The following is a 56,578-nucleotide window of genomic DNA, read 5'->3' as shown; positions in this document are numbered from 1 at the left end:
CGCCTTCGTACTGGTTCACGTACTGCAGTACACCACCGGTCCAAGCGGGGAAGCCGATGCCGTAGATCGAGCCGATGTTGGCGTCGGCGACCGAGGTGAGCACGTTGTTGTCAAGGCAGTCGATGGTGTCAAGAGCTTCGGCGAACAGCATCCGCTCCTGCAGATCCACAAGCGGCAGCACCGTGCGTCCCGAGTCGTACTTTTCGCGCAGACCGGGCCAGATGCCGCCCCGCTTGCCCTCGGAGGAGTAGTCGTAGAATCCGCCTCCGGCCCTGCGGCCCGGGCGCTTCTGTTCGTCGACAATCCAGTCCATGATCGCCTCGGAGGGATGCTCGACCCATACACCGCCTTCGGCCTCGACGGCCGCGCGGGTCTCCTGCCGGATCTTCTGCGACAGCGAGATCGTCAGCTCGTCCAACAGCTGCAGGGCGCCCGCCGGGTATCCGGCCTGGAGAGCCGCCTGCTCGACGGAAGCCGGCTCCACGCCCTCGCCGACCGCGGCGACCGCTTCGGCGATGAACTTGCCGATGACCCGCGAGGTGAAGAATCCGCGGGAGTCGTTGACGACGATCGGCGTCTTGCGGATCTGCTGCACGTAGTCGAACGTCTTCGCGAGCACCTCGTCGCCGGTGTTCTCGCCGCGCACGATCTCCACGAGCGGCATCTTGTCGACGGGGGAGAAGAAGTGGATGCCGATGAAGTCTTCGCGCCGCTTCACACCCTCGCTGAGCTCGGTGATCGGCAGCGTCGACGTGTTGGATCCGAGCACAGCATCCGGCTTCACCACATCCTCGATCTCCTGGAAGACGCCCTGCTTCACCGGCACCGACTCGAACACCGCCTCGATGACGAAGTCGACGCCGTCGAAGTCGGCGGCATCGTCGGTCGGGTGGATCCGCGCCAGCAGTGCCTCGGACTTCTCCGGCGTGGTCTTGCCACGCGCGAGCGCCTTCTCCTCGAGCTGGCGCGAGTAGTCCTTGCCCGTCTCAGCGGCCTCGGTGGAAACATCCTTGAGTACGACCTCGATCCCGGCCTTCGCCGAGACGTAGGCGATGCCGGCGCCCATCATGCCCGCGCCGACGACGCCCACCTTCGTGGCGGTGAACTTCGGGAACGGCTCGCCGTTCGCCTCTCCGTTCCCTGAGCCTGTCGAAGGGCGGCTGCCGCCGGAGTTGATCTCCTGCAGGTCGAAGAAGAACGCCTTGATCATGTTCTTCGCGACCTGACCGTGGGTGAGGCTCACCAGGTACCGCGTCTCGACGCGGGATGCCGTGTCGAAGTCGACGTAGGCGCCCTCGACGGCCGCAGCCATCGCCGCGCGAGGTGCGGGCATCGGAGCGCCCTTGAGCTGCTTGCGCAGCAGGGCCGGCATCCCCGGGAGGAGCGCGGCGACGCCTGGGGAGGTCGGGGCGCCGCCCGGGAGGCGGAAGCCCTTCTCGTCCCAGGGCTTGACCGGTGCGGGGTTCGCGGCGATCCAGGCGCGGGCGCGGGTGTCCAGCTCCGCGAGCGGAGCGACCTCGTCGATGATCCCCACGGCGAGAGCGTCATCGGCGCGGAAGCGGGTTGCGGGGAGGATGACCTCCTGCAGGGCCTTCTGAAGTCCCAGCATCCGCACGGTGCGGGTCACACCGCCGCCGCCGGGAAGCAGGCCCAGCGAGACCTCGGGGAGGCCGAACTGGGCGCCGCGGGCGTCGGAAGCCGCGATGCGGTGGTGCGCGGCGAGGGCGACCTCGAGGCCGCCGCCGAGCGCGGTCCCGTTGAGGGCGGCGACGACCGGCTTGCCCAGTTGCTCGATCCGGCGCAGCAGCGCCTTCACGTGATCGATGTGCGCGGTCTCCTCCGTTGCCTTCGCGGGATCCGCCGCGCGCAGCAGGTTCAGGTCTCCGCCGGCGAACCAACTCTTCTTAGCCGAGGCGAGGATGACGCCGGCGATGTTCTCGCGTTCGGCCTCCAGTCGGCCAACGGTCGCCTCGAGGGATGCGACGAAATGCGGGTTCATGGTGTTGACCGCGGCGTTCGGGTCATCCATCGTGACGGTGACGATGCCGTCGGTATCCAGATCCCAGGCGTAGCCGGTGTACACGTCAGTGGTTGCTGCGACGTTCTCTGCAATGCTCATGATTCTTCTCAGACCTTTCGTCTCAGACCCGCTCGATGATGGTGGCGATTCCCATGCCGGCGCCGACGCAGAGCGTGGCGAGGCCGCGCTTGAGGTCCCGTCGCTCGAGCTCGTCGAGCAGGGTGCCAAGGATCATCGCGCCGGTCGCGCCCAGCGGGTGGCCGAGCGCGATGGCGCCGCCGTTGACGTTGACCTTGTCGTCCGGGATGCCGAGATCCTTCTGCCATTTCATGACGACGGCCGCGAATGCCTCGTTCAGCTCGAACAGGTCGATGTCGTCCACCGTCATTCCGGCGCGGTCCAGGGCCTTCTGTGTCGCCGGAGTGGGGCCGGTGAGCATGATGGTCGGCTCGGAGCCGATGACGGCCGTGGCGACGATGCGGGCGCGGGGCTTCAGCCCTGCGGCTTTTCCGGCCTCACCCGATCCGATGAGCATGAGAGCCGCGCCATCCACGATCCCCGACGAGTTGCCGGGGCCGTGCACGTGCTCGATGCGCTCGACGGCGTGGTACTTCTGCAGGGCCACGGCGTCGAAGCCGGCCTGTGCGCCGGCAGTGGCGAAGCTCGCGGGCAGCTTTCCGAGCGATTCGACGGTCGACTCCGGACGGCGGTGCTCGTCGGTGTCGAGCAGCACGACGCCGTTGAAGTCTTTCACCGGCACGATCGACTTGTCGAAGCGCCCCTCCTGCCACGCGGTCTCGGCGCGCTGCTGCGAGCGGGCGGCGAAGGCATCGACGTCCTCGCGGCTGAAGCCCTCGATCGTGGCGATGAGGTCGGCGCCGATGCCCTGCGGCACGAAGTAGTTGTCGTAGGCGGTGGTCGGATCCTGCGCGTAGGCGCCGCCGTCCGATCCGATCGGCACCCGCGACATCGACTCGACGCCGCCGGCGAGCACGAGGTCCTCGTATCCTGAGGCGACCTTCTGGGCTGCAAGGTTCACGGCCTCCAGGCCTGAGGCGCAGAACCGGTTGATCTGCACGCCGGCGACGGTCTCGGGCAGCTCCGCCACAAGTGCGGCGGTGCGGGCGATGTCGCCGCCCTGCTCGCCGACCGGAGAGACGACGCCGAGCACGATGTCGTCGACCCTGCTCGTGTCGAACTCCGGGTTGCGGTCGCGGATCGCGTCGATCAGCGTGACGACGAGGTCGACAGGCTTGGTGCCGTGCAGGGCGCCACCGCGGTTCTTGCCACGGGGCGTGCGCACGGCGTCGTAGATGTACGCGTCTGTCATGTTCCTTCTCCTGCTCCTATGCGGGGATGACTAAAGGCCGAGGTCCCGACCGACGATCTCCTTCATGATCTCTGTCGTTCCTCCGTAGATGGTGGTGATTCGCGCATCGAGGTAGTCCTGGGCGATGCGGTACTCCTGCATGTAGCCGTATCCGCCGTGCAGCTGCAGGCAGCGGTTCACGATGTCGACGTACTGCTCGGTGGTCCAGAACTTCGCCGCCGAGGCATCCGCCGCCGACAGTGCACCCTCATTGTGCTGCTTGATCGCCTGGTCGACGTACGAGCGGCTGGCCTGCGTCGCGGTGACCATCTCGGCCAGTTCGAATCGGGTGTTCTGGAACGAGCCGATCGGCTTTCCGAAGGCGGTGCGGTCGCGCACGTAGTCGAGGGTGCGGGCGAGCACGCCCTCGCTGGATGCCACAGCTCCCGCAGCGATCGAAAGACGCTCCTGAGGCAGGTTCTTCATGAGGCCGAGAAAGCCCGCGCCCTCTTCGCCGAGCAGATTGGATGCCGGTACCCGTACGTCCTCGAAGATGAGCTCGCTGGTGTCCTGTGCGTGCAGGCCGACCTTGTCGAGGTTCTTGCCGCGTGAGAACCCGGCCATGCCGCGCTCGATGACGATCAGGCTGAGGCCCTTGTGCGGGTCGGGCGAGGTGCGCACGGCCGTGGCGATCAGATCGGCGTTCTGGCCGTTGGAGATGAAGATCTTCGAGCCATTGACGATGTAGTCGTCGCCATCGCGCACGGCGGTGGTGCGGATGCCGGCGAGGTCGCTGCCGGTGCCGGGTTCAGTCATCGCGATCGCGGTGATGAGCTCGCCCGCGGCGATGCCGGGCAGCCAGCGCTGCTTCTGCTCGTCATTCGTGAGGTCGGTGAAGTAGGGGATGGTGATGTCGTTCGACAGGGCGATGCCGGCCATGCCGCTTGAGACCGGGTTGCTCGCCAGCTCCTCGGCCATGATCGCGTTGAATCGGAAGTCGTCGGTGCCGCCGCCGCCGTACACCTCATCGATCGAGAACCCGAGAATGCCGGCTTCGGCTGCCGCGGTGAACAGTTCGCGGTCGACGACGCCCTCGGCATCCCAGCGCTCGGCATTGGGCTTGGCGTTGCGCTCGACGAACTCGCGCACGATGTTGCGGAACTCTTCGTGGTCGTCGTCGTATAGGTCTCGTGTCAGCGCCATCGCCGTCTCTCCTTCTCCGCGTCGTCGCGGTCACAGTTTTTATTATGCATTCAAAATTTTAGGAGTCAAGCCCGAGTAATCCAATCAGGAACAGCTTGCGCAAGGAGAGAAGTTTAATGAAGATTAGAGAAATCGAGTTGATCAAGGGAGATCTTCATGACGCACGTCGATGGACCGCTGACCGGGCGCACGGCGCTGGTCACCGGCGCCAGTAGGGGGATCGGGCTGGCTATTGCGCAGCGCCTGATCGCGGACGGCGCCTCGGTGTGCCTGACTGCCCGCCGCGAGGAGCAGTTGGCCGAAGCCGTCGACGGTCTCGGAGACCGCGCGATCGGCGTCGCCGGGGCTGCCGACGATCCGGTGCACCGCGCCGAGGTGTTCGAACGGATCGCGACTGAGTTCGGCCGCCTCGACATCCTCATCAACAACGCCGGTATCAATCCGGTCTACGGCACGCTCGCCGGCCTCGACCTCGATGCGGCGCGCAAGGTGCTCGAGGTCAACGTCATCGGCACTCTCGCCTGGACGCAGGAGGCGGTGGGTGCCGGCCTCGGCGCGCAGCCGAACGCCGGCGTTGTCGTCAACGTCTCCTCCGTCACCGGTGAGGTGCCCTCTCCCGGCATCGGCTGGTACGGCGTGACCAAGGCGGCCGTCAGTCACCTCACCCGCACGCTGTCGGTCGAGCTCGCACCGCGCATCCGGGTGAACGCGGTGGCACCTGCGGTCGTGAAGACGCGGTTCGCCCGCGCGCTGTACGAGGGACGCGAGGGCGAGATCGCCGCCGACTATCCGATGGGCAGACTCGGCACGCCGGAAGACGTGGCGGATGCCGTCGCCTATCTCTGCGTCGACGGCTCGGGGTGGGTCACCGGGCAGGTTCTCAACCTCGACGGCGGACTGCTGAACGCCGGAGGGACGGCATGAAGGACCTGGTTGCGCGCACGCGCGCCTTCGTCCGGGGCGTCGTCATCCCCGCCGAACCCGGCTGGGGCGAGACGCTGTCGGGTGCCGCGCTGCAGGGCCTGCGCGCCCAGGCGCAGGCCGCTGGGGTGTACGCGCCGCACGCGCCGCGCGAGTATGGCGGTCTCGGGTTGTCGCTGCCCGAATGGTCGCCGGTGTTCCAGGAGGCTGGATACTCGCTGATCGGACCAGCTGTTCTCAACTGCATGGCGCCCGATGAGGGCAACATGCGACTGCTCGAAGTCGTCGCCACCGACGACCAGAAAGAGCGGTACCTGCGCCCGCTGGTGGACGGCAGTGTCCGTTCGTCGTTCGCGATGACGGAGCCGCACCCCGGCGCCGGGTCCGACCCGGATGCCCTGGCCACCGTCGCCGAGCGCGTCGACGGCGGCTGGAGGATCAGCGGTGAGAAACGGTTCATCTCCGGGGCCGAGGGCGCGAGCTTCGCGATCGTGATGGCGCGCACGGCCGCGGACGGCGAGCATCCGGCCGGGGCGACGATGCTGCTGACGCCGCTCTCGGCTGACGGCGTGCGCATCGGTCCCGGCATCCGCACGATCGAGGCGGCGATCGCCGGCGGGCATCCGCATGTCGTCTTCCGTGATGTGTTCGTGCCCGACGCCGACGTGCTCGGCACACCCGGCGCGGGCTTCCGCTACGCGCAGGTGCGGCTCGGGCCCGCACGTCTCACGCACTGCATGCGCTGGCTGGGGCTGGCGCGGCGGGCGTTCGACATCAGCCTCGACCGTGCCAACGGTCGCTCACTCTTCGGAGCGCAGCTCGCTGACCTCGGCGTTGCGCAGGCGATGATCGCGGACAGCACGATTGACATCGAGACGTCCGCCGCGATCATCGACCGTGCCGCGCGGGTGCTCGACGACGATCCGCGTGCCGGTGCCGCGCTGTCATCGATCGCGAAGGTGCACTGCTCGGAGGCGGTGTTCCGGGTGATCGATCGTGCAGTCCAGCTGTGCGGCGGCGACGGAGTGAGCTCCGGCCTGCCGCTGATCCAGTACCTCAACGAGGTGCGGCCGTTCCGGATCTACGACGGGTCGAGCGAGACGCATCGCTGGGCGATTGCACGACGGGCCGCGAAGGCTCGGCAGCGGGCTGTGGATGCCGGGGAACCCCGCCGTGACATCGTCGGAGGTGCACCATGAACGCCACCGACCTCGAGGTGGTACGCACGTGGGATGAAGCGGCCCTGCTGGATCGGCCCCCGCTGCTCGTGCTCGAACCGCTCGGCGAGCGTCTCGCCTCGGTCGGGCTGGGGCTGGCCGGAATCGGTGGGGGCGAGATCCGCTGGGCCCGGATCGGCGAGGGGCACTCGAACGTGACCTTCTTGCTCGAGCTTGCCGGCCGCAGGCTCGTGCTGCGCCGGGGTCCGCGGCCCCCGCTCCCGCCGTCAACGCACGACATGCTGCGCGAGGCGCGGGTCCAGAGGTTACTCGCCGCAGACGGGGTGCCCGTGCCGACGATCGTCGACGTGTGCGATGACGAGAGCGTGCTGGGTGTGCCGTTCTACGTCATGGAGCATCTCGACGGAGAGGTCGTCACCGATCTGATGCCGACGCACCTCGACACTGATGAGGGTCGTACGGCGCTTCCCTTCGCGGCCGTCGACGCGCTCGCCGGGCTCCACGCGCTCGATGTCAGCGCGGGCGATCTGGCCGGGCTTGGCCGCCCGGACGGGTATCTTGGCCGGCAGGTGGAGCGCTTCGCATCTCTGTGGCCGAAGGCGTCGCGGCGGACACTTCCCGAGGTGGACCGCATCGCCGAGTGGCTGCGGGACAACCTGCCGGTCTCGGCGCGGGCATCCGTCGTGCATGGCGACTACCGCATCGGGAACCTGATGTTCCGGGGGTCGGGGCCGGCGGAGGTGCAGGCGATCCTGGACTGGGAGATGGCGACGCTCGGTGACCCGCTCGCCGACCTCGGCTATCTCGTTGCGACGTATGCCAGCCCGGATGCCGCGCCCACACCGCTCGAGCTGACGACCGTGACCCGCGGGGAGGGGTATCCGCGACGAGCGGAGCTGGTCGGGCGGTACGTCGCCCGCACCGGCGCGGACGTCTCGGCGCTGTCTTGGTACGAGGTGCTCGCGCTGTGGAAGGCCGCCGTGTTCTGCGAGGCCATCTACACGCGCTGGCTGGACGGCGAGCGTCCCGGTGACACCTTCGGACCGACGCTGGAGGTCGGGGTGCCGACGCTGTTGGCTGCTGCTGCGGCAGCGGCGGCAGCAGCCCGGTAGCCGGGGCTGAACCCGCCGTTCGAATCGCTCAAAGTGCTCCATTCGGCGTCGAACGGAGCACTTTGAGCGATTCGAAAGGGAAGACCCCCGCCGACCCGATTCGGCGGGGGTCCTTTCGCGGTCTGATGACCGCGGCGGGAGCTGTGCTCACCGTTGTGCGGGACGTTTATGACTACCCGATCCGGTCTGAACCTTCCGCACATCTGCAGTTGTAATCGGCGCACATGTCCGGATGGTGAACAGCACTCAACGAAAGGGCGGCGACTTGTTATGCACAGTCGTCGGATCGTGGCCATCTGTGCACAGGCCGCGGAATTCCGGGCTCGTCCTCCGCGCAGAACAGTCATCATCGGGGGCATGACAAATACAACCCCGCACCTCAAAGATCGAGTCCTCGACAGTGATGATGACCTGCGCGATGTTCTGGAGCTCCTGCTGCAGCGCGCGAATCAACGGCAGATGTGGTTGATGTTCATGGATGATCGCGGATGCCTCGGAGATCCGTTCATGCCGATGAGCGACTACCCCGTAGACCCGAACGCCGTCGTCGAACTCGACGACCTCGGCGCTGTCACCAACGCCTATCTGCTCATGAATCGGGCAGGGCTCATGCTGGAGGCGACCGGAAACACCAGCGTGATCCTCGCCTGGGAGCGTCGCGGTCCCAGCGCGGTGGTCGACGTCGATCGCTCCTGGGCGCGAGCGATGGCAGAAGCAGCGGCCGAGATGGAGATTCCCCTGCGCACCCAGTTCGTCGTGCACTCGCGTGGTGTGCGCCAGTTGCACCCCGATGACTACCTGTGACCCCGCATCGCAGATGCAAGGGCTCCCTAGTAAATCTCAGGAGATCCGCGTAATATGAACATCGTGCCAATGAAGGCACGAAGGGACATCACACAATGATTCGTACCATTCCACATTTTGTTGGCGGATCGCTCCTCACCCCGGATGCTGGCCGCTTCAACGACGTCTACGACCCAAGCTCGGGCGAGGTGCAGGCACAGGTGCCGCTGGCCTCGGCCGACGAGGTGCGCGAGGTGATCGCGAACGCCGAAGCTGCGCAGCCGGCGTGGGCAGCGACCAATCCGCAGAAGCGCGCTCGGGTGCTGTTGCGCTTCCTCGAACTTGTCCACCGCGATATGGATGAGCTGGCGCGGCTGTTGTCCAGCGAACACGGCAAAACCTTTGACGATGCGAAGGGAGACATCCAGCGCGGCCTTGAAGTGATCGAGTTCTCCGCCGGCGCGCCGCATCTGCTCAAGGGGGAGTACTCCACGGCCGCCGGTACCGGGATCGACGTATATTCCATGCGTCAGCCACTCGGAGTGGTCGCCGGCATCACACCGTTCAACTTCCCGGCAATGATCCCGCTGTGGAAGGCAGGGCCCGCGCTCGCGGCGGGGAACGCCTTCATCCTCAAACCCAGTGAGCGTGATCCCTCGGTTCCGGTGCGTCTTGCCGCGTTGTTCGTCGAGGCTGGTCTTCCCGCTGGCATCTTCAACGTCGTGCACGGTGATAAAGAGGCCGTTGACACCCTGTTGACGGATCCGCGCGTGCAGGCCATCGGCTTCGTCGGCTCGACCCCGATCGCCGAGCACATCTACACGACGGCAACGGCGCACGGCAAGCGCGCGCAGTGCTTCGGTGGTGCCAAGAACCACATGATCGTCATGCCGGATGCTGACCTCGACCAGGTCGCGGATGCCCTGATCGGAGCCGGCTACGGCTCGGCAGGGGAGCGCTGCATGGCGATCTCGGTCGCTGTGCCGGTCGGCGAGGAGACCGCGGATGCACTGGCCGCGAAGCTCGCTGAACGGGTACGTGAACTGCGCGTAGGCCCGTCGCTTGCGGAAGATGTTGACTACGGGCCCCTGATCGCGCGTTCTGCGGTGGAGCGTATCGAGGGGTACATCCAGCAGGGAGTCGATGAGGGCGCAACGCTGCTCGCAGACGGACGCGGCCTCACCGTACCCGGGCATGAACAAGGTTTCTACCTCGGTCCGACCCTGTTCGACCACGTCACAACCGACATGGCGATCTACCGTGAAGAGGTTTTCGGACCGGTTCTCGTGATCGCGCGCGCTACGGACTACGAAGAGGCGCTGGCGATGGCATCCGATCACGAATTCGGAAACGGCGTGGCGATCTTCACCCGCGACGGCGACGCCGCCCGCGACTTCACCGCACGCGTGAACGTCGGGATGGTCGGAGTCAACGTGCCGATTCCGGTGCCGATCGCCTACTTCACCTTCGGCGGATGGAAGAGGTCCGGTTTCGGTGACCTGAATCAGCACGGCACCGATGCGTTCCGCTTTTACACGAAGACCAAGACGGTGACGAGCCGCTGGCCCTCCGCGGGGATCCGCGAGGGCGCCAGCTTCGTCATCCCGACCATGCACTGACCCAGGATGCCGACATGACGACAACCACATCACCCACCACAGTCGAAGAGCGCGAAGCGATCCTGAGCGCCGTCCGTGAGTACGCCGATACCGAACTCGCGCCGTTTGCGACCGAACGCGACGAGAAGCACATCTTCCCGCGCGAGGCGCTGCACCGCGGCGGAGAGCTCGGGCTCGGCGGCATCTATGTGCGCGAGGAATCTGGCGGCACCGGCCTCGGGCGGGTCGATACCGTGGCGATCTTCGAAGAACTCGCCCAGGGTGACCCGACGCTCGCGGCATACATTTCGATCCACAACATGGTCGCCTGGATCATCGACACCTATGGCGATGACGCTCAGCGCGCGCGATGGCTTCCGAACTTGGTTGAGATGGCCGAATTCGGCAGCTACTGCCTCACGGAGCCGGGCGCGGGATCCGACGCCGCCGCGATCACCACGAGCGCTCGGCGCGACGGCGATGAGTACGAAATCACCGGGGTGAAGCAGTTCATCTCCGGCGCCGGTGAAGCCGGTGTGTACGTGGTCATGGCGCGCACCGGGGAAGCATCCTCAGGCGCCCGCGGCATCAGCGCTTTTCTCGTCCCCGCCGATTCCCCGGGGCTGAGTTTCGGCGCACTCGAGAAAAAGATGGGGTGGCACGCGCAGCCCACCAGGCAGGTCATCCTCGATGGTGTGCGGGTGCCGGCATCCGCGATGCTCGGCGACGAGGGCCAGGGGTTCGCCATCGCGATGTCAGCGCTCAACGGCGGCCGACTGAACATCGCAGCCTGTTCGCTGGGCGGGGCGCAGTGGGCGCTCGATCGCGCGGTGCAGTACGCGCAGGAGCGTGTCGCCTTCGGTGATCCGTTGGCCGAGAAACAGTCGATCCTCTTCACGGTCGCCGACATGCGCACAGAGCTGCAAGCAGCGCGGCTGATGGTTCGTGACGGCGCTCAGGCGGTCGACGACCACGCGCCGGATGCCACGATGCGCTGTGCGATGGCGAAGCGATTCGCAACCGATGCCGCATTCGACATCGCAAACCGTGCCCTTCAGCTGCACGGCGGCTATGGGTACCTCCAGGACTACGGAATCGAGAAGGTTGTGCGCGACCTGCGAGTGCACCAGATCCTCGAGGGAACCAACGAAATCATGCGGCTCATTGTCGGGCGCGAGATGCTCCGACCGGCAGGATCCGCGTCGATGAGGAGCGGATCATGAGTCGCATCGCGTTCTTGGGCCTCGGGCACATGGGGCTGCCGATGGCCGTCAATCTGGTGAGGGCTGGCCACGACGTGCACGGCTTCGACCTCGTTCCTGCGGCAATCGAGGCAGCGCAGGCGGCGGGAATCCCAATCGCGCCCAGTGTGGTGGATGCCGTGGCCGACGTTGATGTCGTGATCACGATGTTCCCGGCAGGCAAGCACGTGATCGACGCGTATCTGGGCGGGCTGCTGGCTGCAGCAAAGCCGGGCACGCTGTTCATCGAATCGTCGACGATCGCCGTGGACGAAGCGCAGACCGCTCACGCGTTGGCGGTGGATGCCGGGCATCGCAGCGTGGATGCCCCGGTATCCGGCGGCGTCGTCGGAGCGGAGAACGGCACCCTCGCGTTCATGGTCGGAGGCTCGTCAGAGGACTTCGATGCGGCTCTGCCGCTGCTCGAGGCGATGGGCAAGCGCATTGTGCACTGTGGTGGGCCAGGGCTCGGGCAGGCGGCGAAGGTGTGCAACAACATGATCCTCGCGGTGTCGCAGATCGCGGTGGCTGAGGCATTCGTGCTCGGCGAGCGGCTCGGCCTCGAGCCCCAGGCGCTGTTCGATGTGGCAGCCAACGCCTCAGGGCAGTGCTGGGCGCTGACGACGAACTGTCCGGTGCCGGGGCCGGTGCCGACGAGCCCCGCGAACCGCGACTACCAGCCCGGATTCGCTGGTGCGCTGATGGCGAAGGACCTCGGATTGGCGTTGCAGGCGATCGAGGGAACGGGAACGGATGCCCGGATGGGCATGCTCGCCCAACAGATCTACGCGGCGTTCGCTGCCGGCGATGGCGCGGGGCGTGACTTCTCCGGCATCATCACCGACATCCGCGACGGGAACGTGTGACTTCGCTGCGCCCGGCTACGCATGTCAGCCGAAAGGCACACCTGTCAGTCGATTCCGCCGATTCTGGCTGGCATCCGTGGAAACCACTGACAGGTGTCGCCGACGGATGCACGGACTGCTGAGGAGACATACTGAAGTGACCCCGATGGAGAGGACACTATGACCGAGTACGAGACGATCCTGGTCACCCAGCGCGGCCGTGTTGGATGGATCACCCTGAACCGTCCGCAGGCGCTGAACGCCCTGAACTCTCAGGTGGCGAAGGAGATGACCGCGGCCGCCCAGGCCTTCGATGCGGATGACGGCGTGGGCGCTATCGTCGTGACCGGTTCGGAGAAGGCATTCGCCGCGGGTGCCGACATCAAAGAGATGCAGGCGATGTCGGGTGCCGAGATGCGCGAGACGGACCACTTCGGAAGCTGGAACGACTTCGCCGCAGTCCGCACGCCGGTGATCGCCGCCGTGAGTGGCTTCGCGCTGGGCGGCGGGTGCGAACTGGCCATGACGTGCGACATCATCCTCGCCGCCGATACCGCGAAGTTCGGCCAGCCGGAGATCAATCTCGGCGTGATCCCCGGGATGGGCGGGACGCAGCGTCTCATCCGGGCGATCGGCTATTACAAGGCAGCCGAGCTGATCCTCTCCGGACGGATGATGGGAGCTGAGGAAGCGGAGCGTGCGGGTCTCGTGTCGCGGGTGGTTGTGGCATCCGATCTGCTCGACGAAGCAGAGAAGCTGTCCACGACGATCGCGTCGAAGGGACTGCCGTCGCTTTATGCGGCGAAGGCGACGCTGGATGCCGCTATGGAGACCACTCTCGCTGACGGTCTCGCCGTCGAGAAGCAGGCGTTCGCCGAACTCTTCGACACGGCAGATCAAAAAGAGGGCATGGCGGCGTTCCTGGAGAAGAGGACCCCACAGTTCCGAAACCGTTAGATTTCCCGCCGCGCAGGTGTAGCGGGCGTCAGCCTTCCAAAGCCGCGGCCAGCGCATCATTGCGCTCGTCGATCAAACGGCGCATGTACTCACGCAAGAACAGGCGGTCGACAAGCGCGCCGATTGGGCCGAACGGTGAGCGGAACGCGACAGTGTCCCGCATCAGCGTGCCGTCCGGATGCTCCTGAAAAACATGCTCGTGCTGAAAGTCTCCGAACGGCCCCTTCGTCTGCCGATCGCAGAAGCGGTGTGGCTCATCGATATCGAACACAACAGTGCTGAGGTGAAACGGCACTCCGAAATGGCGTGCGCGCCAGGTCACCGTCGAGCCCTCAGTGAAAACGCCGACCGCAGGACCCGCGACCATCGTCTCGCCGTACTGTGCCATCGATTCGACATGCAGGGCCGGGTCGAGGGAGGCCGCGAACACATTGGCGGGCGCCGTGCGGATGACGCGCTCGAGCACGAACTGCGCCATCAGAGCGGATCAGGCTGCGGACGCGGGTCGGTGAAGTCGCCCGCATCGCGGCGCAGCCGAGCGACGATGGCGACGAGGTCGGCGGCATCTGCAGGGGTCATCCCGGGAGCCGCGAAGACCTCTTCATTCAGGGCAGCCGTTGCTCGTTCGGCCAGATCCCGGCCGGCTGCGGTGAGAGAGAGCATCGCCGCTCGCCCGTCATGCGGATGGGGTTCACGCGTGATCAAGCCGTCGCGCACGAGCCGTTCCGCCGTGCTGGTGACGCTGGTCGCGTGCACCTGCAGCCGGGCGACGACGCTCGAGAGCGGAAGGATGCCGGAACGGCTGAAAGCCAGCAGTCGCAGTACCTCGTATCGCGCGAACGAGAGTCCGAACGGCCTCAGAGATGTATCCACTCGCGCCAGCAGCAGCTGCTGCGCTCGCATAACAGAGATGACGGCAGTCATGCCGTCTGCGGCATCCGTCCACCCGTGCTCCAGCCACTGGCGCTTCGCCTCAGCGAGCGGGTCGATCGGGAGCGGACGGGATCGGGACACAGCTCTACGCTACTGGTTGCCGCGCGGGCATCCGGAATCGTGCAGTGTGTATACATTCAGCGCGCTCAGGCGGGATCATTATGGAGAGAACAGCTCAGTTTGGCTACATTGACCCGGATGCCGTTAGACTCGGCCGTGTCGTGAGGAGCATTCGATGAAGATCTTCGTCCTGGTCAAAGAGGTGCCGGACACCTATGGCGATCGCAAGCTGAATCTGGAGACAGGCCTGGCCGATCGTGCGGCAGGTGACGTGGTCCTGGATGAGATCACCGAGCGTGCGCTTGAGGTTGCCCTCTCCTACGCAGGGAAGGCGGACGGCACTGAAGTGGTCGCTCTCGCCATGGCTCCGGAGTCGTCCACAGCATCCATCCGTCGCGCGCTCGCGATCGGCGCAGCATCCGCTGTGCACATCGTCGACGAGCAGCTCGCCGGCGCCGACCTGGGGCTGACAGCTGAAGTGCTGGCCGCGGCTATCCGCCGTGCAGAGCCCGACCTGGTCATCACCGGAAACCTGTCCACGGACGGTTCCGGCGGGATGATCCCGGCGATGCTCGCCGAGCACCTCGGCTACGCACAGGCGACCGCGCTAAGTGCGGTGGAGATCACCGCCGATGGCGTGAACGGCTCCCGTGCCGCCGACGATGGGACGCAGCCGGTGTCGGTGTCATTCCCGGCCGTGATCTCGATCACCGAGGCTTTGCCGGATGCGCGGTTCCCGAACTTCAAGGGCATCATGGCGGCGAAGAAGAAGCCGCTCGAGACGCTGTCGCTCGATGATCTCGGCGTCTCTGCGGACCCGGCCGCGGCGCCCCGCACGATCATGACGACTGTGTCCGAGAAGCCCCCGCGTGCGGCGGGCGTGAAGATCACCGATGAGGGCGACGCCGGCGCGAAGCTGGTCGAGTACCTCGTGCAGAACAGGCTGGTGTGACGATGAGCTACCCCGACAACTCGATCCTCGTACTGGTGGATGTGACTCCCGCCGGAGACGCTGCGACCTCAACTGCTGCGCTGATCGGCGCCGCATCCCTGATCGGCTCGCCGGTCGCTGTGGTTGCCGGAGGCTCGCAGGCTGCGGTGGATGCCGCGGCCGCTGCTGGTGCATCCATCGTGTTGACCGCCGACGCTGACGCCGGATCGCTCACCGTGCCGGTGGTTGATGCGCTGCAGGCGGCATTCCAGCGTGTGCAGCCCGATGCCGTGCTGGTGTCGAACTCGATCGCCGGTCGTGACGTCGCGGGTCGTTTCGCGGTGCGCGAGAAGCTCGCCCTGTCGATCGATGCGATCGGCGTGACCCGCGATGACGAGGGCATTGTCGCCAACCATTCGGTTTATGGCGGTGCCTATCTGGTTGATTCGGCGCCGACGTATGGTGCGCCGGTCATCACCGTCCGTCAGGGCGCGGTGGATGCTCGCGCCGAGGCTGTCGCTTCGCCGACGGTTGAGGCTCTCGAGGTCACGGCGTCCGGTGCTGCTGCGGCAACTGCCGGTGCGGTCGAGGTCGTCGAGGTGGCGTCGTCTCGCCCGGATCTGCGGGGTGCGGCGAAGGTTGTCTCTGGCGGCCGCGGGCTCGGCTCGAAGGAGAAGTTCGTGCTCGTCGAACAGCTGGCCGACGCGCTCGGCGCTGCGGTGGGCGCTTCGCGCGCGGCGGTCGATGCCGGGTACATCCCGTACGCGCATCAGGTCGGTCAGACCGGTGTTTCGGTGGCGCCGCAGCTGTATATCGCACTCGGAATTTCTGGTGCGATCCAGCACCGTGCCGGTATGCAGACCGCGAAGAACATCGTCGCGATCAACAAGGACGGCGAGGCGCCGATCTTCGACGTCGCCGACTTCGGCATCGTCGGTGACGTGTTCACCATCGTGCCGCAGGTGATCGAGGCGCTCGAAGCGCGGAAGAAGTAGTCATGGCGACGCGGATGCTGCGGCGCGGGCTGCCGCGTGTAATTGGTGGCGAGCCCTGGCCTCCGGCCAGCGACGTCGAGGTTGCGGATGCTGTGGCTGAGGCCGTCGCGCCCGCCAGTGTGCAGGAAGTATCGGCCGCTGAGTCGCAGGTCTCGGTCGCTGAGCCTGTCGAAGTGTCCGATACTTCTGGGCCGAACCCTTCGACGGGTTCAGGGAACAGCTCGAGCGGCTCAGCCGTCGTGCGGAATCTTCGTCGCGGACTGCCGCGCACGCCCGGTGGCGAGCCGTGGCCTCGCGCAGATGCTGCTCCGGCGGCAAGTCCTGCTTCGGATGTCGCTGCTCCTGTAGTTGCCGCCGCCCCGGTCGCAGCCGCTGCTGCTCCCACCGCTACCGACGCCCCCGTGGCTGCCGCAGCTCCTGCCGCTGCCACGTCTGCCGCCGGCGGAACCGCGCTGCGCCGCGGGCTTCCTCGCACGCCGGGCGGCGAGTCGTGGCCACCCGCTGGTACGAGTGTGGCTGCGCGGGTATCGGACCCTTCGACAGGCTCAGGGTCCGAAGCAGGCCCAGGGACCGAAGCAGGCTCAGCGGTCGAGGCTACCGAATCAACTGTGGCCGCAGCATCCGGCGAACCGGCTGCCGCAGGCGCGCTGGTATCGCTCGATGTGAGCGATCCGCTGCCGTTCCCGCAGACGGTCTTCCCCGGCAAGTATGCATTCACGCATCTGGCGCCGGAACCGGAGCCTGAGCGCATCGGCCCGTTCACGAAGGCACAGTGGGCCGGCACCGTAATCATCGGTGGCCTCGGCCTGCTCGGAGCCGCGGCAATGGCCGTGGTGTTCGTCCGCTGGTTCCTCACCCTGACGTTCATGCAGGACTTCCTCACGACCTACCCCGGCGAATACCACCTGCCCGAGGGGGCGCCGGTGGGCTTCCCCGGGTGGCTCGGGTGGCAGCACTTCTTCAACGTGTTCCTGATGGTGCTGATCATCCGCTCGGGTCTCAGCGTGCGTCACGACAAGCGCCCGACCGCGTTCTGGACCGCGCGCGGAAACGCGAAGACCAAGATCAGTCTGACGCTCTGGTTCCACCAGGCGCTCGACATCCTGTGGCTCGTGAATGGCATTGTCTTCGTGATCCTGCTGTTCGTGACCGGACAGTGGATGCGCGTGATCCCCACCAGCTGGGAAGTCTTCCCGAACGCCCTGTCGGCTGCGCTGCAGTACGTGTCGTTGGACTGGCCGACCGAGAACGGTTGGGTGAACTACAACTCGCTGCAGCAGCTCGCCTACGGCACGACGATCTTCATCGCCGCTCCTCTCGCCGCCATCACCGGTGTGCGGATGAGTGGACTGTGGCCGAAGAACGCCACGAAGCTGAACAAGGCCTACCCGGTTGAGTGGGCGCGTGCGCTGCACTTCCCGGTGATGCTCTACTTCGTCGTGTTCATCTTCATCCACGTCGCCCTCGTGCTCACCACCGGTGCGCTGCGCAACCTGAACCATATGTATGCCGCGCAGGGCTCCGTCGATGGCGCCGCCTACGCAGATAACTGGACCGGGTTCTGGATGCTGGTGGCATCGCTCGTCGTGATCGCCGCAGCCTGGGTCGCCGCGCGTCCGATGGTGTTGGCGCCCATTGCGAAGCTGTTCGGTAACGTCAGCGCCCGCTGATGTCTGCACCTGACGCTCGGCCGCAACCGGTGCGGGTACACAGTCACGGCATCACCTTGGCCGGCGACTACTGGCCCGCGGCGACCGACATGCAGGGCAGTGTGCTGTTACTGCACGGTGGAGGACAACGCCGACACTCGTGGCGCCGCACGGGGGAGTGGCTCGCGGAGGAGGGCTGGTCCTCGTACGCGTTCGATGCACGCGGGCACGGTGACAGCGACCGTTCACCGACAGGGGACTACTCCGCCTCGGCGCTGGTCGACGACGTTCTCGAGATCATTGAGCAGATCGGCGAGGCGCCGATCCTCGTCGGCGCCTCAATGGGCGGGATGACCTCTCTCATCGCTGAGGGTGAGCGCGGTCCGATCAGTCGCGCGCTCGTTCTGGTCGACATCGTGGCGAAGGTTGAAGCGGCGGGCGCGAGTCGTATCCAAGCGTTCATGTCGAGTGCTCCGAACGGATTCGGCTCACTCCAAGAGGCATCCGATGCCATCGCCGCATACAACCCGCACCGGCCGCGTCCGAAGTCGCTCGATGGACTGCGTAAGAACCTGGTTCTGCGCGCAGACGGGCGCTGGCATTGGCATTGGGACCCGAAGGTGATGTCCCGTGGCACTGAACCGGAGCGGGAGATCCGCTACGAGCGTGCGACTGCGGCGGCCCGGAATATCACGGTTCCCACGCTGCTTGTGCGTGGTGCGCAGTCCGACATCGTCAGCGATGAGGGCCTGCTCCACATGCAGGAACTCATCCCGCACGCCCGGGCTGTCGAGGTGCAGGCCGCGGGTCACATGATTGCGGGCGACGACAACGACGTGTTCACAACGGAGCTGCTGCGCTTCATCCAATCAACGCGCTGACACGCCTCAGGACCGCACGAACCGCACTTCGGTCAGCGTCTCGCCGAGGAAGGGCTCGGTGTGAGTTGCGCCATCGAGCGCGAAACCGTTGCGGGTGTAGAAGCGGTGCGCGCGAGGGTTGTCCTCGGCGACCCAGAGGTACAGCGGCTCGTCCTTCTCGACGGCCGCGTCGAACAGCTTCTGGCCGAGGCCGGTGCCATGGAATGCGGAGATCAGGTAGATGAAGTACAGCTCGCGGAACGCGGGGGCATCCCGATCGCGGGAGGGGCCGGAACCGACGAAACCGACGATCTCGCCATCGACGAGGGCGGCGCTCATGTGGAAGTCGTCGCCCTGGGCAGCCCAGTGCGTCCACAGGTCGGCCAGCCGTCGGGGGGAAACCTTCTCGAGGGCGGCAGTGCTGATCAGGTGGTCATAGGTCTCGTGCCAGCACTTGGCGTGCACGCGTCCCAGTGCTTCCGCATCCACATCACGGACCGGACGGACAATGATTTCAGGCTGGGCTTCGGCGCTCATGCCGCGACTCTACGCGCGACCTGCGCGAACGGGAAATCGAGCAGCCCCACTGTGGAAATACCACAATCGAATTCCCAGAACATAGGTCAGTGGCTACGATCTACCCTCGTGAACGTGATCTGGCGAACCCTGCTTGTGATGTGGCGAGCGCGCCGTCGCCTCGGCCGTGAGGGACGGCTCCCGCCCACCGCTGTGGCGCGGGTGCGCGTGACAACGCTGCCCACCGACCTCGACCTGCTCCGGCACATGAACAACGGCCGTTATCTGTCGCTGTTCGACCTCGGCCGGTGGGATCTGCTCGTGCGCACGGGCATGAGCGACGCGATGAGGAAGCATGGTTGGTATGCGGTCGTCTCATCGGAGACGGTGACTTTCCGCAAGTCCCTCCGGCTCTGGCAGCGCTTCGACGTCGAATCGCGCCTGATCGGTCACGATGACAAGGCGATCTACCTCGAGCACCGCGCGGTCGTTGACGGCGAGATCTATGCGCGCGCCATCGTGCGGGCACGGATGCTGAAACGCTCCGGCGGTACCCTCTCGCACCAGGAACTGTTCGACGCCATCGGACGCCCCGAAGGGATGCCGGAAGTCGCGGACTGGATGCACGAGTGGGCCGACGCTTCGGCACTGCCGTCGACGCGCATCGCTGCCCCCAGTATCTGGTCGTGACGTCCGGCAGTAGCCGTCTGCGCGCTCTCGGCGCTAGCGTTATCTCGTGATCCCGCTCCTTGCCACGACCGGCCGCGTGCTTCTTGCCCGCTGGCCGGCGCTTCTCGCGTGGTACCTCGGCGGTACCCTGGTGCATTATTTCGGCATCATCGGCGCAGCCTACGCGGGAGCGACGAACGCCGCGATCGGCTTCCTGCTGCTTCCTCTCGCGATCCTCGCCAAGCTCATCGCGTTCGTTGCAATGTTCCTCGTCGTGCGCGATGCGCTGCGTGAACTGCAGGCGATCGCACCTCTCCCGGAGAGTGGCGTCGAACGGCGCCGCACGTTCAGCCTCACCCTGCTCGCCAGCATCCTGCCGTTCTTCGCGATCTATACGGCGTGGGGTTTCCTGCAGGACGACGTCAACTCGTATGCGCAGCGTGCGCTGGCGATCAGGTCGGGGATCGCATGGCAGGCCGTCGTCGAGGGGACTGGCGATCTCGAGCCAGGAGCCGTCCTCCAGCTCAACGTCACGGTGCTGTCATTGTTCACGATCGTCTCCGCGTTCTCTGCGCGTTGGGCGTTCAAGCGGTTCGGCGCGAAGCTGCCGAAGTGGACCACGCTGCTCGCGGTCTACTTCGAAGCCGTCTGGGTGTTCTTCTCGCTGTTCCTCATCAGCGACGGTTTCGCGGCGCTCGGGGCCTGGGTCGATTCGCGGATCGCGATGGTGTGGCTCGGGGACATCCATGAATGGCTCGGCGCCTGGCTGGTCCCGGTCGCCTGGCTGTGGGATGCCATCGGAGTGATCGTCGGCAACGTCGCGGGCCTGCTCGTACAGCCGCTGGCCTGGCTGACGATTGCCGGGGTCATCTACGGACAGGCGATCGAGGCTGAACAGCCCGGCTTTCAGAAGAGGTTCAGCGAAGGCACAAAGAAGCGCCTCGAGAAGGTGCCGAACACGATCGTGCGCTGGCTGGGTGAGATCGCCGGTGAGTTCACATCCCGCTTCCGTCCCGTCGTCAACGCGCTCGTTCTCATGTGGCGGGCGGGCCCGGTGCTCATCGCCTCATACGTGCTGCTGTACACGATCGTGCTGGCACTGGACCCCTCGCTGCAGTGGCTGCTCAGCCGCATCATCGGGCCGCAGGATCTGAGCGACTTCTGGCGGGTGTACGGCCCCGCGCTGTTCCTGCTCGTTCCGCTCCTGCTCGAGCCTTTGCGCATAGCCGTCGTCAGCGGCGCCTACGACAGCACACTCGGACAGTTGCGCAAGAAGCCTGATCAGGGATCGATTGAGAAGCGGATCACCGAGGGGACGGCATCCACCGATGCGATCTCCACCCAGAACGGGCCTTCGGTGTCGGATGGGACGACGAACGGCACGATCATCTCGTAGGGCAGAACCCGATTCTCGCCGTCCGTGACGCAGGTGGTCGGCTCCTCGGCGGAATAGCCCAGGCCGATCTCATCACGAGACTCGGGGAACCGGATGCCGGTGCTCTGCTGCACGAGCGTCGGCGCGGTGCACGACGGCCCAGCGCCGTGCGGGTCGACGGGGATCAGCGCGGCGATGATCCTCGCATCTGCTGGCATGTCGAAACCGGAGGTGTCGGCGATCTCGGATGCCCGGATCGGGCCCCAGCTCGTGTCGAGGAGCTCTACGGTGTCGCCGTCTTCGACATCGATCGGAATCGTGTTCTTGAACAGGTTCTGGTTCTGCCAGCCATCCCAGGTGAGAGCGCCGAAGGTGACGGGAGTGAGTAGGGCGAGCGCCCCGAGCGCCACGGCATTGCGCCGCCACCAGCCGGTCATCGGATCCACTCCGGCTGGATGACCTGCACCTCGGAGACCGGGCTGATCTCGTCGAGATCGATCGGGATCTCGAGCACAGAGTCTGCCCTGGTGTCGCTGCTGAGCGACAGCTTCAGCATCCCGGCGCCGGTGAGCTCCGGCAGCTCGAAGGCGAGCGAGCCATGTCGGGGGACACCCGGGTTCAGTCGCACATTGAGCATCGACGGCGTGCGCTCGGTGGCGCGATACTCTCGCCCGTCGAACTCGAACACGGCGTTTCCCAGGTTCACGGCGCCGGTGATGTATACGATCCGTAGGCCGGTCACGCTCGCGGCATCCAGATCGACAACGAGCCAGTTCCCGTCGGCGGCCCAGGTGGTTTCGCCAGAGGAATTCTCATCGCCGGTGACAGTGGTTGCCGTGCGGGCATCGGTCACCGTGGCGGCGAGATCACGTCCGGCGACCTGCTCGCCGATCTCGCCGCTGACGACGAATGGTGCAACCTCGGCGTCCTCGGCAGGGGCGATTGCGGACACGACTGCGGCCGCAACGAGCAGCACGATGGTCGCCAGCCAGATCTTCAGCTGGTTCATTCAGCTTCTCCCTTCCCGAGGTCTTCGATCGCGAGGTCGACATAGGCGCCGGTGTGCTGGTCAGACCAGTAGACGCCGTAGAGCACGGATTGACCCATGCGGCGGGTCGACGTCGGCAGTGCGAGGCGCATCGAGTCGCCGTCGCTGAATGCATCGACGGGCACCGCCCAGCTGAGCACGACGCGCACCGGAATCTCCGGTTGCAGCCATGGGTTGAGGGTGCCGTCGTCCAGGCGTGCGAGCGACGGGGGGAGCCCGCTCATCACTTGCAGCTCGGTCATCCCGGTTGGTTCGAGGACATCCTGCAGCCCTTCGACTCGGGTCAGCCCGAACACGCTGTCCGTGCTGGACGCCCGTGCGAACTCGCTCAGATTGCGGACATCCATGACGAGGCTGAGGATGCGCTGCTCGCCGGGTGTGGGGATGATGCCCGTGCTGTTCAGCTTGTCGATGACCGTCAGGCGCACCGGCGTCATTTCCAGCTCGCCGCCGATGAAGGTGTCGCCGGCTGCGATCACCGGCGTCTGCGGCATCGGTGCCGATTCGAGCCCTCCGAACAGGGCCGTCACACCGAGGAACACCACGAGCGCCGCGGTGCTGAGCCACTTCACCGGCACCCGGTCGATGGCGCGCTGGGCGAGGGTGCGCTTGCCTCCCGATGCCGCGGGCGCAACCCCGGGCATCGTGGGTGCAGCGGCAACGGTCGCCGCCGCGCGGGCGCTGGGGCTGGCTCCGGCTGGCCCGCCGGGGGTGATCGGGGTGCCCGGCTTGGACGCAGAAGAGCTGCCGCCGAGAGCCGCGGCGAGACTCTGGTCTCCCGCGGCCGGTTTGTCCCCCTCAGCCGGTGTCACGGATCCAGCATAGAACCCCGGAAAACCAGGAGCGGAGAAAAGCGGGGAAGAAGCATCCTTGCCGCTGTGTGTCACCCTCCGCCGAGGGCTCGGCGCTCTTAGGCTGAAGATATGTCAGAGTCGTCAGCGCCAGGCGCCGTCTCGCTCGCCGATCAATCGGTCGAACTCGCACGCCGATGGGCCACCGAAGCCGCCGAGGCCGAGGTCGACCCGGCCGCGGCGCGTCTGGCGGACCTGCTGCAGGACAAGAACGGCCTGCCGTTCACGCTCGGGTTCGTCGACGGTGTCATGCGACCGGAGAGCCTGAGCGCCGCCGCTTCGCAATTGCAGCGCATCGCTCCTATCGTCCCCGACTTCCTGCCCTGGTATCTGCGCAGCGCCGTACGCATCGGCGGCGGTATCGCCCCCGTGCTCCCCACGCCCACCGTGCCGATCGCGCGCCGGGTGCTGCGCGAGATGGTCGGGCATCTGGTCGTCGACGCGCGGCCGGCCAAACTCACCGCGGCCATCGAGAAGCTGCGCTCCGATGGTGCGCGACTGAACCTCAATCTGCTGGGCGAGGCCGTGCTCGGTGAAGCCGAAGCGCAGCGGCGGCTCGACGGCATCCATGATCTGATCCGGCGCGAGGATGTCGATTACGTCTCGGTGAAGGTGTCATCCGTCATCAGCCACATCTCGTTGTGGGCGTTCGATGAAATCGTCGATACGGTGTCCGAGCGGCTGCTGCCGCTGTACGTCACGGCGGCGAAGACCGGAACCTTCATCAACCTCGACATGGAGGAATACCGCGACCTCGACCTGACGATCGCCGTGTTCACGCGCATCCTCGAGGACCCCCGGTTGGTGCTGCTGGACGCCGGAATCGTGTTGCAGGCGTATCTGCCCGACGCGATGTCGGCGCTTCGCGAGCTGACCGCGTGGGCGAAGATCCGTGTCGAGCATGGTGGAGCGCCAATCAAGATCCGTCTGGTCAAGGGCGCGAACCTCGCGATGGAACGCGTGGATGCTGTGATGCACGGGTGGCCGCAGGCCACCTACGAGACCAAGCTCGACACGGATGCGAACTATCTGCGGATGCTGGATGAGGCGCTGCGCCCGGAGCACACCGAGGCGGTGCGCATCGGAGTGGCCGGCCACAACCTCTTCACCATCGCTTACGCCTGGGCGCTGGCCGGGGAACGGGGCGTCCAAAGCGACGTCGAGTTCGAGATGCTGCTGGGGATGACACAGGGGCAGATGCAGGCGGTGTCGCGTGACGTCGGACCGGTACTGCTGTACGTTCCCGTCGTCAAACCTGACGAGTTCGATGTCGCGATCAGCTATCTCGTGCGGCGGCTCGAGGAGAACGCGGCGTCGGAGAACTTCCTTTCCGCGGCATTCCACCTGCACAGCGATGCGAGTCTGTTCGATCGCGAGTGGGACCGGTTCCTGCAGGGGCTGAAGCGCAAAGCCGATCGAACACTCCGAAACGTCAGCCGGCGCACACAGAATCGCACGGCTCCCGTGCACGAGTCGCTGCGCCCCGGCGCCCCCGCTCAGGCGCACGACGAAGATCTCACGCAGGCGGTGCTCAGTATCGGACGCGGCTCGTCCGGCGACGCTTTTGTGGAGACGGCGGTGTACTCCCGGCGCGAGGTGGATGCCGCATCCGCCGGGGCGCCCGGCTTCGTGAACACCACCGACAGTGATCCTGCTCTGCTCGCGAATCGAGAGTGGGCACACAGCATCCGATCGCGCATCGAATCGTCGACGGCGGGCGATGCCACCCTGCGTGCCGCGCGGATCGACGATTCCGCGCTGCTGGAGCAGACCATCACCCGCACGCGATCGGCTGCACAGGCGTGGGGGGCACGACCGGCTGCCGAGCGCGCGGAAACCCTGATCCGTGCCGCCGCCGCACTCGAATCCCGTCGTGCGGAGCTGATCGAGGTCGCCGCATCCGAAACCGGAAAGGTGCTCTCCGAAGCCGACACCGAGGTCAGCGAGGCGGTCGATTTTGCCCGGTACTACGCGGCGAAGGCGCGCGAGCTCGACAGTGTTGCCGGTGCGGGATTCGTGCCGTCGCGGGTCACAGTTGTCACACCCCCGTGGAACTTCCCGCTCGCCATCCCCGCCGGCGGAGTTCTCGCCGCGCTCGCCGCGGGGTCGGGTGTCATCTTCAAACCGGCGCCCGAGGCCCGCCGGTGCGCGGCTGTGGTCGCCGAAGCTCTGTGGGAGGCCGGGGTCCCGCGGGATGTGCTCTCCCTCGTCGATATCGAAGAGGGAGATCTCGGCCGCGAACTCATCGCGCACGAGGCGGTGGACCGCGTCATCCTCACCGGCTCGTGGGAAACGGCAGCGCTGTTCCGATCCTGGCGCCCGGATCTGCCGCTGCTGGCTGAGACCAGTGGCAAGAACGCGATCGTGATCACGCCGTCGGCAGATCTGGATCTCGCGGTCGCCGACCTCGTGAAGAGCGCATTCGGACACGCCGGGCAGAAATGCTCGGCCGCGTCGCTGGCGATCCTGGTCGGCCCGGTCGGGCGATCCCAGCGCTTCGCACGTCAGCTGAAGGATGCCGTGCGCTCACTGCATGTGGGCTGGCCGACGGATCCGCTCACCGAGGTAGGCCCGGTCATCGAGAAGCCGCAGGGCAAGCTCGCCTGGGCGCTGAACGAGCTCGAAGGCGAGGAGCAATGGCTGATCAAGCCGGAGCCGATCGCCGGAGACGAGAGTGGGCGACTGTGGCGCCCGGGCGTGCGCGTGGGCGTGCAGCCGGGCTCGCGGTTTCATCTGGAGGAGTTCTTCGGCCCGGTGCTCGGCATCATGCACGCACCGACGCTGGGCCAGGCGATCGAGATTCAGAACGCGGTGGCCTACGGACTGACAGCGGGCCTGCACACCCAGAACCCGCGGGATCTGGAGGAGTGGCTCGGCGGCGTTCAAGCCGGAAACCTCTACGTCAATCGCGGGATCACCGGAGCGATCGTGCAGCGGCAGCCGTTCGGCGGTTGGAAGCGATCCTCGGTCGGACCCGGCGCCAAGGCCGGCGGCCCGAACTACCTGATCGGGCTCGGTTCCTGGCGATCGCTCGGCGGGGGCGCCGTATCCAGCACGCTGCACCTGCGCGGCCTCGATACCCGGATCACCGACCTCATCGAGGCGGCGCAGCCGTCGTTGGATTATGAGAGCTTCGAATGGTTGCGCCGGGCGGCGCTCTCGGATGCTGTCGCCTGGGACCGCGAGTTCGGTCAGGTCCGCGACGTCTCGCAGTTGGGCGTAGAGCGCAATCTGTTCCGGTATCGGCCGGTGCCGGTGATGATTCGGGCCACGGGGGATGCCGGATGGCACGAGCTGCTGCGCGTCGTCGTCGCCGGCATCCGCACCGGTTCGAACTTCTTCCTGTCCACACCCGTCGGGCTTCCCGCGGAGGTGCGCCGTTCGCTGTCTGAGGTAGACGTGCCGGTCGCGGTGGAGAGCGATGCGGAATGGATCGAGCGGATGGCGCGCACCGGGGAGCCCGACGCGCTCGCAGCCGTTTCTACGGATGCCCCACCGCGTGCATCGCGCGTGCGCCTGGTCGGACCGACAGAGTCTGTCGATCGGGTGCATCGTGCGCTCGCTGAGGCCGTCGGCGGCGATCCGGACCTCGCGGTCTACGACGGCGAGGTGACATCAGCCGGGCGCATCGAGCTGCTGTCGTTCGTGCACGAGCAATCGATCAGCATCACCGCGCACCGCTTCGGCAATCCGGATGACTGGAGCGCCGGGGTTATCTGAGCGGTGCTCATCTCGATCGTCGACGTGGCTGGAAACCGCGCGTGCCGCTGGCGAACGCCCAGGACCGGATGTCACAATAAGACATGGCGTGCCAGCGTCGCATCTTCCCCGCCCCCTCTGAAATGAGCGGCGGGTCGAACTTCCGCCTGGCCCATGGACAGCGTCCGCCGCATCCCTCTCGAGGAGAATGATGTCGACGCCAGAGACGATCACCGCACCCGCCACCCCACGCACCGCGCAGCACCGCCGGTATCTGATGTGCCGGCCGGAGCATTTCACGGTCAGCTACACGATCAACCCGTGGATGCAGCCCGCCCTGCCCACCGACACCGAGAAGGCCGTCGCGCAGTGGCAGCAGCTGTACGACCTCTACCTTGAACTCGGCCACGAGGTCGAGCTGATCGAGCCGCTCGCGGGCTACCCCGATATGGTCTACACGGCCAACGGCGGTTTCGTCATTGACGGTCGTGCCTACGTTCCGAAGTTCCGCTTCACCGAGCGAGCGGGTGAAGCCCCGGCATTTGCCGACTGGTTCCGCGCCAATGGCTACGAAACCGTCGAGCCGGAAGAGGTCAACGAGGGCGAGGGCGACTTCCTGCTCGTCGGCGACACGATCCTCGCCGGCACCGGATTCCGCTCCACCGATGACAGCCACCGCGAGGTCGGTGCGGTCTTCGGCCGCGAGGTCATCTCGCTGAACCTGACCGATCCGCGCTTCTATCACCTCGACACCGCTCTCACCGTGCTCGACCCTGTCGAGGGCGTGCACAATGGCGGGCCGGAGCGAGCGAACATCGCGTACCTGCCCGGTGCATTCGACGACGCCAGCAGGGCGATCCTGGAGGATCGGTTCCCGGACGCGATCCTGGTTTCGGATGAGGATGGATCGGTGTTCGGGCTGAACTCGGCCAGCGACGGCCGCAACGTCATCATCTCCCCGCGTGCGACGGGGTTCGAGCAGCAGTTGCGTGATCGTGGTTACAACCCGATCATGGTCGACCTGTCCGAGCTGCTGCTCGGCGGCGGCGGAATCAAGTGCTGCACGCTGGAGCTTCGCGCGAAGTGACCCGGCGCTCCGGCGCGGAGCCGGAGGCTAATCTCTCGGGATCGTGCGGATGGGTGCTGTGGAAGCGGCGACCTCGTCGCTGAACTGCACAGGATCCATCCGCACCACGGAGACCGGCATGGTCTCGTCGAGCGTCAGCCGGAACCGCGAGTTCTCCTGGCGGCGGAGGCGACCGGATGCCAGAATCCACGCGAATCCGATCGCCATGGCCAGCAGCGCGGCGATGCCGCCGACGAGGATGGCAGTGCGGGGGCCGGCGACATCGGTGATCCATCCGGCGATCGGCGCCCCGATCGGAGTGGATCCCATCACGACAGCCATGTACAGGGCGAGCACTCGACCGCGAAGCGCCGGATCGGTGGTGGTCTGCACGTAGCCGTTCGCCGTGGTCAGCATCGACACGGTGGAGAAGCCGACGAAGATCAGCACAGCGGCGTAGGACCAGTACGTGGGCATCCAGGTCGAGACGATGGATGCGACACCGAACCCGCCGGCGGCGACGATCAGCACCCGCACGCGTGCACGGTCGCGGCGGGCCGCGAGTAGGGCCCCGGCGAGCGAGCCGATGGCCAGCACCGAGCTGAGTATGCCGTAGCCGTCGGCATCGCGGCCGAACTCCAGTGCCATCGTCGAGGCGAAGATCGGAAAGTTCATCCCGAAGGCGCCGATGAGGAACACCATCACGAAGGTGACCTTGAGGTCGCTGCGCCCCCACACGTAGCGGAAGCCCTCCGCCAGCCCGTTTCGGCCCTTGCTCTTGATCCGGGGGAGCAGTTCGCCGGCGCGGATCAGCACGAGGGCGATCAGCATGGCGAGGAAGGTAGCCGCGTTCAGGACGAACACCCAGCCGGTGCCAACTGCGACGATCAGGAGTCCGCCGACGGCTGGGCCGATGAGGCGCGCCATGTTGAAGGACGCTGAGTTGAGCGCGACGGCGTTCGACGCGTCCTCCAGCGCCACCATGTCGGACACGAAGGCCTGTCGCGCTGGTGCGTCGAAGGCGTTCGTGATGCCGAAAGTCAGGGCGAAGCCGAACATGATCGGCAGGGTCATCACGCCGGTCAGCAGCAGGGCGGCCACGCCGAGGGCGAGCAGCAGTAGAACTGACTGGGTGATCAGCAGGATCTTGCGGCGATCAAAGCGGTCCGCGACCCAGCCCGTAACGCTCACCAGGGCCAACGGCGGGCCGAACTGCAGCGCCATCGTGATGCCCATCGCGGTGGCGTCATTGTCGGTGAGCTCGGTCAGCACCACCCAGTCCTGTGCGGTCGCCTGCATCCAACCACCGATGTTCGACACGAGCGCGCCGAGAAACCAGATTCGATAGTTGAAGGTCGAGAAGGACCGGAACATGGCGCTCATCGTTCGGCCACCTTCCGGATCAGCTCGGCGGCTTCTCGGAGCGTGCGCAGTTCTTCATCGGTGAAGTCGAACTCGGCGAGGGCGTCGGCGAGGGCGGCGTCGCGCTTCTGCACGGTCGCCGTCACGATCTCGATTCCGGCATCCGTGATCTCGATGTTGACCCGGCGGCGATCCTGCTCGTCCGGCACGCGGACGACGAGTCCGGCTTCTGCCAGGGCATCCACCGCATTCGACATCGTCGGGGCGCTCACTCGTTCGTGCTGGGCGAGGGCGCCCACGGGGCTGCGTCCGTGCTTGTTGAGGCTGGCGAGCACGGCGAACTGGGCGTCACTCAGCGTGTCAACGGCGCGCTCGCGGCGCAGGCGGCGGGCGAGGCGGAACGTCGCGAATCGGAGATCAGTGGCGGTGGCGTGCAGAAGGTCAGGATCAGTCATTGCTTAGGTAGTCTAACTAAGTTTTCTGGGAAGGGCTCGGGATCGGGGCAGAATGGATGCTGTGAACATCGCGCTCGAGATCGCCGTCCAAGACCCGGCAGGGGTGCGCATCGCGCACGAGGTCGGGGCCGCACGGGTCGAACTGACCCAGGCGCTCGCGCTGGGCGGGCTGACCCCGTCGTCGGCGACCCTCGAACTCGCGCTGACTGCGGCAGGGGACAGCGGGCCCGAGGTTCATGTCCTCATTCGTCCGCGGCCCGGTGACTTTCACTACGACCAGGACGAGATCGCCGTCGCGGTGCGCGACGTGGAACTCGCCGTCCATGCCGGGGCCGCCGGGGTCGTCATCGGAGCAGTGGATGCTGCCGGCGCGCTCGATCTGGATGCCATGGCCCGGCTGCGAGATGCCGCGGGAGATGCGACAGTGACGCTGCACCGGGCAATCGATGTCACCGCCGATCCCGTGGCGGCACTGGAGAGCGCGATCTCTCTGGGGTTGACGCGCGTGCTCACCTCGGGTGGGGCATCCACCGCCATTGAGGGCGTCGCGATGCTGCGCGCACTGGTTGCCGCAGCGGACTCGAGAATCGAGATCATGGCCGGCAGCGGCGTGAACGCGGACAGCGCCGCAGAGCTCGCGAACACCGGCGTAGACGCCCTGCACTTCTCGGCCAAGCGCACGGTGTTGGCGGAGAGTGGCGTGCGGATGGGGTCGGCTTCCGAGGGCGTCGGCGGCTACGAGGTCACTGACCGTGAGGCGGCCTTCGCCGTCCGAGCAGCACTGGGACTCTGACGCGGAGGGTGCTCCGCTGACACGGGGCCGCGGCATCCGTAGACTCAACCCATGCCCGTAACCTGCGAGTTCATCGACGCGCACGGCGTCACGATCGTCTATGACGTCCACGCGGCGGAGGGTGCACCGCGCGCGGTCGTGCAACTGCTGCACGGAGTGGGCGAGCATGCTGGCCGCTACGGGGCTCTGATCGATGCGCTCACCGCCGCCGGGTACATCGTTTACGCCGATGATCACCGCGGGCATGGGCGCACCGGCATCCGCCAGCACGAGGATCCGGCCAAGCTCGGCCGACTCGGCAAAGGCGGGCTGAACGCCGCGCGGGATGCCATCTGGCAACTGACCGAGATCATTCGGTCGGATCATTCTGATCTTCCGCTCGTTCTCTTCGGGCATTCGTGGGGGTCGTTCCTCGCGCAGAAACTGCTCAACGGGCATCCGGAGGCGTGGGATGCTGTCGTCCTGTCCGGATCGGCGCTGCTCACCCCACGCGATCTCAATGCCGCTCCGCTGAACGCCCGGTGGGAGGGCAACGATGCCACCGGTTACGAGTGGCTCAGTCGGGACCAGGCCGTCTGGAAGTCGTTCGACGAGGACCCGCTGACAACCAACGTGCCGTTGCTGAAGCTGTTCGGACCGTTCGAGGCGCTCAAGCTCTACGGGCGTCCGAAGAAGGATCTCGGGCGCGACATCCCGGTGCTGCTGATGGTCGGCCGGGACGATCCCGTCGGCGGGCCGCACAGCGTACACAAGCTCGCCGACGCCTACCGCAGCAGGTCGGGCCTCACCGACGTCACCACTCTCGTGTACCCGGATGCCCGCCACGAGATTTTCAACGAACTGCAACAGGGTGAGGTGCGCGCAGACCTGCTGGCCTGGCTGAACAAGCGGATGCCCCGACGCTGAACCCAGCTCCGTTCGGCACCCGGCGTTAAGCTGGAGTCGTGCATGGTGAATACAAAGTCCCCGGTGGGAAGCTCGTCGTCGTCGATGTCGAGGTGCGAGACGGCAAGCTTGCCGACTTCCGCCTGGCAGGCGACTTCTTCCTCGAGCCGGACACGGCGCTGGAAGCCATCAACGCGGCGGTCAACGATCTGCCCGCCGAATCGGATGCCACCACGATCGCCGCAGCCGTCAGGCAGGCGCTGCCGGACGGCGCGCAGCTGCTCGGCTTCAACCCCGAGTCAGTCGGCACTGCTGTGCGCCGCGCACTGGTCACCGCACCCGGTTGGCGTGATTTCGACTGGGAGATCGTGCACGAGAAGGCTGTTTCGCCGCGGCTAAACCTCGCCCTGGATGAGGTGCTCACCGCCCGCGTCGGCCAGGGGCGACGGCGCCCGACCCTGCGCATCTGGGAGTGGGACGCGTCCGCCGTTGTGATCGGCTCCTTCCAGTCGTACCGCAATGAGATCGATCCGGACGGTGCTGCGCGCCACGGCTTCGACGTCGTGCGGCGCATCTCCGGTGGCGGAGCGATGCTGATGGCTGCCGGGCAGATCATCACCTACTCGCTGTATGTGCCGGCATCGCTGGTGCAGGGAATGACGTTCGCCGACTCATACGCCTTCCTCGATGACTGGGTGCTGCAGGCGCTGCGCGCGGTCGGCGTCGAGGCCACCTATCAGCCGCTCAACGACATCGCGAGCCCCACCGGGAAGATCGGCGGTGCTGCACAGAAACGCCTCGCCAACGGTGGCGTGCTGCATCACGCGACGATCTCCTATGACATCGATGGCCAGGTCATGACCGAGGTGCTGCGCATCGGCAAGGAGAAGCTCAGCGATAAGGGCACGACCTCCGCCGCGAAGCGGGTGGACCCGCTGCGCACCCAGACCGGACTCAGCCGTGCCGAGATCATCGACAGCTTCAAGACGACGTTCCGTTCGCTCACCGGTGCAGAAGACGGTTCGATCGCGGCTGACGAGTACGCCGATGCCGAGGCGCTCGTCGAGTCGAAGTTCTCGACCGACGCGTGGCTGCACCGCGTTCCGTGACCTTCGTGCCGGCCGCTGACGCGTCGATCCCTGAGCCCTCGCCGATCCCCTCTTCGGCTCCCTCTCCGATCCCTGAGCCGGTAGAAGGGGCGGTCACCATTGTCGAGGGCGACAACCTGGCTGTAGCGCGGACGCTGCCGTCGGGATCCTTCACGCTCGTGTATCTCGACCCGCCGTTCAACACCGGCCGGGCGCAGGAGCGGCAGGTGGTCACCGCGAAGCGGTTCACAACTCCTGAAGAACCGCCGGAAACGGGGGCCAGCGGCACCGAATCCGCTGATTCGCGCGAAGTTCTCAGGAGTTCTGCAACGGATGCACCGGCGGAAGTGGCGGCGGAAGCGCCGGCCAAAGAGATCCGACACGGGTTCCACGGGCACCAGTACGAGCGGGTTCGCGGCATGCTGCGCACCTACGACGACCGTTTTGATGACTACGGCGACTTCCTCATGCCGCGGCTGGAGGAAGCGTGGCGGCTACTCGCCGACGACGGCACCCTGTATCTGCACCTCGATTACCGGGAGGCGCACTACGCGAAGGTGATGCTCGACGCGGTGTTCGGCCGGGACTCCTTCCTCAATGAGCTGATCTGGTCGTACGACTACGGCGCCAAGTCCCGGAGGCGCTGGCCGACCAAGCACGACACGATCCTGGTGTACGTGAAGACGCCGGGACGGCATGTGTTCAATGCCGACGACATCGACCGCGAGCCCTATATGGCTCCGGGGCTCGTCACGGCGGAGAAGGCGGCCCGGGGCAAACTTCCCACCGACGTCTGGTGGCACACGATCGTGCCGACCACGGGGCGCGAAAAGACCGGATATCCGACGCAGAAGCCCGAGGGGATCCTGCGGCGGATCGTGCAGGCATCGAGTCGCCCCGGCGACCGCGTGCTGGACCTCTTCGCCGGCAGCGGCACCACGGGGGCGGTGGCATCGGCCCTCGGACGCAACGCTGTTCTCGTGGATGACAACCCCGAGGCGGTGCGCGTGATGCACAAGCGGATGCCGCACGCCGAGGTCACGACGATCTGACGACCCGGCCGTCGGGCACGGTCTGTGAGGCGGTGGCGGTCGCCCGGCTAGACGATCGCGAGCACGCTGTCGTAGGCGTCCTCCGCCACGTCCGCGCCCGTTCCTCCGAATACCCGTGCGATGCCTGGGGCGGTGTGCCAGGTGGGCCAGCCGGGGTCGCCGCCTGAGATGAACGCGACGGCTGAGCGGTGCATCTCATCGGCCAATGCCTGCGGCGGCTCGTCCCCGGCGAGGTGCTCGACGCGCTCGCGGTCGAGTCCGTCGAACCAGAACGGCACGTCAAGGCAGTGGCATGCCCAGCCCATCGTCGGTGACACCCAAGAGAATCGGTAGACCCAGGTTTCGGCATCCGCTCCGCTACGCGCCTCGGCGACCCGAGGAACCAGTGAGCGGAAGATGTCGTCGCTGATGAATCGACCGATCACGGCTGCGCTGCCCTTCGCGCGCTGGGCGGTGTTGGCCTGCAGATACGCGCGGCGGGTTTCGCGACGTCGGAGGAATGGACGCAGCAGCAGAGCCGGCGGAATCCACCGCACCTTGGTGCCTTCGCGCTCGGCGACCATGGTGAACTCGTCGTCGGCGGCGCCGAGCAGCAACGGCTTATCGGCACCGATCCCGAGGCGCAGGGACTCGGCGGTGGGGCGGGCAATCAGTTCACCGTCGACCATCGGCCCCCAGGGGAGTCCGTCGTTCAGCAGATCGATGAGCATACCGATGCCCTTGCGCGGGGTAGCGGCTTTCGGCTGCAGCTGCCGGACGCGGCGTTCGCTGAGGCTGCGAAGTCCGTCGACGTCTGCGGTCACCGCGCCGAACCGGGCCAGATGTTCGCCCCGTCGCTGGGCAGTGTCCAGCGGCACATCGGCTACCGCGCCCGAGAACGACATCGCCGCGTGGAACAGGTGCTGCGCCGACGGCATCCCGAGCAGTGTCAGCACAGCGCCACCACCCGCTGACTGTCCACCGATCGTGACGCGGCCGGGGTCGCCGCCGAAGCCCGCGATGTTCTGCTGCACCCACTCGAGGGCTGCGACCCAATCGCGCACCCCGCGGTTGTGTGGGGCATCCGCGATGAATCCGAAACCGTCGAATCCGAGCCGGTACGAGATCGAAACGGTCACCACGCCGTCGCGGTTGAAGCGCGCGCCGTCGTACCACGGGCTGGCCGGAGAGCCCTCGGTGTAGCCGCCGCCGTGAATCCACACGAGCACCGGAAGCGCGTCACCCGGTGCCGCAGCCGGGCGAAGGGAAGGCGTGAAAACGTTGACGTTGAGCGTGCTCGCACCGGGGACGGCAGGTTCAGGGATGAGGTTGTCGGCGCCGGTTACGCGCAGGGGCGTTGCGCCGTAGCTCGTGGCATCCAGTGGTTCGGTCCACGGTTCGGGTGGCACGGGGGCGGCGAAGCGCAGATCGCCGACGGGCGGGGCAGCGAAGGGGATGCCGAGAAAAGCCGCGGATGCTGAGGCGGTGCCGTGGTCGCGCCAGAAACCGCGCACCGGTCCGGAAGCAGTGTCGACAATGGGGGTCTCGGTCACGCGGTGTCTCCTTCGATCGCGAGCGCCAGCTTCGCAGAAGTGCGCGTTCTTCGCACGAATCTACTGAATTCCTGCGAAGGAAATGCACATCTGCGAACGAAATGCGTGACGTAGCCAGCGACGCCGCGGGCATCTGCGAGCACGGTAGGCCGGACGAGCATCGCTCAGCCGGCGTTGCGGCGCGCTTCCCAGCCGGTCTGCACCATCTGATCGACCGTGTACCGCATCTGCCAGTCCAGATCGCGGGCAGCAAGCTCACCGGTGGCGACGATGCGGTCGGGGTCTCCCGGGCGGCGCGGACCGATCTCCGGCGTGAAGTCGATCCCGGTCACGCGGGCGACGGCATCCATAATCTGCTTGACGGACAGTCCATCGCCGGAGCCGAGGTTGTACGCGGCTTCGATCGGCTCGCCGGCGGACATGCGCTTGGCAGCGGCGACGTGCGCTGCGGCGATATCGCCCACGTGCACGTAGTCGCGGACATTGGTGCCGTCGGGGGTGTCGTAATCGTCGCCGAAGATCTTCGGGGTCTTGTCGGCCAGCAGTGCCTCGAACACGATCGGGAAGAGGTTGTGCGGGCTGACGTCGTAGACGGTGGGGTCTGCGGAGCCGACCACGTTGAAGTAGCGCAGCGAGGTGTGCCGCAGCGGGTTCTCGCTGTCAGCGGTCGCGATGGCTAGGTCTCGCAGCATCCACTCGCCGATGAGTTTGGATTCGCCGTAGGGGCTCGCCGGCTTCTTGGCGGTTTCTTCGACGACCAGGGGTACATCGGGGGTGCCGAAGACCGCGGCGGAGGAGGAGAACACGATATTGCTGACGCCTGCGGCCGCCATCGCCTCAAGGATGACGCGCGTCCCCTCGACGTTCTGGGCGTAGGTGTGCAGCGGGCGCTGCACCGAGACCCCGGCGTACTTGAAACCGGCGACGTGGATGACGCCTTCCGCGTTGTGCTCGCGCAGCGTCTTCTCGACGAGTTGGCGATCGAGGATGCTGCCCTGAACGAACGCGACGCCCTCCGGGACGAACGACGTCAGCCCGCTGGAGAGGTCATCCAGCACGACCGGGGTGAGTCCGGCATCCGCAAGTGCGCGCACGACGTGCGCTCCGATGTAGCCGGCGCCGCCGGTGACGATCCAGGACATGACTTCCTCTCTCGGCCGCTTGCGCGACGCATTCCTCTATTCTGCCGTGCCCGCTGGGGTGCGTCAGACGTCGCGGCGGGCGCCGGCGGCGGGAGTCACCGTGAAGATGTTCGGTGCCATGAACCCGGATGCTGCGAAGGCTGCGGTCACGGCATCCGACACTGTCTCGACGGCCGACTGCTCCACCAGCGCGATGGCCGCACCGCCGAATCCGCCACCGGTCATCCGCGCGCCGAGCGCGCCCGCGGCAAGGGCCGTATCGACGGCGACGTCCAATTCGGGAGACGAGATCTCGAAGTCGTCACGCATGGATACGTGCGAGGCGACCAACAGGTCTCCCACAGCGCGCGGTCCCTTCTCGCGGAAGGTGCGCACCGTGTCGAGCACGCGCTGGTTCTCGGTGACGATGTGGCGCACGCGGCGGAAGGTGACCTCGTCGAGCAGTTCGGCTGCCCGGTCAAGGTCGGCGATGCTGACGTCACGCAGTGCCGGGACGCCGAAGGCTGCAGCCCCGCGCTCGCAGGCGGCGCGACGCTCGCCGTATCCGCCGGTGGAGTGGGCGTGGGAGACGCGGGTGTCCATGACGAGGATTGCCAGTCCGGCCTCGGTCATGCTGAGGGGGACGAGGTTGGCATCGAGCGTGCGGCAGTCTAGGAAGAGTGCGGCATCGGGCTCGCCGAGCATCGATGCCATCTGGTCCATGATTCCGGTGGGTGCTCCGACGGCTTCGTTCTCGGAGCGGCGACCGATCTGCGCGAGCGCGGTGCGGTCGAGTCCGGCGTTCCACAGGTCGTTGAGAGCGGATGCCGTGGCACTCTCGATCGCGGCTGAGGAGGACAGGCCTGCTCCGACCGGGACGTCTGAGGCGATGGCGATGTCCACGCCGGTCCCGGTGGCTCCGGCCAGTTGCAGTGCCCAGGCGACGCCGAGCGGGTACGCGGCCCATTCGGCAACGGCGGGTTCGGCGCCGGTCGCAGTGGGGAACAGCGTCGTCAGTTCGTCGAGGGAGACCTCAACCGGCTCAGACGCGAACGTGGATGCGACGCGAATGTGACCGTCCTCCCGCATGCCGACTGCGGCATATGTGCGGTGCGGGATCGCGAACGGCAGCACGAAGCCGTCGTTGTAGTCGGTGTGCTCGCCGATGAGGTTGACGCGGCCCGGAGCCGACCAGACGCCGGCGGGTGCGTGGCCGGTGAGCTGTTCGAAGAGGGCGACGGCCTGGGTGGCGGGTGCCTGTGTGGTGGTGGTCATGCGGTGAGCTCCTCTGCGCTGTCGTTCTTTGCGCTGTGGTTCTCTGCGCGTTCGATTGCCTCGCGGATGCGTGCGGCGCCCTGCTCGGGCGTGACCTCGGCGGCCCAGGCCCACATCGCGGCTTCGGAACCGGCAAGGAACTTCAGCTTGTCGGCTGCACGACGCGGGCTCGTGAGCTGTAGGTGCAGACGCACAGTTTCGCGGCCGACGTTCACCGGGGCCTGATGCCAGGCAGCGATGTACGGGGTGGGGGTCTCATAGAGGGCGTCGACGCCCTTCAGGAGTTTCAGATAGAGCGGGGCGAGCTCATCGCGTTCAGCGACCGTCGTTGCGGCGAAGTCCGGCACGTGACGGTGCGGCATGAGGTGCACCTCCAGTGGCCAGCGAGCGGCGAACGGCACGAAGGCGGTCCAGTGCTCACCGCGGAAGACGACGCGCTCGGAGGCCTGTTCGGACTCGAGGATGCGCTGGTACAGATCGGGTGCCGTGCGCTCGATGCTCTCCAGTGCGCGGGCGGTGCGCGGCGTGACATACGGGTAGGCGTAGATCTGGCCGTGCGGGTGGGGGAGGGTGACGCCGATCGCTTCGCCGCGGTTCTCGAACGGGAAGACCTGCTCGATGCCGGGGATCTGCGACAGCGCCGCGGTGCGATCGGCCCAGGCCTCGATGACGGTGCGGGCGCGCGTGACCGACTGGGTGCCGAAGGAACCGGAGTGGTCAGGGCTGAAGCATACGACCTCGCAACGGCCGACCGAGGTGCGGCTGCGCTCCAGGCCGAGGGCGGCAAGGTCATCGAGTCCGCGCGGCGGGTTCGCGGCGACCGGAACGCCGCCGAAGCCCTCGGGAAGTGCGGGGCCGAAGGCCGGAGAACGGTTCTCGAAGACGGCGACGTCGTAGAGCGACGGGACCTCGGAGGGGTTCGTCGGAGTCTGCGGTGCGAGTGGGTCGGCGTCGGCGCTGGGCATCATGACGCGGTTCTGCCGGTTCGCGGCGACGGTGATCCAGTCGCCGGTGAGCACGTCCAGACGCATGTGCGCTGTGTCCGGACGCGGGTCGAGGGTGCGCGCATCAACCGCGCGTTCGGCGCCAAGGGTCGTGCCGGGGTCGTCGTAGTAGAAAAGCTCTCGGCCGTCGGCGAGCGTAGTGGCTCGTTTGATGACGCCGGCGCTCAGCTCGCTCGTGCACAACTCCTGAGGTTCTTGCATGTTCACGTAAACACGGTACCTTCTCGGCGGTGGTAACGTCAACATTCAGGAGTTGTGAGCGGGAGAGGGGGCGCATGGTGGGGCGAACGGCATCCGGACGGGTATCGATGGCGCAGGTCGCCAGCCGCGCCGGCGTCTCCGGTCAGACCGTGTCGCGGGTCGTGAACGACAGTCCGCGCGTCGACCCGGTCACCCGCACCCGCGTCGAGAAGGTGATGGCAGAACTCGGCTACCGACCCCATCGGGCCGCACGTGCGCTGCGCACCGGGCGCACCCAAACGATCGGTCTCGTCGTGACGACGCTCGCCACGGTCGGCAACTCGCGGATGCTGCAGGCCACCGCGGAAGCTGCCGAACAGCGGGGCTACGCGCTGCTGGTCGTCACCGCCGGCGACTCCGTGGCGACGGCTTTCGACCGGCTTCACGATCAGGGTGTCGATGGTGCGATCGTCCTGAACGAGGCCTCGGCGATGATGCGGGCCGCCGATCCGCCTGAGGGGCTGAGGCTGGTCGTGGTCGACGCGCCCGCGGCTTCGGATCTTCATATCGTGCACAGTGATCACGCCGGCGGCGCAGCCGCGGCGACCAGGAGCCTGCTCGAGCTCGGACACACCGCGGTCTGGCACCTCGCCGGTCCCGAAGACTCTTTCGCGGCGGCCGAGCGTGAGCGCGGGTGGCGCGAGACGATGGAAGCCATCGGTGGCGGGAAAGGCGAGGTAGTACGAGGTGACTGGTCAGCCGATTCCGGGTTCGCTGCCGCCGCTCGCATGACCGAAGCCACTGCCGTCTTCAGCGCGAACGACCAGATGGCGCTCGGCCTCATCCGCGCGCTCGCTGAACAGGGACGGCAGGTTCCGGAGGACGTCAGTGTGATCGGCTTCGACGACGTCCCGGATGCCGCGAACTACCGACCGCCGCTCACCACGATCCGGCAGGACTTCGCGGCGCTCGCGACTGAAGCGGTGGCACGGCTTGTCGCCGAGATCGAGGGAAAAGGGGCGGGTTCTCCGGCATCCAAGCCCGCCACGCTCGTTCCCGCCATGCTCATCGACCGGGCCAGTACTCGGGCGGTGTAGGCGGCGTCAGCTGACGATCGGCGAGCCTTTCGCGGGCTGGTCGCCGTCGCGGCGCTCAATCGCACGCAGAGAACGAGCGACGAACGCTGCGATGCGGTCGGCTCCTTCCGCGCGGAAGTGGGTATCGTCGGCCAGCCCATCCGGCCAGGCGGCCGCCTCGCCCGGAGCAAAATGCGACAGCAGCGTCGTCGACTCGGCGGCACCGAGGTCCTCGTACAGCCAGGCAGTGAAAGCCGCGAGGTCGATGAGCGGGGCGTGAAGCTCCTGAGCGAGATCGCGCACAGCGTTCGGATAGTCGCCGTGCGTCGGAATCAGTCCGCCGGAGTCGTCGAACCACCGACGTTCGCACGATGTACACAGCACGGCGAGACCCGCGCGCTCGCGGACGTCGGCGACCATGCGGCGCAGCCGATCGGTGTAGCCGCCACGCGCGTCGAGCTCCGGCAGCTTCTGGTCGTTGTGGCCGAACTGGATCACGACAGTGTCGCCGGCGCCGACCTCGTCGAGCAGTCCCGCCCATGTGCCCGAAGCCAGAAACGACTCGGTCGTCGCACCGCCGAAGGCCAGATTCCGGACGGGGGCGTCGATGCGTTTCTCCAGAAATTGCCCCCACCCTGACATTGGAGATTCCTGGGGCTTCATCGGGGCGACGGTGGAGTCGCCGGCCAGGTGATAGGTCATCGAAGGGCCTCGCGGTTGGGGTCAGAAATGGATGGAGGTGACAGCAGTGTGACACGGACAGCGTTTTCCCGCACCTGTTGACTCGTTTCAAACGGTGGGCTAGCATCGTCCTCGGAAAGCGCATTCCCGTCCCGAGATTCACGGCGACGACGCGCGTGAAATGCCGATCGATGGAGATCCGATGAACAGCAGAGCCGCATCCAGCGGGTGGGCGTCCCGCGCCCATGCCGCCTGTGACTGGCTGTTCTGGGTGATGACGGTGAACCTGCTCTGGTATGTGTTCACGCTCGCCGGCGGAATCCTCCTGGGGGCGGCCCCTGCCACGGTGGCGGCTGCTGAACTCACGCGACGCCGGCTGCGGGGAGAGGGTTTCCCGGCTATCCGCACTTTCGCGCAGGCGTGGTCGCGTGAGTTTTGGCGCGCGAACGCGGTGCTTGCGCCGGTTCTCATCGTCGGCATGATCCTCGCCGTGAATGCGACCGGCTTCGCCGGTGCCGGAACGCTTGCCGAAGCATCCGGAATCCTTACGCTGGTGGCGCTGACACTCGCGTTCGCGCTGCTGGCCGTGCTCGTGCCGCTCTACGTCCACTACGATTTGCCGCTGCGGGCGTATGTGCTGACGGCATCCCGCTGGATGCTGCGCAATCTCGCACATGTGCTCCTGCTGGTGCTCGCCGCTGTCGTCGTCGTTACCGCGAGTCTGATTCTTCCCGGCATCATCCCCTTCCTCTCGCTCGGCGCGTGGCTCACCATCGACACCGCCCTGTGCCTGGCCTTCTTCGCCGCGAACGACCGGCAGCTCGCTGAAACCGAAACGGAAACCGACGCTGACGCCGTTCCCGTCGCAGCCGGCTGACCCATTCTGATCCGACCAATCCCACCCTGCACCCTTGCAGCAGCACGAACGAAGGAGTTCACATGAAGCACATCAAAAAATTCAGCGGTCTGGCCCTCATCACCGCCGGCGCGGTCGTTCTGGCCGGTTGCTCGGCCGGGGGAGCGGCCGAAGGAAACGGTGAAGCCGCCGAGCTGGAGAGCTTGTCGATCATGGCCCCGTATCTCGTCACGAATGCGCCGGCCGACGGCAACGAGGTCCTCGCGGCCCTCGAGGGCATCGCCGGCGTGGAGCTCGACATCACCTGGGTGCCCAACTCGTCGTACCTGGACAAGACCAACATCACGCTCGCCGGGGATGACATCCCACAGGTCATGATCATCCAGGGCAAGGACCCGGGCTTCGTCCGCAATGCCGAGGCCGGCGCCTTCTGGGATCTCACGGATTACTTGGACGACTACCCCAACCTGAAGACGACCTTCCCGGAGGTGCAGCACGCCGCGAGCGTGAACGGCAAGGTGTACGGCATCTTCCGGGCCCGTGACGTCATGCGCGCGGCCGTCATCATCCGCAAGGACTGGCTGGCCAACGTCGGACTCGAGACGCCGGAGACCACTGAAGACCTCTACGAGGTCGCCAAGGCGTTCACCGAGCAGGACCCGGATGGCAACGGCGCCGATGACACCTACGGCCTGATCATTCCCAAGTGGCCGGGTGCGATCGGCAGCAACAGCCCCTACGACGTCATCGAGACGTGGTTCGGCGCGGGCAACCGGTGGACCGAGCGCGATGGCGAGCTGGTGCCGAGCTTCACCACCGACGAGTGGCTCGACGCCGTGGAGTATGAGAAGGAACTTGTCGACGGGGGATACGTCAACCCGGACTACACGACGTTCGACTCGGCGACCTGGAATGAGCCCTTCCTGAATGGCAAGGGCGGCATCATCATCGACGTGCACTCGCGTGCCGGTCAGCTGATGAACCTGCTCAAGGAATCCGACCCTGACGGCTTCGACCAGTACGTTGACATCGCCGGCAACCTGACCGGCCCCGACGGGGAGCTGCACGCTCACCCGACCACCGGCTACAGCGGGTTCCTGGCGATCCCGAAGACGAACGTGCGCACCGGGGCGGAGCTGCGCGCCGTGCTGGAAGTGCTCGACAAGCTGAACTCGGCCGAGGCCGGACCCATCCTCAACAACGGCATCGAAGGCGAGACCTACACGTTGGACGGCGATCTCGCTGTCGCCGTCGACGACGCTCCGCAGGAGTTGAAGGATGCCGTGCTCAGCTACAGCCAGCTGGGAATGAACGTCACGGGATTCCAGGGCTATCTCCCCCAGCAGGCCACAGAGTACGAGCAGGAGATGTACGACAAGCGCAAGCAGATCGAGGCATCCGACACCGAGCACGCGGTGTATGACGAGGCCGCGGCCTACGTCTCGCAGACCTACGTCTCCAAGGGGGCTCAGCTGGACGTGATCGTCTCGGATGCGCGCATCCAGTACATCGCCGGCCAGATCGACCTCGACGGTCTCAAGGACGCGGTTGCGCTGTGGCGCAGCAGCGGCGGAGACGACATCATCGCCGAGATCAATGAACTGAGCAGCCAGAACTGACCGAACGAGGGGCGGATGCGGGTTGCATCCGCCCCTCCACACCGATAGGAGATCGCGTGGTCGTTCTGGACACACGCCCCGTCACTCAGACGGAGGCGCTCACCGTTCCGACCCCGAAGCGTCGTCGACGCGCACGGGTTCATTTCACCCAGTTCAAGTGGCTCTATCTGATGCTGCTGCCGGGGATCATCTACTTCGTGGTCTTCCGGTACGGGCCGATGGGCGGCGCGGTCATCGCGTTCAAGGACTACGTCCCTTTCCTCGGCATCGCCGACAGCCCCTGGGTGGGCTTCAAGCACTTCGAGGATCTGTTCGCCAGTCCCGACTTCGGGAGGATCATGGCGAACACCCTGATCCTCGCGCTGCTGAGCGTCGTCGTGGCCTTCCCGCTGACGATCGTCGTCGCGCTTTTGCTCAACGAGCTGCGCGTCAACATGGTCAAGCGCTCCGTGCAGACCCTGATCTACATCCCGCACTTCCTGTCGTGGACCGTCGTCGCGTCGCTGACCTATCTGCTGTTCGCCCTGGACATCGGCCCGCTGACGCAGCTGATCAATGGTCTGTTCGGCACAGACACGAGCTTCCTCACCGATCCGGCGTGGTTCCGGCCGATCATCGTCCTCCAGGACATTTGGAAGAACACCGGCTGGGGCACCATCATCTTCCTCGCCGCGCTCGCGAGCGTCGACCAGGAGCAGTATGAGGCGGCGATCATCGACGGGGCCGGGAGATTCCAGCGCGTCTGGCATGTCACGCTCCCCGCTATCCGCCCGACGATCATCATCCTGCTCGTGCTGCAGATGGGGCAGGTGCTCAACACCGGATTCGAGCAGATCTATCTGATGACTAACTCGCTCAACCGCCAGGTGGCGGACGTCTTCGACACCTACGTGTACTTCATGGGCATCACCCAGGGCTCCTACAGCTACAGCACCGCGGTCGGCCTGTTCAAGGCGGTCGTCGGAGTGGTGCTGATCTTCGGGGCGAACTGGCTCGCCAAACGCTTCAACCAGACGGGGATCTTCTGATGGCACGCGAGAAGTACCGGTTCAATACCCCGGGTGGCAAGGTCTTCGACGTCTTCAACGTCGTGCTGCTCACGGCCGTCGGCATCGTCGCACTGATCCCGTTCGTCTACGTCATCGCGGGTTCCTTCGCCACCGAGCTCGAGCTCGCCACCCGGTCGTTCTTCGTGTGGCCGGAGACGTTCAGCCTGCGGGCCTACGAGTCGATCCTGACGAGCCCCACGTTCCTGCGTGCGATGGTCACGACGATCGGGGTGACCGTGGTCGGAACGCTGGTCCAGCTGTTTCTCACCGCTTCGATGGCCTATCCGCTGTCGAAGGGAAACCTGCCCGGGCGGCGCACGCTGCTGTCGCTCATCGTGTTCACGATGGTCTTCTCCGGTGGAATGATCCCGACGTTCCTCGTCGTCAAAGACCTGGGGATGCTGGATACGTACTGGGCGCTGATCCTGCCGATGGCGATCAATCCGTTCAGCCTCATCATCATCAAGAACTTCTTCGAGCAGCTCCCGGGCGAGCTCGAGGAGTCCGCGAAGATCGACGGGGCGAACGAGATGCAGGCGCTGTGGAGCATCATCCTCCCGCTTTCCAAGCCGGTGCTCGCCACCTTCGCGCTGTTCTATGCCGTGGGTATCTGGAACGACTTCATGTCGCCGCTGCTGTACCTCAACGACAACTCGATGTGGACGCTGCAGATGTTCCTGCGTCAGGTGACAGTCGCCACAGATCTGTCGATGTTGGAGGCAGGCCCCGGTCAGATGCCGCCGGCGCAGGGGATCAAATTCGCCGTGATCGTTGTGGCGACTCTGCCCATCCTGCTGTTCTACCCGTTCCTGCAGAAACACTTCGCCAAGGGCATGCTGATCGGTTCGGTGAAGGGATGACGGCTCTGCTGTATGCGAATCCGTTGGCTTCGCCTGAGGATCTCGCCGGCTGGGTGGTTGAAGGGCCGATGGCAGCATCTGCAGATGCGGACGGGGTGCTGCTGTCCAGCAGTGGAGGCATCGACGAGCACTGGACGCTGTGGTGCCCCGAGGTGTTTGGGGACCGCATTCGCATCAGTTGGGAGATGTCGCCACGCAGCGAGCCGGGCCTGGCGATGCTGTTCTTCGGAGCGGCAGCGACTGCCGGTGGCGGGATCTTCGACGACGGCCTCGCCCCGCGCACGGGGGCGTATCCGCAGTATCACTCCGGAGACATCCGCACCCTGCATGTGTCCTACTTCCGCCGGCGTTGGGAAGACGAACGCGCCTTCCACACCTGCAATCTGCGCAAGTCGCCCGGATTCCATCTGGTCAGTCAGGGTGCCGACCCGCTGCCATCCGTCGAGGACGCACGTGGCGATTTTTATCGCATCTGCGTCATCAAGGATGGCGCCCGCGTGACCTTCTCAATAGACGACCTCGTCCTTTTCGAGTGGACCGACGACGAATCGACCGGTCCGCGGGTGCGCGACGGCCGCATCGGATTCCGACAGATGTCCCCGCTGACCGCCTGCTACCGAAACCTTGAGGTGCATTCGCTATGACCGCCCCCGCTCTTGTCGTTCCCCTGCGCTGGCTCGATGACGTCGCGCCGAAAACGCTGCCGTCGGGTGTCACCTGGGGCGCGCCGCTTCCCCGGGGAAGCGTGGGGTCGGTCTCCGAACTCCGCCTCCGCCGTGACGGTGAGAACGTGCCGGGCCAGTTCTGGCCGCTTGCGACCTGGCCGGACGGGTCGGTGAAGTGGACCGGCGCCGCGCTCGGCGCCATGGGTGACGTCGGCGCCGCGGGTGACGTCGGCTCGGGTGACGTCGGCGAGTACGAGATCGTGGCCGATGCCCCATCCGCCGCCCCCGCGCATGATCGCCCGGTGCGGGTGCACCGAGCGGCCGACCTCGTCGTCGTGGACAACGGTGTGATCACCGTGGAAATCGGCGTGCCGCAGCAGGACAGATCGGTCGAGGGGCTCATCCGGACAATCACGCGGGACGGCGTCGTGATCGCCGAAGACGTGCGCCTGGTCAGCCTGAGGCAGGACGAAATCGCGGAGGACGGCGGCGGCGCGCCGCGCGAACACTTCCGCTCACTCATCTCGCTGGTCGATGTCGAGCAGGAGGGTCCCATCCGAGCGGTCGTGCGGATCGAGGGGACGCACCGGGCGGAGTCGGGCGAGCGGGAGTGGCTGCCGTTCGTCGTGCGGCTCGTCCTGGTCGCCGGTTCCGAGGAGATCCGCGTCGTGCACACGGTGATCTGGGACGGTGACGGCGAGGTCGACTTCCTCACCGGGCTCGGTCTCCGGGCAGGGGTGCCACTGCGGGCGCCATTGCACGACCGACATGTCCGGTTCGCCGGCGCCGATGGTGGCTTCTTCTCCGAGGCGGTGCGCGGACTCACCGGACTCCGCCGTGACCCTGGTGCCGAGGTTCGTGCCGCGCAGATCCGAGGCGTGGCGACGCCGCCGACCGCGGGGTGGAACCCGGAGGTGTCCGAACGGCTGGATCTCATCCCGGCATGGTCGGATGCCACGCTCACCCAGCTCAGCGCCGACGGTTTCGGCATCCGCAAGCGCACGGCTCCCGGTCACGCGTGGATCAGTGCTGGTGCCGGTACGCGGGCGGAAGGCTTCGTCTCGGTCAGCGATCCGGGTGGCGGTCTCGGCGTCGGGGTACGGGGCTTCTGGCAATCGCATCCCGGTCAGCTCGACATCCGGGGCGCGGCATCCGACCGAGCAGAGGTCACAGCGTGGCTGTACGCGCCGGAGGCGCAGCCCATGGACGTCCGGTTCTATCACGACGGCCTCGGCCAGGACGACTTCGCGACGCAGCTCGAGGCGCTCGAGATCACCTATGAGGACTACGAGCCGGGCTTCGGGGAGGCGCAGGGCATCGCGCGCACCCACGAGCTCACACTGTTCGCCTATGCGGCGACCCCGTCGATCGAACGCGTGGCCGAGGATGTGGCGCGGGTGCAGACTCCTCGGCTGCTGCAACCGACTCCCGCGCACTTGAATGCGGTCGGTGTGTTCGGCGACTGGGCGCCGATTGACCGGTCGACGCCGCTGCGCGGGGAGATCGAAGACAGCATCGATTTTCTCCTGGACTTCTATCTCGGGCAGATCGGACAGCGCAGCTGGTACGGCTTCTGGGATTACGGCGACGTCATGCACGCCTACGACCCCGACCGTCACGTGTGGCGATACGACGTCGGCGGCTACGCCTGGGACAACAGTGAGCTCTCACCAGATCTCTGGCTCTGGTACTCGTACCTGCGCAGCGGTCGTGCCGACGTGTTCCGGCTCGCCGAGACGATGACCCGGCATACCGGCGAGGTAGACGTCTATCACCTGGGCCGGTGGAAGGGCCTCGGGTCGCGGCATAACGTGCAGCACTGGGGATGCAGCGCCAAGCAGTTGCGCATCAGCAGCCCGATCTACCGGCGCATCTTCCACTATCTGACCGCGGACGAGCGCGTCGGCGACCTGCTCACCGAGCTGCGCGACAGCGATCAGCGCTTCCTCGACACCGATCCCACCCGAAAGGTGCGCTCGGATGCGGCGACCTATCGACCGGATCGCTCCGCGCTCGCCGTCGGGCTCGGGACGGACTGGGGTGCGCTGGCGGCGACGTGGCTCACCGACTGGGAGCGCACCGGCGACGAGCGTTCCCGAGACCGACTGCTGGGCACAATGGCGGACATCGGCGCGCTTCCGCACGGATTCCTCACCGGTGAGGCCCTCTACGACCTCGACTCCGGGCGGTTCGACACGACTCGCGAGCGCATCTCGGTGTCGCATCTGAGCGCGGTGTTCGGCCTTGTCGAGGTGTGCAGCGAGCTGATCGACCTCGTGGACGTGCCCGGGTTCCGGAAAGCGTGGCTGGAGTACTGCCGCCTGTATTTGGCAACGCCCGAGGAGCAGGTCGCTGCCGTCGGAGCTCCGCTCACCGGCATCCATCTCGAACAGGCGCACAGCCGGCTGACGGCGTACGTTGCGGCGAGCACCGGCGATGCGGATCTTGCGGATCTGGCCTGGCAGGCGTTCGAAGGAGTCGGGGAGTGGTTGGTTCATCGGCGCGACTTCACACTGAATCGGGTGGAGGCGCCATACGTTCTCAACCCCGTGGATGAGGCGCCCAGTGTGTCGACGAACGATGCGGCCCAGTACGGCTTGGCGGCGATTCAGAACCTCGCCCTGATCGGAGATCGTCTGCGCTGAGCGGAGCACTTCTGCCCCGTAGGCTCGAAACCATGGCAATGAAGGTCGTACTCGCACCGGACAGCTTCAAGGGATCCATCACTGCGGCGGATGCTGCGCAGGCGCTCGCCGCGGGGTGGGCATCTGTCGATGGCAGCGCCGACTTCGTCATGCGTCCGATGGCGGACGGCGGCGAGGGCACGGTGGCCGCGTTCGCCGCGGGCGTGCCAGGTGCGGTGCGGATGCCGGTACGTGTGGACGGTCCCGCCGGAGTGCCGGTGGATGCCGAGTGGCTGCTGCTGCCGCCGACGGACGGCGCACCGGGAGGAACTGGGGTGATCGACCTGGCATCGACCTCCGGCATCGAGCTGGTTGATGCGCTGCGCCCCTTCGACGCCGACACGACCGGATTCGGCCAGGCGATTGTCGCCGCGCTTGATCATGGCGTCTCTCGCCTGGTGCTCGGCATCGGATCTAGTGCGTCGACGGATGGTGGGACCGGGCTGCTGACCGCGCTCGGCGCGTGTTTCGCTGATGCCGCCGGGCTGCCGATCGCGCCCGGCGCGCGCGGACTGCTGGAGCTCGCCGCCGTCGATCTTGCGGGGCTGCGCCCGGCTCCTGAGGTCCTCGTTCTCTCGGATGTGACGAACCCGCTGGTCGGGTCGCACGGTGCTGCAGCAGTGTTCGGCCCGCAGAAGGGGCTGACTGACGCGGTGGATATCGTGCGCGTCGATGCCGCTCTGGTGCGTCTCGCCAAGCTGCTCGGCGCGGACTCGCAGCTGCCGGGCTCGGGCGCCGCCGGAGGCGCCGGCGGTGCACTGGCCCGCTGGGGTGCCGAACTCTCTCCCGGTGCCGGTGAAGTCGCCCGACTGATCGGACTGGAAGAAGCTGTCACCGATGCCGACATCGTGGTGACCGGCGAGGGATCCTACGATGGTCAGTCCGGCGACGGCAAGGTGCCCTCGTTCGTCGCCGGGGTCGCAGCTCGCGCGGGGGTGCGCGCCGCCGTCGTCGCCGGGCGGATCACCTCAGACGCGGACACGGCGCTGTTCGAGGCATCCATCTCACTCACGGATCTTGCCGGCTCCGCACACGCCTCTCAGACAGAGCCAGCGCGCTGGCTTCATGCGGCCGGTGCTGCGCTCGCGAACGACTTCGCCCGCTGAGGCCAGAGGAAACCGGGACCTGCCGGCGATGGTGTCAGATGAAGGGTCGCACGTCGAGGATGGAACGGAGCGAGAATCCGCCCGTATCGATCATGTCCGGCAGTTGCACGGCAAGCTCAGCCACCAGCCCGATGCGCGCCTGGACGACGTGTAGATCACCTTCGGCGGCATCCGGAGCCGACAAAGCGGCCGCGGCACGGTCGGCAAGCTTCTCGCACGCCGCAGTGACCTCTGCTGCTCGGTGACCGTCGCGCGCCGAACGCCCTACGGAATAGACCCAGTCGAGCTGTCGAAATCCCCACGCGTCGAGCGAGTCGTCGTCGGAGGGCAGCACAGTCGCGGTCTGGTGCAGCAGCAGAAGCCCTGTGTCAACGACGCCAGAAGGATGCGGCCACGCGCGCCCGAGCCACTCATAGAGAAAATGCATGTGGAAACTGCAGCCGAGATTGCCGAACAAGCCGGGGTCCTCGTCGACGGCCCCCATTCGATCGCGGAGCCAGAGCCCTGTCTCGCCATCGGCGTGTTCGTCCAGCCAGCCCAAGTACCGGTCAAGCCATCGGGTGCGCTCGTTCTCGTCGGCGCCAGCACATACAACGCCGATGGCGAGGAGTCCTGCCGCCTCGTGGGACGCGGGCCACGGCTGATCCCAGTCGAGTCCGGCGAGGAAGGGGGCGGCCGCCTCTGGGCGCAGCAGGTCTTGCAAGCGTGCGGGGACCGGCGGTAGCTCGCCAAGCACCATGAGCGTCGTCAGCGCGGTGGCAGCGCGGTGGATCTCGCCATGAGTCGGATCCGCGAACAATCCATCTGCTGTCGCGAACGAGTTCACGCTCCGGCGCAGAGCTTCCGCTTCGGATCCCCCGGGACGGTCGCCGAGCGCAATCCTGATGCCGACGGCGGCTGCCGTTCCGTACAGATCCGGGGCGGTGCCGCCGCGGTGGCGAGCGTACCCGTCTGCCTGGCGACTCTCCGCTACCCGCTCGTGCACCTTGCTAAGAAACCCGCCGAAGCCGGAAGCGCAGACCATAAATCACCGTTCTCGAGATGGCTCGTCGCGAGCGCAGTTTTCGCAGCGGCGTCTATCGCCGGTGCGGGGTGATCAACCTCAGCCGCCCAGCGCCGCCGACACCACGGCTCGGGCCTCAGCCTGCACCTCGGCGAGGTGTTCAGCTCCGAGCAGGCTCTCGGCGTAGAGCTTGTAGACGTCTTCAGTGCCGGAGGGGCGGGCGGCGAACCAGGCATTCTCGGTCTGCACCTTGAGGCCACCGATCGCGGCGCCGTTGCCCGGCGCGTGTGACAGCTTTTCGAGGATCTGCTCGCCGGCCAGCGTCTTGGCCGTGACGGACTCGGGTGCCAGTCGCGCGAGTGTCGCCTTCTGCTCGGGTGTGGCCGGCGCGTCGACGCGCTGATAAGCGGATGCCCCGAACGCCTGCTCCAGTTCGGCATAGCGCTCGGACGGGCTCTTGCCGGTGACCGCGATGATCTCGGCGGCGAGCAGGCACAGCAGGATGCCGTCCTTGTCGGTCGACCAGACCGTACCGTCCTTGCGGAGGAACGAGGCCCCAGCAGATTCCTCGCCGCCGAACGCGACAGATCCGTCGAGCAGACCCGGTACGAACCACTTGAATCCGACGGGAACTTCCAGCAGCCGTCGGCCCAGCGACTCAGCAACCCGGTCGATGATCATCGACGAGACCAGGGTCTTGCCGATCGCGGCATCCCGAGGCCAGTCAGCGCGGTGCGAGAACAGGTAGTCGATCGCGACGGCGAGGTAGTGGTTGGGGTTCATGAGCCCGGCATCCGGGGTCACGATCCCGTGCCGATCGGCGTCGGCGTCGTTTCCGGTGAGCACGTCGAAATCACCGCGGCGCGCGACGAGGGATGCCATCGCGTTCGGCGACGAAGGATCCATCCGGATCTTCTCGTCCCAGTCCAGCGTCATAAACCGCCAGGTCGGATCGACCTCGCGGTTGACGACGATCAGGTCCAGTTCGTACATCTCCTGGATCAGCGACCAGTATTCGACGGATGCTCCGCCCAGGGGATCTGCGCCGATGCGGATGCCGGCCTTCTTGATGGCATCCACGTCGATGATGCTGGCGAGGTCGCGCACGTAGGCGTCGCGGAAATCGTAGCTGGGCAGTGCGTCCCAGTCGAGGTCTGCGAAGCTCGCGGCCTTGACGCCCTCCATGCCGCCCTCGATGAGTTCGTTCGCCCGGGCGGCGATCCAACTGGTGGCATCCGTGTCGGCGGGGCCGCCGTGCGGCGGGTTGTACTTGAAACCGCCATCGCGGGGCGGGTTGTGCGAAGGGGTGACGACGATGCCGTCGGCGCGGCCGGCGGCGTTCGGCGAAAGGGCGCGGTTGTGCGTGAGAATCGCGTGGCTGAGAGCCGGGGTCGGCACGTAGGAATCGCGTGAGTCGACGCGTACGTCGATGCCGTTGGCGATGAGCACCTCGATGGCCGTGCGCTCGGCGGGCAGCGACAGGGCGTGGGTGTCACGGCCGAGGAAGAGAGGACCGGTGATGCCCTGCGACGCCCGATACTCGACGATTGCCTGGGTGGTGGCGAGGATGTGCTGCTCGTTGAAACTGTTCGTCAACGACGAGCCGCGGTGGCCGCTCGTTCCGAAGGCGACGCGCTGTGCTGCCACGGACGGATCCGGGCGCCGATCGTAGTACGCGGCGATCAGTTCGTCGACGTCAATGAGGTCACTTTGCTCCGCGGGGAGGCCGGCACGGCTGGTCATGGTTCCAGTCTGCCCCGATCTCGGCTTCTGCGCATCATCTGCGGGGCTAAGGTGAAACCCGTGACTGAACGTCGTACCTACAGCTACCTCGGCCCTGCGGGAACCTTCACGGAAGCAGCACTCGATCAGGTGGCTGCCGCGCGAGGCCAGCAGTGGCGTGCCGTTCACAACGTCGGTGAGGCGCTCGCCGATGTGCTGGAGGAGCGCAGTTACGCCGCGATGATCGCGATTGAGAACTCCATCGAGGGTGGAGTTTCGACGACGCAGGATGCTCTGGCCACTCTGCCGGGATTGCGCATCATCGGCGAGTACCTGGTGAAGGTGAACTTCGTCCTGGTGGCGCCGCGCGGCACGAAGATCGAGGATGTCTCCGCGATCGCCGCCCACCCGGTCGCCTACGCCCAGTGCCACGGTTGGTTGGGCAAGAACCTCCCGAACCACTCCCATGTCCCGGCGGCCAGCAACGTGGCATCCGCTATTGGCGTTCTAGAGGGAACGACGCCCGCGCAGGCTGCGATTGCGCCTCCCGGGATCGTTGCGCACTACGACGTCGATGTGCTGGCATCCGAGATCGGCGACAACACCGCCGCCGTCACGCGCTTCGTTCTCGTGACGCGGACCACGACGCCGCCGGACCCGACCGGAGCCGACAAGACGTCGCTGATCGTCGAGCTTCCCAACGATCGCCCGGGCGCGCTGCTTGATCTGCTCGAGCAGTTCTCGACGCGCGGCATCAACCTGTCGTTGATCGAGTCACGGCCGATCGGCGATGAGTTGGGGCGGTACCGGTTCGTGCTCGATGCGGATGGGCATGTGCAGGATGAGCGGATGGCGGATGCGCTGCTCGGCATCCGTCGGTTCAGCCCCCGTGTGGTCTTTCTCGGTTCGTATCCGCGGGCCGATCGGCAGATCGTGCACTATCCGGAGCGGTACGCCGACGACGTCTTCGTCGAAGCGCGCGACTGGTTGCGCGACCTGCTTTCCGGCGCGCCGGGAGAGTAGCTGGACCTGCTCGCTCGCCGCGGGAGGTGCGGGGCGCGGTGGGCTCGGCGCGGGAGGTGTCGCGAGTGGCCGCTTCAGCCTGCTGAGAGCGGCCAGATGCGACACCTGCTGGATGCGGCGACTCGGTGAGGTGTCGCAAGTGGCCGCTTAATGCTGGGCCAAGCGGCCGAATGCGACCCCTACAGAGCGGCCGCGATGAGTTCGAGCGTTGCGGTGCGGCCGGGTGCGGCATCCATCGGCTCTGATTCGAAAACGCCCGCGACGGGCGAGAGCATGACCTCATCGACGCCGTATCGGGTCGCGAACTCGCGCGTCTCGGCGGCCACCGTCTCACCTGTGCCGACGAACCAGCGCGAGCGGGCGGCCGCGATGACCTCATCGGTGGCGGGGTCGGTTGCGGCGGCGAGTGCTTCTTCCACTGTTTCCAGCGCGACGAGGGGTTTGTTCAAGCGCAGGCGGGCCATCATCCGCAGCTGGGGAAGGGCACGGCGCTCGGCCTCTTCAGCAGTGGCGGCGGCGACGGCGTTGACGGTGAGGAACGTGCGCGGCTGCGGGTGCTCTTCGCTGGGCTGGTACCCGGTGCGGTAGAGGTCGAGCGCGCGCTCGAGGCCATGGCCGGAGAAATGGTTCGCGAAGACATAGGGCAGGCCGTGGGATGCTGCGAGCTGGGCGGAGTAGTCGCTCGAGCCGAGCAGCCACACCTCGGGCGTGCTGGTCGCCGCCGGGGTGGAGTGCACGGTGTAGTTGCCGCCGGACGTGAAGCGCACGGTCGCGCCGTCGCCGGCGAGTAGAGCGCGGATGTCCTCGATGTTGCGGGGGAACTGTTCGACATCGCTCGTGGTGCCAGAACCGCGCAGCAGTTGCGTGATGACCGGGTCGCTTCCGGGGGCGCGGCCGAGGCCGAGGTCGATGCGCCCCGGCGCGATGGCTTCGAGGGCGGCGAATTGCTCGGCGACGATGAGCGGTGCGTGGTTGGGCAGCATGACGCCGCCGGATCCGAGCCGCATGCGCTGCGTGCGTCCGGCAGCTGCCGCGATGAGGACCGGGGGAGTGGTGGATGCCACGGCCGGCATGTTGTGGTGCTCGGCGAACCAGTAGCGCCGGTAGCCGAGCCGGTCTGCAGCCTCAGCGAGTGCGAGGGAGGAAGCGATCGCCTCGGCACTGGTCTGGCCGGTGTGCACGGGGACGAGATCGAGGACGGAGAGGGCAGGGGCTGAGGCAGTCATCATTTGGTGTAACTCGGAAGCGCGGGTAGGCATTCCCATTCTGTGTTGCGGATGCCTGAGGCGTGTAGCGGGTGGCTCTGTGAGAGCGCTCCCAGATTGTGTGGTACTCTCTGGACGCCAAGGGGGGCTTTGGTGTGTTCGACGCGAATCGCGTCGCCGATCACACGAAGATGCGATCGAATGCAATGGGGCTGTGCGCAAAGCGCACAGAAGGGGAATCACACATGAAGTTACGTCATTTGGCGCGCGCTGGCGCATTCGGGCTGAGCGCCGCCGTGGTGGTCGGTGGATCGCTGATGCTGACGGCGCCGGCGCACGCTGCGGTCACCTCCATCAATCCGTTCGCGGGCAGCGACGGATTCACCGTCGTCACGATGGGCGATGCGGAACTCGGAAACGGCGAGATCGAGGGATCGATCGCCGTGACGGGGACGATCTCCGCTTCGAAGCAGAACTATCCCATTCGGCATCAGGCCGCCGGTTCCGGCGATTACACGATCCCGACTGTCGATGGTGTGCCGACGCGTGTGCTGGCCGGCGGGTTCGGCGGCGCTGCGGGTACTGGCATTGCGATCACTAATCAGAACGCACCCGCTGATGGTCACAACGACCTTGGTATCGCCAAGCTGGTCTCGATCGAAGGCCTCAACGCCACACAGCGCGGCTCCTGGACTCGAGTGAGCACGGGAGATCCGAACAGCGCGGCGGTCCTCGACCTTGAGGCGTTGCCTTTCGTCGACGCGAATGCGTCGCTCGCCGCTATCACTACGCAGCTCGACTCGGTCGAGGCGTACCTCGATTTTCCGGCGTATGACGTGGCGCAGCAGTGCCTCGCAGCGGGGTATGCCTCTGCGGGGGCGGCAGATCCGGCCGACCAGCTGATGCACATCGTTGGTCCGAACTTGCAGGGAAGCATGGCCATGCCAGGGCCCTTCGCCGAGGACAAGCCGAACGTCTTCGAATACGCCGACTTCGTCGGAGCCAACCCGATCAAGCCGGACAACCTCGGCGGATGGATTCCGTCGGCGGATGCTCCGCTGATCATTCGTGTTCCGGCCGGTACGACCACCGTGCAGGGGATCCTGATCGAGGGCTGGAGCCCGAGCCTCGACGCGCAGCAGGATTACGCGCAGTACGTCATGTACGACCTGTCTGAGGTCACTGGTGCTGTCACGATCGATGGCGTCGAGATCGGTGCCATCTTCGCACCGAATGCCGACGTCACCTTCACGGGTTCGCGCACGCAGAACGGTCAGTGGGTTACGCGCGATCTGACGACACACGGTGGTGGTGAGATCCACCACTACGCCTTCGGTGGCAATATCCTCTGCGATTTCGAGGATGAGCCCGCCGTGGATGCTGCTGACGCGTCGGATGCTGTTGACGCTGCGGACGCGACGGATGCTGTTGACGCGACTGACGCGACTGACGCGACTGACGCGACTGACGCGACTGATGCGACCGACGCTGCGGATGCTGTTGACGCGACTGACGCGACGGACGCTGCTGACGCCACGGATGCTGCTGACGCGACTGATGCTGCTGACGCGACGGACGCTGCTGACGCGACGGACGCTGCTGACGCGACGGACGCTGCTGACGCGACGGACGCTGCTGACGCGACGGACGCGACGGACGCTGCTGACGCGACGGATGCTGCGGACGCGACGGATGCTGCGGACGCGACGGATGCTGCTGACGCGACGGATGCTGCGGACGCGACGGATGCTGCTGACGCGACGGATGCTGCGGACGCGACGGATGCTGCGGACGCGACCGATGCTGCGGATGCCACCGATGCAACTGACGCGACTGACGCTGCTGACGCGACTGACGCGACTGACGCGACTGACGCGACTGACGCGACTGACGCGACTGACTCGACTGACGCGACTGACGCGACTGACTCGACTGACTCGACTGACGCGGACGCTGCTGACGCTGCTGACGCGACGGATGCTGCTGACGCGACGGATGCTGCTGACGCGACGGATGCTGCTGACGCGACGGATGCTGCTGACGCGACGGATGCTGCTGACGCGACGGATGCTGCTGACGCGACGGATGCTGCTGACGCCACGGATGCTGCGGACGCGACCGATGCCGCGGATGCCACCGACGCGACTGACGCGACCGATGCTGCTGACGCTGCTGACGCAACGGACGCAACGGACGCTGCTGACGCCACGGATGCTGACGCGACTGACGCGACTGACGCAACGGACGCTGCTGACGCTGCTGACGCTGCTGACGCTGCTGACGCTGCTGACGCTGCTGACGCTGCTGACGCTGCTGACGCTGCTGACGCTGCTGACGCTGCTGACGCTGCTGACGCTGCTGACGCTGCTGACGCTGCTGACGCTGCTGACGCTGCTGACGCTCCCACCGCTGCCGCCTCTGCCGACACTGCCGGCGCTGCTGACGCTGCTGACGCTGCTGACG

At 66.6% G+C, this 56,578-nt stretch carries 49 protein-coding genes (1 of these 49 cut by a window edge); 30 read left to right on the top strand and 19 right to left on the bottom strand.

Going from position 1 to position 56,578, the window contains the following annotated elements:
• The 3 genes in view from ACSU1L_RS06210 to ACSU1L_RS06200 are tightly spaced (at most 30 nt apart) and all read right to left on the bottom strand, a layout consistent with a single transcriptional unit that may run on beyond the window.
• Positions 1–2,119, bottom strand: partial view of a 3-hydroxyacyl-CoA dehydrogenase NAD-binding domain-containing protein gene (locus ACSU1L_RS06210; protein ID WP_439255088.1) — the 5' portion only. It extends 113 nt beyond the left edge of the window; 2,119 of the gene's 2,232 nt are visible here — the first part of the coding sequence; its start codon is at positions 2,117–2,119; the stop codon falls past the left edge of the window.
• Positions 2,120–2,141: 22 nt separating this feature from the next.
• Positions 2,142–3,350: an acetyl-CoA C-acetyltransferase gene (locus ACSU1L_RS06205; RefSeq protein WP_438254013.1), complete on the bottom strand. Its 1,209-nt coding sequence runs from the start codon at positions 3,348–3,350 to the stop codon at positions 2,142–2,144.
• Positions 3,351–3,380: 30 nt separating this feature from the next.
• Positions 3,381–4,532: an acyl-CoA dehydrogenase family protein gene (locus ACSU1L_RS06200; RefSeq protein ID WP_439255087.1), complete on the bottom strand. Its 1,152-nt coding sequence runs from the start codon at positions 4,530–4,532 to the stop codon at positions 3,381–3,383.
• Between the two features lie 156 nt (positions 4,533–4,688).
• On the opposite strand from ACSU1L_RS06200, the gene ACSU1L_RS06195 reads away from it, so the two are divergent.
• From ACSU1L_RS06195 to ACSU1L_RS06160, 8 genes are all read left to right on the top strand, one after another.
• Positions 4,689–5,456, top strand: a complete 768-nt coding sequence (locus ACSU1L_RS06195; RefSeq protein WP_439255086.1) for an SDR family oxidoreductase — start codon at positions 4,689–4,691, stop codon at positions 5,454–5,456.
• Complete coding sequence (locus tag ACSU1L_RS06190; protein ID WP_439255085.1) at positions 5,453–6,652, top strand: acyl-CoA dehydrogenase family protein; 1,200 nt, start codon at positions 5,453–5,455, stop codon at positions 6,650–6,652. The genes ACSU1L_RS06195 and ACSU1L_RS06190 overlap by 4 nt, the downstream gene beginning before the upstream one ends.
• Complete coding sequence (locus ACSU1L_RS06185) at positions 6,649–7,743, top strand: phosphotransferase family protein (RefSeq protein ID WP_439255084.1); 1,095 nt, start codon at positions 6,649–6,651, stop codon at positions 7,741–7,743. Before ACSU1L_RS06190 ends, ACSU1L_RS06185 begins: the two co-directional genes overlap by 4 nt.
• 357 nt (positions 7,744–8,100) lie before the next feature.
• Positions 8,101–8,547 carry a hypothetical protein gene (locus ACSU1L_RS06180; protein ID WP_439255083.1) on the top strand — a complete coding sequence of 149 codons (447 nt, stop codon included), beginning with the start codon at positions 8,101–8,103 and terminating at the stop codon, positions 8,545–8,547.
• Positions 8,548–8,642: 95 nt separating this feature from the next.
• A complete protein-coding gene (locus ACSU1L_RS06175) occupies positions 8,643–10,145 on the top strand; it encodes a CoA-acylating methylmalonate-semialdehyde dehydrogenase (RefSeq protein WP_439255082.1) in 1,503 nt (500 codons plus the stop codon).
• Between the two features lie 14 nt (positions 10,146–10,159).
• Entirely contained in the window at positions 10,160–11,347 is a 1,188-nt protein-coding gene (locus ACSU1L_RS06170; RefSeq protein WP_439255081.1) for an acyl-CoA dehydrogenase family protein, read from the top strand.
• Positions 11,344–12,231, top strand: coding sequence for a 3-hydroxyisobutyrate dehydrogenase (gene mmsB / locus ACSU1L_RS06165; RefSeq protein ID WP_439255080.1), 888 nt, complete (start codon positions 11,344–11,346; stop codon positions 12,229–12,231). Before ACSU1L_RS06170 ends, mmsB begins: the two co-directional genes overlap by 4 nt.
• A gap of 159 nt (positions 12,232–12,390) precedes the next feature.
• Positions 12,391–13,167, top strand: a complete 777-nt coding sequence (locus tag ACSU1L_RS06160; protein WP_439255079.1) for an enoyl-CoA hydratase-related protein — start codon at positions 12,391–12,393, stop codon at positions 13,165–13,167.
• 28 nt (positions 13,168–13,195) lie between these two features.
• Here ACSU1L_RS06160 and ACSU1L_RS06155 read toward each other — a convergent pair whose 3' ends face one another.
• Both ACSU1L_RS06155 and ACSU1L_RS06150 read right to left on the bottom strand, forming a co-directional pair.
• The gene (locus tag ACSU1L_RS06155) at positions 13,196–13,645 is read right to left on the bottom strand and encodes an SRPBCC family protein (RefSeq protein WP_439255078.1); all 450 of its coding nucleotides are present in this window, start codon (positions 13,643–13,645) and stop codon (positions 13,196–13,198) included.
• A complete protein-coding gene (locus tag ACSU1L_RS06150) occupies positions 13,645–14,181 on the bottom strand; it encodes a MarR family winged helix-turn-helix transcriptional regulator (protein ID WP_439255077.1) in 537 nt (178 codons plus the stop codon). The genes ACSU1L_RS06155 and ACSU1L_RS06150 overlap by 1 nt, the downstream gene beginning before the upstream one ends.
• Before the next feature lie 154 nt (positions 14,182–14,335).
• Between ACSU1L_RS06150 and ACSU1L_RS06145 the strand changes: the two genes are divergently transcribed.
• The 4 genes from ACSU1L_RS06145 to ACSU1L_RS06130 are packed head-to-tail and all read left to right on the top strand — an operon-like array spanning position 14,336 to position 18,616.
• A complete protein-coding gene (locus ACSU1L_RS06145) occupies positions 14,336–15,112 on the top strand; it encodes an electron transfer flavoprotein subunit beta/FixA family protein (RefSeq protein ID WP_438254089.1) in 777 nt (258 codons plus the stop codon).
• Positions 15,113–15,114: 2 nt separating this feature from the next.
• Positions 15,115–16,086 (top strand): electron transfer flavoprotein subunit alpha/FixB family protein, encoded by a 972-nt coding sequence (locus ACSU1L_RS06140; RefSeq protein WP_438254090.1) that lies wholly within the window; start codon positions 15,115–15,117, stop codon positions 16,084–16,086.
• 2 nt (positions 16,087–16,088) lie between these two features.
• Complete coding sequence (locus ACSU1L_RS06135; protein WP_439255076.1) at positions 16,089–17,756, top strand: cytochrome b/b6 domain-containing protein; 1,668 nt, start codon at positions 16,089–16,091, stop codon at positions 17,754–17,756.
• Positions 17,756–18,616, top strand: coding sequence for an alpha/beta fold hydrolase (locus ACSU1L_RS06130; RefSeq protein ID WP_439255075.1), 861 nt, complete (start codon positions 17,756–17,758; stop codon positions 18,614–18,616). Before ACSU1L_RS06135 ends, ACSU1L_RS06130 begins: the two co-directional genes overlap by 1 nt.
• Positions 18,617–18,622: 6 nt before the next feature.
• Here ACSU1L_RS06130 and ACSU1L_RS06125 read toward each other — a convergent pair whose 3' ends face one another.
• Positions 18,623–19,132 (bottom strand): N-acetyltransferase family protein, encoded by a 510-nt coding sequence (locus ACSU1L_RS06125; protein ID WP_438254093.1) that lies wholly within the window; start codon positions 19,130–19,132, stop codon positions 18,623–18,625.
• Between the two features lie 108 nt (positions 19,133–19,240).
• Here ACSU1L_RS06125 and ACSU1L_RS06120 point away from each other — a divergent pair, with 108 nt between their 5' ends.
• Positions 19,241–19,801, top strand: coding sequence for an acyl-CoA thioesterase (locus tag ACSU1L_RS06120; protein WP_438254094.1), 561 nt, complete (start codon positions 19,241–19,243; stop codon positions 19,799–19,801).
• Between the two features lie 46 nt (positions 19,802–19,847).
• Positions 19,848–21,176: a hypothetical protein gene (locus tag ACSU1L_RS06115; RefSeq protein WP_439255074.1), complete on the top strand. Its 1,329-nt coding sequence runs from the start codon at positions 19,848–19,850 to the stop codon at positions 21,174–21,176.
• Here ACSU1L_RS06115 and ACSU1L_RS06110 read toward each other — a convergent pair.
• From ACSU1L_RS06110 to ACSU1L_RS06100, 3 genes are read right to left on the bottom strand one after another with little or no spacing between them, the layout of a single operon-like run.
• Complete coding sequence (locus ACSU1L_RS06110; RefSeq protein WP_439255073.1) at positions 21,062–21,592, bottom strand: hypothetical protein; 531 nt, start codon at positions 21,590–21,592, stop codon at positions 21,062–21,064. The genes ACSU1L_RS06115 and ACSU1L_RS06110 overlap by 115 nt on opposite strands.
• Positions 21,589–22,164, bottom strand: coding sequence for a hypothetical protein (locus ACSU1L_RS06105; RefSeq protein ID WP_439255072.1), 576 nt, complete (start codon positions 22,162–22,164; stop codon positions 21,589–21,591). Before ACSU1L_RS06105 ends, ACSU1L_RS06110 begins: the two co-directional genes overlap by 4 nt.
• On the bottom strand, positions 22,161–23,015 hold the full coding sequence (locus ACSU1L_RS06100; RefSeq protein WP_439255071.1) for a hypothetical protein: 855 nt from the start codon (positions 23,013–23,015) through the stop codon (positions 22,161–22,163). The genes ACSU1L_RS06105 and ACSU1L_RS06100 overlap by 4 nt, the downstream gene beginning before the upstream one ends.
• A 111-nt stretch (positions 23,016–23,126) precedes the next feature.
• Between ACSU1L_RS06100 and ACSU1L_RS06095 the strand changes: the two genes are divergently transcribed.
• Both ACSU1L_RS06095 and ddaH read left to right on the top strand, forming a co-directional pair.
• On the top strand, positions 23,127–26,774 hold the full coding sequence (locus tag ACSU1L_RS06095; RefSeq protein ID WP_439255070.1) for a proline dehydrogenase family protein: 3,648 nt from the start codon (positions 23,127–23,129) through the stop codon (positions 26,772–26,774).
• Positions 26,775–26,964: 190 nt separating this feature from the next.
• The gene (gene ddaH, locus ACSU1L_RS06090) at positions 26,965–27,840 is read left to right on the top strand and encodes a dimethylargininase (RefSeq protein WP_439255069.1); all 876 of its coding nucleotides are present in this window, start codon (positions 26,965–26,967) and stop codon (positions 27,838–27,840) included.
• Positions 27,841–27,867: 27 nt separating this feature from the next.
• Here ddaH and ACSU1L_RS06085 read toward each other — a convergent pair whose 3' ends face one another.
• Together ACSU1L_RS06085 and ACSU1L_RS06080 are read right to left on the bottom strand one after the other, a co-directional pair.
• Positions 27,868–29,193: an MFS transporter gene (locus ACSU1L_RS06085; RefSeq protein WP_439255593.1), complete on the bottom strand. Its 1,326-nt coding sequence runs from the start codon at positions 29,191–29,193 to the stop codon at positions 27,868–27,870.
• 5 nt (positions 29,194–29,198) lie between these two features.
• A complete protein-coding gene (locus ACSU1L_RS06080; protein ID WP_438254103.1) occupies positions 29,199–29,636 on the bottom strand; it encodes a MarR family winged helix-turn-helix transcriptional regulator in 438 nt (145 codons plus the stop codon).
• A gap of 52 nt (positions 29,637–29,688) precedes the next feature.
• Here ACSU1L_RS06080 and ACSU1L_RS06075 point away from each other — a divergent pair, with 52 nt between their 5' ends.
• Genes ACSU1L_RS06075 through ACSU1L_RS06060 form a run of 4 tightly spaced genes read left to right on the top strand, consistent with a single transcriptional unit; the run spans position 29,689 to position 33,454 of the window.
• Positions 29,689–30,429: a copper homeostasis protein CutC gene (locus ACSU1L_RS06075; RefSeq protein ID WP_439255068.1), complete on the top strand. Its 741-nt coding sequence runs from the start codon at positions 29,689–29,691 to the stop codon at positions 30,427–30,429.
• A 51-nt stretch (positions 30,430–30,480) separates the two neighbouring features.
• Positions 30,481–31,335: an alpha/beta fold hydrolase gene (locus ACSU1L_RS06070; RefSeq protein WP_439255067.1), complete on the top strand. Its 855-nt coding sequence runs from the start codon at positions 30,481–30,483 to the stop codon at positions 31,333–31,335.
• Positions 31,336–31,373: 38 nt separating this feature from the next.
• Positions 31,374–32,423: a lipoate--protein ligase family protein gene (locus ACSU1L_RS06065; RefSeq protein ID WP_439255066.1), complete on the top strand. Its 1,050-nt coding sequence runs from the start codon at positions 31,374–31,376 to the stop codon at positions 32,421–32,423.
• Positions 32,402–33,454: a DNA-methyltransferase gene (locus ACSU1L_RS06060; protein WP_439255065.1), complete on the top strand. Its 1,053-nt coding sequence runs from the start codon at positions 32,402–32,404 to the stop codon at positions 33,452–33,454. Before ACSU1L_RS06065 ends, ACSU1L_RS06060 begins: the two co-directional genes overlap by 22 nt.
• 47 nt (positions 33,455–33,501) lie before the next feature.
• On the opposite strand, the gene ACSU1L_RS06055 is transcribed toward ACSU1L_RS06060, so the two are convergent.
• The 4 genes from ACSU1L_RS06055 to galT all read right to left on the bottom strand — a co-directional run bounded on the left by ACSU1L_RS06055 (position 33,502) and on the right by galT (position 38,587).
• On the bottom strand, positions 33,502–34,986 hold the full coding sequence (locus ACSU1L_RS06055) for a carboxylesterase/lipase family protein (protein ID WP_439255064.1): 1,485 nt from the start codon (positions 34,984–34,986) through the stop codon (positions 33,502–33,504).
• A gap of 164 nt (positions 34,987–35,150) precedes the next feature.
• Positions 35,151–36,128, bottom strand: a complete 978-nt coding sequence (galE, locus tag ACSU1L_RS06050; protein ID WP_439255063.1) for a UDP-glucose 4-epimerase GalE — start codon at positions 36,126–36,128, stop codon at positions 35,151–35,153.
• Between the two features lie 63 nt (positions 36,129–36,191).
• On the bottom strand, positions 36,192–37,382 hold the full coding sequence (gene galK, locus ACSU1L_RS06045; protein WP_439255062.1) for a galactokinase: 1,191 nt from the start codon (positions 37,380–37,382) through the stop codon (positions 36,192–36,194).
• Positions 37,379–38,587, bottom strand: coding sequence for a galactose-1-phosphate uridylyltransferase (gene galT, locus ACSU1L_RS06040; protein WP_439255592.1), 1,209 nt, complete (start codon positions 38,585–38,587; stop codon positions 37,379–37,381). The genes galK and galT overlap by 4 nt, the downstream gene beginning before the upstream one ends.
• Before the next feature lie 74 nt (positions 38,588–38,661).
• Here galT and ACSU1L_RS06035 point away from each other — a divergent pair, with 74 nt between their 5' ends.
• Positions 38,662–39,663 carry a LacI family DNA-binding transcriptional regulator gene (locus ACSU1L_RS06035; protein WP_439255061.1) on the top strand — a complete coding sequence of 334 codons (1,002 nt, stop codon included), beginning with the start codon at positions 38,662–38,664 and terminating at the stop codon, positions 39,661–39,663.
• 6 nt (positions 39,664–39,669) lie between these two features.
• Here the strand turns inward: ACSU1L_RS06035 and ACSU1L_RS06030 are convergent, their stop codons facing one another.
• Entirely contained in the window at positions 39,670–40,344 is a 675-nt protein-coding gene (locus ACSU1L_RS06030; protein WP_439255060.1) for a rhamnogalacturonan acetylesterase, read from the bottom strand.
• Between the two features lie 181 nt (positions 40,345–40,525).
• On the opposite strand from ACSU1L_RS06030, the gene ACSU1L_RS06025 reads away from it, so the two are divergent.
• The 7 genes from ACSU1L_RS06025 (at position 40,526) to ACSU1L_RS05995 (ending at position 49,162) form a co-directional block, all read left to right on the top strand.
• Positions 40,526–41,200 carry a YesL family protein gene (locus ACSU1L_RS06025; protein ID WP_439255059.1) on the top strand — a complete coding sequence of 225 codons (675 nt, stop codon included), beginning with the start codon at positions 40,526–40,528 and terminating at the stop codon, positions 41,198–41,200.
• A gap of 62 nt (positions 41,201–41,262) precedes the next feature.
• Positions 41,263–42,798: an extracellular solute-binding protein gene (locus tag ACSU1L_RS06020; protein WP_439255058.1), complete on the top strand. Its 1,536-nt coding sequence runs from the start codon at positions 41,263–41,265 to the stop codon at positions 42,796–42,798.
• 56 nt (positions 42,799–42,854) lie between these two features.
• Positions 42,855–43,826 (top strand): ABC transporter permease, encoded by a 972-nt coding sequence (locus ACSU1L_RS06015; RefSeq protein WP_439255057.1) that lies wholly within the window; start codon positions 42,855–42,857, stop codon positions 43,824–43,826.
• A complete protein-coding gene (locus tag ACSU1L_RS06010; RefSeq protein WP_438254121.1) occupies positions 43,826–44,707 on the top strand; it encodes a carbohydrate ABC transporter permease in 882 nt (293 codons plus the stop codon). Before ACSU1L_RS06015 ends, ACSU1L_RS06010 begins: the two co-directional genes overlap by 1 nt.
• Positions 44,704–45,351 (top strand): DUF1961 family protein, encoded by a 648-nt coding sequence (locus ACSU1L_RS06005; protein ID WP_439255056.1) that lies wholly within the window; start codon positions 44,704–44,706, stop codon positions 45,349–45,351. The genes ACSU1L_RS06010 and ACSU1L_RS06005 overlap by 4 nt, the downstream gene beginning before the upstream one ends.
• A complete protein-coding gene (locus ACSU1L_RS06000) occupies positions 45,348–48,017 on the top strand; it encodes an exo-rhamnogalacturonan lyase family protein (protein WP_439255055.1) in 2,670 nt (889 codons plus the stop codon). The genes ACSU1L_RS06005 and ACSU1L_RS06000 overlap by 4 nt, the downstream gene beginning before the upstream one ends.
• A 38-nt stretch (positions 48,018–48,055) precedes the next feature.
• Positions 48,056–49,162 (top strand): glycerate kinase, encoded by a 1,107-nt coding sequence (locus ACSU1L_RS05995; RefSeq protein ID WP_439255591.1) that lies wholly within the window; start codon positions 48,056–48,058, stop codon positions 49,160–49,162.
• A 34-nt stretch (positions 49,163–49,196) separates the two neighbouring features.
• Here ACSU1L_RS05995 and ACSU1L_RS05990 read toward each other — a convergent pair whose 3' ends face one another.
• Complete coding sequence (locus ACSU1L_RS05990) at positions 49,197–50,186, bottom strand: hypothetical protein (protein WP_439255054.1); 990 nt, start codon at positions 50,184–50,186, stop codon at positions 49,197–49,199.
• A gap of 78 nt (positions 50,187–50,264) precedes the next feature.
• Positions 50,265–51,908, bottom strand: coding sequence for a phosphoglucomutase (alpha-D-glucose-1,6-bisphosphate-dependent) (gene pgm / locus ACSU1L_RS05985; protein WP_438254126.1), 1,644 nt, complete (start codon positions 51,906–51,908; stop codon positions 50,265–50,267).
• Between the two features lie 51 nt (positions 51,909–51,959).
• On the opposite strand from pgm, the gene pheA reads away from it, so the two are divergent.
• Entirely contained in the window at positions 51,960–52,910 is a 951-nt protein-coding gene (pheA, locus tag ACSU1L_RS05980; RefSeq protein WP_439255053.1) for a prephenate dehydratase, read from the top strand.
• A 179-nt stretch (positions 52,911–53,089) separates the two neighbouring features.
• Here the strand turns inward: pheA and ACSU1L_RS05975 are convergent, their stop codons facing one another.
• Complete coding sequence (locus ACSU1L_RS05975) at positions 53,090–54,136, bottom strand: LLM class flavin-dependent oxidoreductase (protein WP_439255052.1); 1,047 nt, start codon at positions 54,134–54,136, stop codon at positions 53,090–53,092.
• Positions 54,137–54,360: 224 nt separating this feature from the next.
• Here ACSU1L_RS05975 and ACSU1L_RS05970 point away from each other — a divergent pair.
• The coding region (locus tag ACSU1L_RS05970; RefSeq protein WP_439255051.1) for a collagen-binding domain-containing protein at positions 54,361–56,578 on the top strand (2,218 nt) is incomplete at its 3' end.

This window comes from Microbacterium sp. A94 (genome assembly GCF_051842855.1).
Taxonomy (GTDB): Bacteria; Actinomycetota; Actinomycetes; order Actinomycetales; family Microbacteriaceae; genus Microbacterium.
Note: the sequence above shows the minus strand (reverse complement) of the source record. Positions and strands in the feature narration are given on the sequence as shown.

Excerpts from the sequence above, each read along its gene's own strand:
- ACSU1L_RS06205 (WP_438254013.1), bottom strand. The coding sequence starts at position 3,350 with ATGACAGACGCGTACATCTACGACGCCGTGCGCACGCCCCGTGGCAAG.
- ACSU1L_RS06200 (WP_439255087.1), bottom strand. The coding sequence starts at position 4,532 with ATGGCGCTGACACGAGACCTATACGACGACGACCACGAAGAGTTCCGC.
- ACSU1L_RS06195 (WP_439255086.1), top strand. The coding sequence starts at position 4,689 with ATGACGCACGTCGATGGACCGCTGACCGGGCGCACGGCGCTGGTCACC.
- ACSU1L_RS06190 (WP_439255085.1), top strand. The coding sequence starts at position 5,453 with ATGAAGGACCTGGTTGCGCGCACGCGCGCCTTCGTCCGGGGCGTCGTC.
- ACSU1L_RS06185 (WP_439255084.1), top strand. The coding sequence starts at position 6,649 with ATGAACGCCACCGACCTCGAGGTGGTACGCACGTGGGATGAAGCGGCC.
- ACSU1L_RS06180 (WP_439255083.1), top strand. The coding sequence starts at position 8,101 with ATGACAAATACAACCCCGCACCTCAAAGATCGAGTCCTCGACAGTGAT.
- ACSU1L_RS06175 (WP_439255082.1), top strand. The coding sequence starts at position 8,643 with ATGATTCGTACCATTCCACATTTTGTTGGCGGATCGCTCCTCACCCCG.
- ACSU1L_RS06170 (WP_439255081.1), top strand. The coding sequence starts at position 10,160 with ATGACGACAACCACATCACCCACCACAGTCGAAGAGCGCGAAGCGATC.
- mmsB (WP_439255080.1), top strand. The coding sequence starts at position 11,344 with ATGAGTCGCATCGCGTTCTTGGGCCTCGGGCACATGGGGCTGCCGATG.
- ACSU1L_RS06160 (WP_439255079.1), top strand. The coding sequence starts at position 12,391 with ATGACCGAGTACGAGACGATCCTGGTCACCCAGCGCGGCCGTGTTGGA.
- ACSU1L_RS06155 (WP_439255078.1), bottom strand. The coding sequence starts at position 13,645 with ATGGCGCAGTTCGTGCTCGAGCGCGTCATCCGCACGGCGCCCGCCAAT.
- ACSU1L_RS06145 (WP_438254089.1), top strand. The coding sequence starts at position 14,336 with ATGAAGATCTTCGTCCTGGTCAAAGAGGTGCCGGACACCTATGGCGAT.
- ACSU1L_RS06140 (WP_438254090.1), top strand. The coding sequence starts at position 15,115 with ATGAGCTACCCCGACAACTCGATCCTCGTACTGGTGGATGTGACTCCC.
- ACSU1L_RS06135 (WP_439255076.1), top strand. The coding sequence starts at position 16,089 with ATGGCGACGCGGATGCTGCGGCGCGGGCTGCCGCGTGTAATTGGTGGC.
- ACSU1L_RS06130 (WP_439255075.1), top strand. The coding sequence starts at position 17,756 with ATGTCTGCACCTGACGCTCGGCCGCAACCGGTGCGGGTACACAGTCAC.
- ACSU1L_RS06125 (WP_438254093.1), bottom strand. The coding sequence starts at position 19,132 with ATGAGCGCCGAAGCCCAGCCTGAAATCATTGTCCGTCCGGTCCGTGAT.
- ACSU1L_RS06110 (WP_439255073.1), bottom strand. The coding sequence starts at position 21,592 with ATGACCGGCTGGTGGCGGCGCAATGCCGTGGCGCTCGGGGCGCTCGCC.
- ACSU1L_RS06105 (WP_439255072.1), bottom strand. The coding sequence starts at position 22,164 with ATGAACCAGCTGAAGATCTGGCTGGCGACCATCGTGCTGCTCGTTGCG.
- ACSU1L_RS06095 (WP_439255070.1), top strand. The coding sequence starts at position 23,127 with ATGTCAGAGTCGTCAGCGCCAGGCGCCGTCTCGCTCGCCGATCAATCG.
- ddaH (WP_439255069.1), top strand. The coding sequence starts at position 26,965 with ATGTCGACGCCAGAGACGATCACCGCACCCGCCACCCCACGCACCGCG.
- ACSU1L_RS06085 (WP_439255593.1), bottom strand. The coding sequence starts at position 29,193 with ATGTTCCGGTCCTTCTCGACCTTCAACTATCGAATCTGGTTTCTCGGC.
- ACSU1L_RS06080 (WP_438254103.1), bottom strand. The coding sequence starts at position 29,636 with ATGACTGATCCTGACCTTCTGCACGCCACCGCCACTGATCTCCGATTC.
- ACSU1L_RS06075 (WP_439255068.1), top strand. The coding sequence starts at position 29,689 with ATGGATGCTGTGAACATCGCGCTCGAGATCGCCGTCCAAGACCCGGCA.
- ACSU1L_RS06070 (WP_439255067.1), top strand. The coding sequence starts at position 30,481 with ATGCCCGTAACCTGCGAGTTCATCGACGCGCACGGCGTCACGATCGTC.
- galE (WP_439255063.1), bottom strand. The coding sequence starts at position 36,128 with ATGTCCTGGATCGTCACCGGCGGCGCCGGCTACATCGGAGCGCACGTC.
- galK (WP_439255062.1), bottom strand. The coding sequence starts at position 37,382 with ATGACCACCACCACACAGGCACCCGCCACCCAGGCCGTCGCCCTCTTC.
- galT (WP_439255592.1), bottom strand. The coding sequence starts at position 38,587 with ATGCAAGAACCTCAGGAGTTGTGCACGAGCGAGCTGAGCGCCGGCGTC.
- ACSU1L_RS06035 (WP_439255061.1), top strand. The coding sequence starts at position 38,662 with ATGGTGGGGCGAACGGCATCCGGACGGGTATCGATGGCGCAGGTCGCC.
- ACSU1L_RS06030 (WP_439255060.1), bottom strand. The coding sequence starts at position 40,344 with ATGACCTATCACCTGGCCGGCGACTCCACCGTCGCCCCGATGAAGCCC.
- ACSU1L_RS06025 (WP_439255059.1), top strand. The coding sequence starts at position 40,526 with ATGAACAGCAGAGCCGCATCCAGCGGGTGGGCGTCCCGCGCCCATGCC.
- ACSU1L_RS06020 (WP_439255058.1), top strand. The coding sequence starts at position 41,263 with ATGAAGCACATCAAAAAATTCAGCGGTCTGGCCCTCATCACCGCCGGC.
- ACSU1L_RS06010 (WP_438254121.1), top strand. The coding sequence starts at position 43,826 with ATGGCACGCGAGAAGTACCGGTTCAATACCCCGGGTGGCAAGGTCTTC.
- ACSU1L_RS06005 (WP_439255056.1), top strand. The coding sequence starts at position 44,704 with ATGACGGCTCTGCTGTATGCGAATCCGTTGGCTTCGCCTGAGGATCTC.
- ACSU1L_RS06000 (WP_439255055.1), top strand. The coding sequence starts at position 45,348 with ATGACCGCCCCCGCTCTTGTCGTTCCCCTGCGCTGGCTCGATGACGTC.
- ACSU1L_RS05995 (WP_439255591.1), top strand. The coding sequence starts at position 48,056 with ATGAAGGTCGTACTCGCACCGGACAGCTTCAAGGGATCCATCACTGCG.
- ACSU1L_RS05990 (WP_439255054.1), bottom strand. The coding sequence starts at position 50,186 with ATGGTCTGCGCTTCCGGCTTCGGCGGGTTTCTTAGCAAGGTGCACGAG.
- pgm (WP_438254126.1), bottom strand. The coding sequence starts at position 51,908 with ATGACCAGCCGTGCCGGCCTCCCCGCGGAGCAAAGTGACCTCATTGAC.
- ACSU1L_RS05975 (WP_439255052.1), bottom strand. The coding sequence starts at position 54,136 with ATGACTGCCTCAGCCCCTGCCCTCTCCGTCCTCGATCTCGTCCCCGTG.